Origin of the sequence: Polynucleobacter finlandensis (assembly GCF_018881755.1) — a bacterium.
Classification (GTDB): domain Bacteria; phylum Pseudomonadota; class Gammaproteobacteria; order Burkholderiales; family Burkholderiaceae; genus Polynucleobacter; species Polynucleobacter finlandensis.
In genome coordinates this window covers 114,752-172,422 of record NZ_JACVPS010000003.1, presented here as the reverse complement: position 1 = coordinate 172,422, position 57,671 = coordinate 114,752, and the positions used below count along the sequence as shown (strand labels likewise).

At 46.7% G+C, this 57,671-nt stretch carries 59 protein-coding genes and 2 tRNA genes (1 of these 61 cut by a window edge); 24 read left to right on the top strand and 37 right to left on the bottom strand.

The window, feature by feature from the left end; genetic code table 11:
* Positions 1-124: 124 nt before the first annotated feature.
* The 8 genes from fdx to uvrB form a co-directional block, all read right to left on the bottom strand.
* On the bottom strand, positions 125-463 hold the full coding sequence (gene fdx / locus ICN49_RS03100) for an ISC system 2Fe-2S type ferredoxin (protein WP_216165686.1): 339 nt from the start codon (positions 461-463) through the stop codon (positions 125-127).
* Between the two features lie 40 nt (positions 464-503).
* Entirely contained in the window at positions 504-2,369 is a 1,866-nt protein-coding gene (gene hscA, locus ICN49_RS03095; RefSeq protein ID WP_216165684.1) for a Fe-S protein assembly chaperone HscA, read from the bottom strand.
* A 17-nt stretch (positions 2,370-2,386) separates the two neighbouring features.
* Positions 2,387-2,914, bottom strand: a complete 528-nt coding sequence (hscB, locus tag ICN49_RS03090) for a Fe-S protein assembly co-chaperone HscB (protein WP_369411499.1) — start codon at positions 2,912-2,914, stop codon at positions 2,387-2,389.
* Positions 2,892-3,215: an iron-sulfur cluster assembly protein IscA gene (gene iscA, locus ICN49_RS03085; RefSeq protein WP_216165680.1), complete on the bottom strand. Its 324-nt coding sequence runs from the start codon at positions 3,213-3,215 to the stop codon at positions 2,892-2,894. The genes hscB and iscA overlap by 23 nt, the downstream gene beginning before the upstream one ends.
* Positions 3,216-3,234: 19 nt before the next feature.
* Complete coding sequence (gene iscU, locus ICN49_RS03080; RefSeq protein WP_216165678.1) at positions 3,235-3,621, bottom strand: Fe-S cluster assembly scaffold IscU; 387 nt, start codon at positions 3,619-3,621, stop codon at positions 3,235-3,237.
* 29 nt (positions 3,622-3,650) lie between these two features.
* Positions 3,651-4,910: an IscS subfamily cysteine desulfurase gene (locus ICN49_RS03075; RefSeq protein WP_439650841.1), complete on the bottom strand. Its 1,260-nt coding sequence runs from the start codon at positions 4,908-4,910 to the stop codon at positions 3,651-3,653.
* A 31-nt stretch (positions 4,911-4,941) separates the two neighbouring features.
* On the bottom strand, positions 4,942-5,511 hold the full coding sequence (locus ICN49_RS03070) for a Fe-S cluster assembly transcription factor (RefSeq protein ID WP_216165676.1): 570 nt from the start codon (positions 5,509-5,511) through the stop codon (positions 4,942-4,944).
* Positions 5,512-5,628: 117 nt separating this feature from the next.
* Positions 5,629-7,782 carry an excinuclease ABC subunit UvrB gene (gene uvrB / locus ICN49_RS03065; protein WP_255535382.1) on the bottom strand — a complete coding sequence of 718 codons (2,154 nt, stop codon included), beginning with the start codon at positions 7,780-7,782 and terminating at the stop codon, positions 5,629-5,631.
* A gap of 169 nt (positions 7,783-7,951) precedes the next feature.
* Between uvrB and ICN49_RS03060 the strand changes: the two genes are divergently transcribed.
* The 6 genes from ICN49_RS03060 to ICN49_RS03035 are packed head-to-tail and all read left to right on the top strand — an operon-like array spanning position 7,952 to position 12,874.
* The gene (locus ICN49_RS03060) at positions 7,952-9,151 is read left to right on the top strand and encodes an amino acid aminotransferase (protein WP_216165674.1); all 1,200 of its coding nucleotides are present in this window, start codon (positions 7,952-7,954) and stop codon (positions 9,149-9,151) included.
* A 31-nt stretch (positions 9,152-9,182) separates the two neighbouring features.
* Positions 9,183-10,472, top strand: a complete 1,290-nt coding sequence (locus ICN49_RS03055) for a polyhydroxyalkanoate depolymerase (RefSeq protein WP_216165672.1) — start codon at positions 9,183-9,185, stop codon at positions 10,470-10,472.
* A 55-nt stretch (positions 10,473-10,527) separates the two neighbouring features.
* Complete coding sequence (gene rsxB / locus ICN49_RS03050) at positions 10,528-11,229, top strand: electron transport complex subunit RsxB (protein WP_216165671.1); 702 nt, start codon at positions 10,528-10,530, stop codon at positions 11,227-11,229.
* A complete protein-coding gene (gene nth / locus ICN49_RS03045) occupies positions 11,226-11,882 on the top strand; it encodes an endonuclease III (protein WP_216165669.1) in 657 nt (218 codons plus the stop codon). Before rsxB ends, nth begins: the two co-directional genes overlap by 4 nt.
* The gene (locus ICN49_RS03040; RefSeq protein WP_216165794.1) at positions 11,875-12,300 is read left to right on the top strand and encodes a DUF1841 family protein; all 426 of its coding nucleotides are present in this window, start codon (positions 11,875-11,877) and stop codon (positions 12,298-12,300) included. Before nth ends, ICN49_RS03040 begins: the two co-directional genes overlap by 8 nt.
* 16 nt (positions 12,301-12,316) lie before the next feature.
* Complete coding sequence (locus tag ICN49_RS03035) at positions 12,317-12,874, top strand: cupin domain-containing protein (RefSeq protein WP_216165667.1); 558 nt, start codon at positions 12,317-12,319, stop codon at positions 12,872-12,874.
* Here ICN49_RS03035 and ICN49_RS03030 read toward each other — a convergent pair.
* From ICN49_RS03030 to ICN49_RS02990, 9 genes are all read right to left on the bottom strand, one after another.
* A complete protein-coding gene (locus ICN49_RS03030) occupies positions 12,871-13,266 on the bottom strand; it encodes a Zn-ribbon domain-containing OB-fold protein (RefSeq protein ID WP_216165665.1) in 396 nt (131 codons plus the stop codon). The genes ICN49_RS03035 and ICN49_RS03030 overlap by 4 nt on opposite strands.
* Entirely contained in the window at positions 13,266-14,435 is a 1,170-nt protein-coding gene (locus ICN49_RS03025) for a thiolase family protein (protein ID WP_216165663.1), read from the bottom strand. The genes ICN49_RS03030 and ICN49_RS03025 overlap by 1 nt, the downstream gene beginning before the upstream one ends.
* A gap of 23 nt (positions 14,436-14,458) precedes the next feature.
* Positions 14,459-15,436 carry a Bug family tripartite tricarboxylate transporter substrate binding protein gene (locus ICN49_RS03020; RefSeq protein WP_216165662.1) on the bottom strand — a complete coding sequence of 326 codons (978 nt, stop codon included), beginning with the start codon at positions 15,434-15,436 and terminating at the stop codon, positions 14,459-14,461.
* The gene (locus ICN49_RS03015) at positions 15,433-16,095 is read right to left on the bottom strand and encodes a 3-oxoacid CoA-transferase subunit B (RefSeq protein ID WP_216165660.1); all 663 of its coding nucleotides are present in this window, start codon (positions 16,093-16,095) and stop codon (positions 15,433-15,435) included. Before ICN49_RS03015 ends, ICN49_RS03020 begins: the two co-directional genes overlap by 4 nt.
* Positions 16,092-16,763, bottom strand: a complete 672-nt coding sequence (locus ICN49_RS03010; RefSeq protein ID WP_216165658.1) for a 3-oxoacid CoA-transferase subunit A — start codon at positions 16,761-16,763, stop codon at positions 16,092-16,094. The genes ICN49_RS03015 and ICN49_RS03010 overlap by 4 nt, the downstream gene beginning before the upstream one ends.
* A gap of 63 nt (positions 16,764-16,826) precedes the next feature.
* Positions 16,827-17,267: an HIT family protein gene (locus ICN49_RS03005; protein WP_216165656.1), complete on the bottom strand. Its 441-nt coding sequence runs from the start codon at positions 17,265-17,267 to the stop codon at positions 16,827-16,829.
* A gap of 105 nt (positions 17,268-17,372) precedes the next feature.
* Positions 17,373-18,671, bottom strand: coding sequence for an isocitrate lyase (gene aceA, locus ICN49_RS03000; protein WP_216165654.1), 1,299 nt, complete (start codon positions 18,669-18,671; stop codon positions 17,373-17,375).
* Positions 18,672-18,946: 275 nt separating this feature from the next.
* Positions 18,947-19,819 (bottom strand): amidohydrolase family protein, encoded by an 873-nt coding sequence (locus ICN49_RS02995; RefSeq protein ID WP_369411498.1) that lies wholly within the window; start codon positions 19,817-19,819, stop codon positions 18,947-18,949.
* A 10-nt stretch (positions 19,820-19,829) separates the two neighbouring features.
* Positions 19,830-21,092, bottom strand: coding sequence for an MFS transporter (locus ICN49_RS02990; RefSeq protein WP_216165652.1), 1,263 nt, complete (start codon positions 21,090-21,092; stop codon positions 19,830-19,832).
* 107 nt (positions 21,093-21,199) lie between these two features.
* Here ICN49_RS02990 and ICN49_RS02985 point away from each other — a divergent pair, with 107 nt between their 5' ends.
* The gene (locus ICN49_RS02985) at positions 21,200-22,948 is read left to right on the top strand and encodes a 5-oxoprolinase subunit B/C family protein (RefSeq protein WP_216165650.1); all 1,749 of its coding nucleotides are present in this window, start codon (positions 21,200-21,202) and stop codon (positions 22,946-22,948) included.
* Positions 22,948-23,652, top strand: a complete 705-nt coding sequence (locus tag ICN49_RS02980) for a 5-oxoprolinase subunit PxpA (protein ID WP_216165648.1) — start codon at positions 22,948-22,950, stop codon at positions 23,650-23,652. Before ICN49_RS02985 ends, ICN49_RS02980 begins: the two co-directional genes overlap by 1 nt.
* On the opposite strand, the gene ICN49_RS02975 is transcribed toward ICN49_RS02980, so the two are convergent.
* Together ICN49_RS02975 and clpB are read right to left on the bottom strand one after the other, a co-directional pair.
* A complete protein-coding gene (locus tag ICN49_RS02975) occupies positions 23,634-24,866 on the bottom strand; it encodes an MFS transporter (protein WP_216165646.1) in 1,233 nt (410 codons plus the stop codon). The two genes, ICN49_RS02980 and ICN49_RS02975, sit on opposite strands and share 19 nt — an antisense overlap.
* Before the next feature lie 50 nt (positions 24,867-24,916).
* Entirely contained in the window at positions 24,917-27,520 is a 2,604-nt protein-coding gene (gene clpB / locus ICN49_RS02970) for an ATP-dependent chaperone ClpB (protein WP_216165644.1), read from the bottom strand.
* A gap of 51 nt (positions 27,521-27,571) precedes the next feature.
* On the opposite strand from clpB, the gene ICN49_RS02965 reads away from it, so the two are divergent.
* Both ICN49_RS02965 and ICN49_RS02960 read left to right on the top strand, forming a co-directional pair.
* Positions 27,572-27,874: a GIY-YIG nuclease family protein gene (locus tag ICN49_RS02965; protein ID WP_369411497.1), complete on the top strand. Its 303-nt coding sequence runs from the start codon at positions 27,572-27,574 to the stop codon at positions 27,872-27,874.
* Positions 27,875-28,127: 253 nt separating this feature from the next.
* Positions 28,128-28,805, top strand: coding sequence for a DUF1345 domain-containing protein (locus ICN49_RS02960; protein ID WP_216165642.1), 678 nt, complete (start codon positions 28,128-28,130; stop codon positions 28,803-28,805).
* A gap of 7 nt (positions 28,806-28,812) precedes the next feature.
* Here ICN49_RS02960 and moaE read toward each other — a convergent pair whose 3' ends face one another.
* From moaE to ICN49_RS02930, 6 genes are read right to left on the bottom strand one after another with little or no spacing between them, the layout of a single operon-like run.
* Complete coding sequence (gene moaE, locus ICN49_RS02955; protein ID WP_216165640.1) at positions 28,813-29,277, bottom strand: molybdopterin synthase catalytic subunit MoaE; 465 nt, start codon at positions 29,275-29,277, stop codon at positions 28,813-28,815.
* A gap of 1 nt (position 29,278) precedes the next feature.
* Positions 29,279-29,536, bottom strand: a complete 258-nt coding sequence (gene moaD, locus ICN49_RS02950; RefSeq protein WP_216165639.1) for a molybdopterin converting factor subunit 1 — start codon at positions 29,534-29,536, stop codon at positions 29,279-29,281.
* Positions 29,537-29,554: 18 nt separating this feature from the next.
* Positions 29,555-30,781, bottom strand: coding sequence for a molybdopterin molybdotransferase MoeA (locus tag ICN49_RS02945; protein WP_216165788.1), 1,227 nt, complete (start codon positions 30,779-30,781; stop codon positions 29,555-29,557).
* A gap of 52 nt (positions 30,782-30,833) precedes the next feature.
* On the bottom strand, positions 30,834-32,276 hold the full coding sequence (gene thrC / locus ICN49_RS02940) for a threonine synthase (protein ID WP_216165637.1): 1,443 nt from the start codon (positions 32,274-32,276) through the stop codon (positions 30,834-30,836).
* 6 nt (positions 32,277-32,282) lie between these two features.
* On the bottom strand, positions 32,283-33,593 hold the full coding sequence (locus ICN49_RS02935; protein WP_216165635.1) for a homoserine dehydrogenase: 1,311 nt from the start codon (positions 33,591-33,593) through the stop codon (positions 32,283-32,285).
* Positions 33,590-34,846, bottom strand: a complete 1,257-nt coding sequence (locus ICN49_RS02930) for a pyridoxal phosphate-dependent aminotransferase (RefSeq protein WP_216165633.1) — start codon at positions 34,844-34,846, stop codon at positions 33,590-33,592. The genes ICN49_RS02935 and ICN49_RS02930 overlap by 4 nt, the downstream gene beginning before the upstream one ends.
* A 78-nt stretch (positions 34,847-34,924) precedes the next feature.
* On the opposite strand from ICN49_RS02930, the gene ICN49_RS02925 reads away from it, so the two are divergent.
* From ICN49_RS02925 to ICN49_RS02875, 11 genes are all read left to right on the top strand, one after another.
* Positions 34,925-35,311: an Mth938-like domain-containing protein gene (locus tag ICN49_RS02925; RefSeq protein ID WP_216165631.1), complete on the top strand. Its 387-nt coding sequence runs from the start codon at positions 34,925-34,927 to the stop codon at positions 35,309-35,311.
* The gene (locus tag ICN49_RS02920; protein ID WP_216165629.1) at positions 35,302-36,996 is read left to right on the top strand and encodes an ArnT family glycosyltransferase; all 1,695 of its coding nucleotides are present in this window, start codon (positions 35,302-35,304) and stop codon (positions 36,994-36,996) included. Before ICN49_RS02925 ends, ICN49_RS02920 begins: the two co-directional genes overlap by 10 nt.
* Before the next feature lie 8 nt (positions 36,997-37,004).
* Positions 37,005-38,165, top strand: coding sequence for a DegT/DnrJ/EryC1/StrS family aminotransferase (locus ICN49_RS02915; RefSeq protein ID WP_216165627.1), 1,161 nt, complete (start codon positions 37,005-37,007; stop codon positions 38,163-38,165).
* 49 nt (positions 38,166-38,214) lie between these two features.
* Complete coding sequence (locus ICN49_RS02910; protein WP_216165625.1) at positions 38,215-39,177, top strand: glycosyltransferase; 963 nt, start codon at positions 38,215-38,217, stop codon at positions 39,175-39,177.
* The gene (locus ICN49_RS02905; protein ID WP_216165624.1) at positions 39,178-40,050 is read left to right on the top strand and encodes a formyltransferase; all 873 of its coding nucleotides are present in this window, start codon (positions 39,178-39,180) and stop codon (positions 40,048-40,050) included.
* Between the two features lie 55 nt (positions 40,051-40,105).
* Positions 40,106-41,152: a bifunctional UDP-4-keto-pentose/UDP-xylose synthase gene (locus ICN49_RS02900; RefSeq protein ID WP_216165622.1), complete on the top strand. Its 1,047-nt coding sequence runs from the start codon at positions 40,106-40,108 to the stop codon at positions 41,150-41,152.
* 12 nt (positions 41,153-41,164) lie between these two features.
* Complete coding sequence (locus ICN49_RS02895) at positions 41,165-42,082, top strand: polysaccharide deacetylase family protein (RefSeq protein WP_216165620.1); 918 nt, start codon at positions 41,165-41,167, stop codon at positions 42,080-42,082.
* A 41-nt stretch (positions 42,083-42,123) separates the two neighbouring features.
* A complete protein-coding gene (locus ICN49_RS02890) occupies positions 42,124-42,591 on the top strand; it encodes a peroxiredoxin (protein ID WP_216165618.1) in 468 nt (155 codons plus the stop codon).
* A 235-nt stretch (positions 42,592-42,826) separates the two neighbouring features.
* On the top strand, positions 42,827-44,494 hold the full coding sequence (locus ICN49_RS02885) for a PhoH family protein (RefSeq protein WP_216165616.1): 1,668 nt from the start codon (positions 42,827-42,829) through the stop codon (positions 44,492-44,494).
* On the top strand, positions 44,424-45,005 hold the full coding sequence (locus tag ICN49_RS02880) for a C40 family peptidase (protein WP_439650840.1): 582 nt from the start codon (positions 44,424-44,426) through the stop codon (positions 45,003-45,005). The genes ICN49_RS02885 and ICN49_RS02880 overlap by 71 nt, the downstream gene beginning before the upstream one ends.
* A gap of 114 nt (positions 45,006-45,119) precedes the next feature.
* Positions 45,120-45,395, top strand: coding sequence for a hypothetical protein (locus tag ICN49_RS02875; RefSeq protein ID WP_216165614.1), 276 nt, complete (start codon positions 45,120-45,122; stop codon positions 45,393-45,395).
* An 88-nt stretch (positions 45,396-45,483) separates the two neighbouring features.
* Here ICN49_RS02875 and dnaB read toward each other — a convergent pair whose 3' ends face one another.
* The 6 genes from dnaB to ICN49_RS02845 form a co-directional block, all read right to left on the bottom strand.
* Positions 45,484-47,934, bottom strand: a complete 2,451-nt coding sequence (dnaB, locus tag ICN49_RS02870) for a replicative DNA helicase (RefSeq protein WP_255535381.1) — start codon at positions 47,932-47,934, stop codon at positions 45,484-45,486.
* A gap of 69 nt (positions 47,935-48,003) precedes the next feature.
* Positions 48,004-48,456, bottom strand: coding sequence for a 50S ribosomal protein L9 (gene rplI, locus ICN49_RS02865; protein WP_216165612.1), 453 nt, complete (start codon positions 48,454-48,456; stop codon positions 48,004-48,006).
* A gap of 13 nt (positions 48,457-48,469) precedes the next feature.
* The gene (gene rpsR, locus ICN49_RS02860; protein WP_096672288.1) at positions 48,470-48,742 is read right to left on the bottom strand and encodes a 30S ribosomal protein S18; all 273 of its coding nucleotides are present in this window, start codon (positions 48,740-48,742) and stop codon (positions 48,470-48,472) included.
* Between the two features lie 13 nt (positions 48,743-48,755).
* Positions 48,756-49,049: a primosomal replication protein N gene (gene priB / locus ICN49_RS02855; RefSeq protein WP_216165610.1), complete on the bottom strand. Its 294-nt coding sequence runs from the start codon at positions 49,047-49,049 to the stop codon at positions 48,756-48,758.
* Between the two features lie 59 nt (positions 49,050-49,108).
* Positions 49,109-49,483, bottom strand: a complete 375-nt coding sequence (gene rpsF / locus ICN49_RS02850) for a 30S ribosomal protein S6 (protein WP_216165608.1) — start codon at positions 49,481-49,483, stop codon at positions 49,109-49,111.
* A 123-nt stretch (positions 49,484-49,606) separates the two neighbouring features.
* A complete protein-coding gene (locus ICN49_RS02845; protein WP_216165607.1) occupies positions 49,607-50,683 on the bottom strand; it encodes an asparaginase in 1,077 nt (358 codons plus the stop codon).
* A 62-nt stretch (positions 50,684-50,745) separates the two neighbouring features.
* Between ICN49_RS02845 and lexA the strand changes: the two genes are divergently transcribed.
* A complete protein-coding gene (gene lexA, locus ICN49_RS02840) occupies positions 50,746-51,465 on the top strand; it encodes a transcriptional repressor LexA (protein ID WP_216165605.1) in 720 nt (239 codons plus the stop codon).
* Positions 51,466-51,555: 90 nt separating this feature from the next.
* On the opposite strand, the gene ICN49_RS02835 is transcribed toward lexA, so the two are convergent.
* From ICN49_RS02835 to uvrC, 5 genes are all read right to left on the bottom strand, one after another.
* Positions 51,556-52,014 (bottom strand): hypothetical protein, encoded by a 459-nt coding sequence (locus ICN49_RS02835; RefSeq protein WP_216165603.1) that lies wholly within the window; start codon positions 52,012-52,014, stop codon positions 51,556-51,558.
* A gap of 86 nt (positions 52,015-52,100) precedes the next feature.
* Positions 52,101-52,174: transfer RNA gene (locus tag ICN49_RS02830), tRNA-Cys, on the bottom strand.
* A 49-nt stretch (positions 52,175-52,223) separates the two neighbouring features.
* Positions 52,224-52,299, bottom strand: a tRNA-Gly gene (locus tag ICN49_RS02825).
* Positions 52,300-52,425: 126 nt separating this feature from the next.
* A complete protein-coding gene (gene pgsA, locus ICN49_RS02820) occupies positions 52,426-53,001 on the bottom strand; it encodes a CDP-diacylglycerol--glycerol-3-phosphate 3-phosphatidyltransferase (protein WP_216165601.1) in 576 nt (191 codons plus the stop codon).
* A gap of 23 nt (positions 53,002-53,024) precedes the next feature.
* Positions 53,025-54,926 carry an excinuclease ABC subunit UvrC gene (gene uvrC / locus ICN49_RS02815; RefSeq protein ID WP_216165599.1) on the bottom strand — a complete coding sequence of 634 codons (1,902 nt, stop codon included), beginning with the start codon at positions 54,924-54,926 and terminating at the stop codon, positions 53,025-53,027.
* Between uvrC and earP the strand changes: the two genes are divergently transcribed.
* Both earP and efp read left to right on the top strand, forming a co-directional pair.
* A complete protein-coding gene (gene earP, locus ICN49_RS02810; protein WP_216165597.1) occupies positions 54,925-55,995 on the top strand; it encodes an elongation factor P maturation arginine rhamnosyltransferase EarP in 1,071 nt (356 codons plus the stop codon). The two genes, uvrC and earP, sit on opposite strands and share 2 nt — an antisense overlap.
* Before the next feature lie 87 nt (positions 55,996-56,082).
* A complete protein-coding gene (efp, locus tag ICN49_RS02805; RefSeq protein WP_216165596.1) occupies positions 56,083-56,643 on the top strand; it encodes an elongation factor P in 561 nt (186 codons plus the stop codon).
* Between the two features lie 76 nt (positions 56,644-56,719).
* Here the strand turns inward: efp and nagZ are convergent, their stop codons facing one another.
* Positions 56,720-57,671: the 3' portion of a beta-N-acetylhexosaminidase gene (gene nagZ, locus ICN49_RS02800; protein ID WP_216165594.1), read on the bottom strand. 122 nt of this gene lie beyond the right edge of the window; the window shows 952 of its 1,074 coding nt (coding positions 123-1,074); the start codon falls outside the window, past its right edge — the gene reads right to left on this strand; the stop codon is at positions 56,720-56,722.

Genomic DNA, 57,671 nt, shown 5'->3' with positions numbered 1-57,671 from the left:
TATGGAGGCACTGCTAAAAAATGAACTACAGGATCATATTAGTCCTGTACGTATCAGCAATTTATGACAATTGTGTGATTAAGGTGCCTAATGCACCAATTTGATGCATACAGTGAGTTCTGCTTTAGTGATTCTCTTTGGCGTGGTTAATCGAGTACTTCGGAATTTCAATTACCAAGTTCTCGCGCGACACGATTGCTTGGCAGGAAAGGCGTGACTGGGGGTTTAAGCCCCAAGCGCGGTCGAGCATATCCTCCTCGTTTTCATCTGGGGGATTGAGGCTATTAAGCCCTTCCCTAACAATCACATGACAGGTGGTGCAGGCACAAACCATATCGCAGGCGTGTTCAATGGGAATGTCATTCTCCAATAAGGCCTCACATATCGAGGTGCCTGGCGCCACTTCAACTACAGCGCCTTCTGGGCAATATTCACTATGAGGAAGAACAACAATTTGGGTCATGACTTAGTTTCTGCTTAGTTTTAATTGCTATGTACTGGTATTAAATTTCGGCAACGTTCTTACCGGCTAATGCTTTCTGAATGCTTGCATTCATACGCATTTGGGCAAATTCATCAGTTGCCTTGGCTGCGCGGTCAACGGCTTTGCGAACCACAGCGCTATCAACTTCTTCTGCCAGGATCTTTTGCAGGATTGCCATCTCTTGATCGATGGTCGATTGCTCTTCTGTGTTGAGTAAAGCACGGTCACTATCTAATGCAGTCTGTACAGCATCTAATAAACGCTGCGCATTGACCTGTTCTTCACGTAAAGACCTAGACAATAAATCCTCTTTGGCAGAAGCAAACCCATCCTGCAACATGCGAGTAATTTCTGCGTCAGTCAAACCATAGGAAGGTTTGATATCAATCGAGGCTTGAACCCCAGAGCCCTGCTCCGTGGCGCTCACTGATAACAAACCATCGGCATCCACTTGGAAGGTCACTCGAATTCGTGCTGCACCAGCGGCCATTGCTGGAATGCCACGCAATTCAAAGCGACCCAAGGAGCGACAGTCTTGCACCAACTCACGCTCACCCTGCACCACCTGAATAGCTAATGCAGTCTGACCATCTTTGAATGTTGTGAAATCCTGTGCACGGGCAACCGGAATAGGTGTGTTACGAGGAATAATTTTTTCTACCAAACCACCCATGGTTTCAATACCAAGAGATAGCGGAATGACATCCAACAACAACCACTCATCATCTTTGCTTTGATTACCAGCTAGCAGGTCAGCCTGCATGGCGGCGCCTAAGGCCACTACTTGATCAGGATTGAGGTTGTTTAAAGGTTTAGTGCCAAATAATTCACCAACAGCGCGCTGGACGTTGGGCATACGGGTTGCACCACCCACCATCACGACACCTTTAACCTCATCAGCCTTAAGGCCTGCATCACGCAAGGCTTTCTTGACTGCAACCAATGTCTTATTTACGAGGTTCTGAGTAATCTCAAAGAACTGGGCCTGACTCACGCCAACATTCACTACCGTACCATCAGCCAGCGTCTCATGAACGCGTGCCAGAGGGTTATGACTCAGTAACTCTTTAGCGTGTCTACAAGATTGCAATAAAGTGGAATGGTCATACACCGACAATGGTGGCAGTTTGGCTTGCTCTATCACCCAGCAATACAAACGGTGATCAAAATCATCGCCACCTAAAGCAGAGTCGCCACCGGTAGACAGAACTTCAAATACTCCCTTGCTCATACGCAAAATAGAAATATCAAAGGTGCCTCCACCTAAGTCATAGACAGCATAGATACCTTCAGAGGCATTATCTAAACCATAAGCAATGGCGGCTGCAGTTGGTTCATTTAATAAACGCAATACCTCAATGCCGGCCAACTTTGCTGCATCTTTAGTGGCTTGGCGCTGTGCGTCATCAAAGTAAGCGGGAACAGTAATCACTGCTCCAACAATGTCATCAGAAACGGAGTCTTCAGCCAACTGACGTAAGCGCGCCAGAATTTCTGCAGAAACTTCAATGGGGCTTTTATCTCCAGCAACTGTTCTCAACTTCAACATGCCGGGCTCATCCACGAAATCGTAAGGAGCACTTTCAATATGCTCGACATCGAGTAAGCCACGCCCCATGAAACGCTTTACTGAGACGATCGTATTCTTTGGATCTAAAACCACACTCGCTAAGGCTTCAAAGCCAGCCTGAGTTCTACCATTTGGCAGGTAGCGGACCACCGAAGGAAGTAACTCTCTCCCCTGGGAATCTGGCAATACTTTAGGCAATGCATCTCTAACAATCGCCACCAATGAATTGGTAGTTCCCAAGTCAATGCCTACAGCAATGCGTCGCTGATGGGGGGCAAGAGACTTACCGGGTTCCGAGATTTGTAATAAGGCCATGATCTGTTAGTTTAAAGCTAAGCCAAAGCCGCAATAGCGTCATCGAGTTCAATAGCAAACTTATCGATGAATAGCAGGCCTCTTAATAACTCGGCAGCCCGCACATAGTTCTTAGCAGCATCAATGGCTTGAACCACTTCGGCAATGGTTTCTTGCTTGACTTGGTTGACTTCATCCATTAGCACTTCAAGGCCAGGTAGATCTTCAGCCTGTTCATCCAAGCTCTCACGCCATTCCATCTGCTTCATTAAGAAAGCAGCTGGCATCGCGGTATTGGTTTCCAGCTTAGCGTCTACACCATGCAATTTGCATAGATAAAGGCCACGCTGAATTGGGTTCTTTAGAGTTTGAAATGCCGTGTTAGCAAAAGTCGCCATCTGCATTGCTAGGCGCTGTTCGGTATCACTGCCACGAGCATGGCGATCGGGATGTACCTCCTTCTGAATAGCAAGGTAAGCCTGATCTAAGACAGGCAAATCGATGTTGAATTGCTGATTTAAACCAAAAAAGCGAAAGTAATCGTCAGACGCGGAAGGATTCGCCACAACCACACTCATCTTTTACGTTTGGATTTTGAAACTTAAATCCTTCGTTCAAACCCTCACGCACAAAATCTAATTCTGTTCCATCTAAATAAGCCAAGCTCTTAGGGTCAATAAAGACCTTAATACCATTGGACTCAAACATCGTATCTTCAGGAGCGGACTCATCAACATATTCCAATTGATAAGCCAACCCAGAGCAGCCGGTAGTGCGTACGCCTAAGCGTAAGCCACAGCCCTTGCCGCGCTTATCTAAATTACGTTGAACGTGCTGCGCTGCTTTATCGGTTAAGGTAATTGCCATGATGTCGTTCGTTTTTTACTTATTTCGCCGGATGTTTTTCTTTGTAATCCGCTACCGCTGCCTTGATGGCATCTTCAGCCAAAATCGAGCAGTGAATCTTCACAGGCGGCAAAGCCAATTCTTCAGCAATCAAAGAGTTCTTAATCTCTAAAGCTTGATCCAAGGTCTTGCCCTTGACCCATTCAGTCACAAGGGATGAGGAGGCAATCGCAGAACCACAACCGTAGGTCTTAAATTTTGCGTCCTCAATCACGCCTTGATCATTCACACGGATTTGTAATTTCATTACATCGCCGCATGCCGGTGCACCGACCATGCCAGTGCCTACGTTGTCGTCACCCTTCGCAAATGAACCTACGTTGCGGGGATTTTCATAATGATCGATTACTTTTTCGCTATATGCCATGATATTTTCTCTTTATCTTTTCAATATTCTTAGTGTGCAGCCCACTGAATCGTGCTCAGATCGATTCCATCTTTAAACATTTCCCACAATGGTGAGAGCTCACGCAACTTGGCGATCTTCTCTTTTACCAACTTGATCGTGAAATCCACTTCCTCTTCAGTTGTGAAACGGCCCAATGTAAAACGAATGGAGCTATGGGCTAATTCATCGTTACGGCCTAAGGCGCGCAATACATAAGAAGGTTCTAATGAAGCAGAGGTACAAGCAGAGCCTGATGAGATCGCCAAATCTTTCAAGGCCATCAACATCGATTCACCTTCAACATAATTAAAGCTGATGTTGAGGTTGTGTGGAACGCGATGATCCATGTCGCCATTGACATAAACCTCTTCAATATCTTTCAAGCCAGCTAATAAACGATCACGTAAGGCACGAATGCGTTTATTTTCTTCAGCCATTTCAATACGGGCAATGCGGAAGGCTTCCCCCATACCAACGATTTGGTGAACCGCCAAGGTGCCAGAACGCATCCCGCGCTCATGACCGCCACCATGAATCTGCGCCTCAATCCGAATGCGCGGTTTACGACGCACAAACAAAGCGCCAATCCCCTTAGGGCCATAAGTCTTGTGAGCAGAAAAACTCATGAGGTCTACTTTGAGCTTTTCTAAATCAATTTCTACTTTGCCAGTAGCTTGCGCTGCATCCACATGAAAAATGACACCCCGTGAACGACACAAGTCACCGATTTTCGGAATGTCTTGTACTACGCCAATTTCATTATTCACAAACATCACTGACACAATGATGGTGCCAGGAGTCATTGCTTTTTCGAGCTGCTCAATGTCGATCATGCCGTTGGGCAATACATCTAAATAAGTGACTTCGTAGCCTTCACGCTCTAACTCACGACAAGTATCTAAAGTGGCCTTGTGCTCAGTCTTTACGGTGATGATGTGCTTACCCTTATCTTTGTAGAAATGGGCGGCGCCTTTTAATGCCAAATTAATACTTTCAGTAGCGCCGCTAGTCCATACGATCTCTCTTGGATCAGCATGTACTAATAGAGCTACTTCTGAACGCGCCCACTCAACCGCCTCTTCCGCAGCCCAGCCATAAGCATGGCTACGGGATGCAGCATTACCAAATTGCTCACGCAAATAAGGCAACATCTTATCCACCACGCGTGGATCAATCGGCGTTGTAGCTGAGTAATCCATATACACCGGAAAGTGCTTAGGACTAAACATCGGAACCGCTTGTGCTGGAATGTCTTGTGGTGCGTTCATGATTTACTTATAAAAATTGGCTTGCTAGTGTTTAGCTTTGCTGAGCCAGATTAAAAACGGAGTTCACGAGAGGTTTCTTGGGGGCGACCTCTTTTTTCGCTGCTACTACTGGCGCAGTCTTCTCAGACTTCACGCCTTCAATTTTGATTTTCTTATGACGCAGGTCATGCAGCACAATGCCGCGACCCTCTTGTTGCTGAACTAAATCACGCAAAGACACGGAACTTAGGTAATCAACCATTTTAGAGTTGAGATTCGTCCAGAGGTCATGCGTCATACAGAGGCCATGATTTTCTTCATCGCTATGGCAATTTCCTTTGCCACCACATTGGGTTGCATCTAATGGTTCGTCAACGGCAACAATAATGTCGGCTACGCTGATTTCATTAGCTTTACGCGCCAGGGTATAACCACCGCCAGGACCGCGAGTGCTCTCCACAATATTGAAACGGCGTAATTTGCCGAATAACTGTTCTAAGTAAGAGAGGGAAATTTTTTGTCTTTGGCTAATTCCAGCCAGCGTTACAGGGCCATGCGTTTCGCGCAGGGCTAAATCGATCATTGCAGTTACAGCAAAACGGCCTTTAGTTGTAAGTCTCATATGTCACCTTGGTAATGGATTGTTATGGACAGCTAACAGTCGAATCGGTAATACCCGACTATTCCAGTCAACTATACCATATACCCCACCAATCCGCTCAGGAATTATCCCAAAAAACTAAAGGCCATCCCGGGAACGGGCTCCAAAAGCCATTTCTTTGACCTTTGTGAGGCGGTCTCGGGTAGCAGCCGCCTTTTCAAACTCCAAATTCTTAGCCTCGGCGTTCATTTGCTTCTCTAAGCGCTTAATTTCGCCCGACAGGTCCTTCTCGCTCATATCTTCATACCGAGCCCTCTCCTCGGCTACCTGCATCTCTGAGCGCTTCTCATTGACGTCATAAACGCCATCAATAATGTCCTTAATCCGCTTGGTCACACCTCTGGGCTCTATGCCATGAAGTTTATTAAAGGCAATTTGCTTAGTTCTGCGGCGCTCTGTTTCCCCCATCGCACGCTTCATGGAGTCGGTAATGCGATCGGCGTACAAAATGGCTTTGCCGCGTATATTTCTGGCGGCACGGCCGATGGTCTGAATCAAACTACGTTCAGAGCGCAAGAAACCTTCTTTATCGGCATCCAAAATGGCCACCAAAGAAACCTCCGGAATATCCAGGCCTTCGCGCAATAGATTAATACCTACCAAAACATCGAATACTCCCAGACGGAGGTCTCGCAAAATTTCTACTCGCTCAACAGTATCGATATCAGAGTGGACATAACGTACCTTCACACCATGATCCGAGAGATAGTCGGTTAACTGTTCTGCCATGCGTTTTGTCAGCACGGTCACTAAAACGCGCTCGCGTACTTTGACGCGCTCATGAATCTGACCCAACAAGTCATCAACTTGTGAGCTAGCGGGTAAGACTTCAATTTCAGGATCAACCAAACCAGTCGGTCTAGCAACTTGCTCCACTACTTGGCCGGTATGTGTATTTTCATAATCAGCAGGCGTTGCAGAAACAAAAACGGTTTGACGCATCTTCGTTTCGAATTCAGAGAACTTGAGTGGTCGGTTATCCATCGCAGAAGGCAAACGGAAACCAAATTCAACCAAGGTACTTTTACGTGATTTATCGCCGTTGTACATCGCGTTGAGTTGTCCAATTAAAACGTGGCTCTCATCTAAAAACATCAACGCATCATTGGGCAAGTAATCCACTAAGGTAGGCGGCGCCTCTCCAGGCATGGCGCCTGAGAGATGGCGGGAGTAGTTCTCAATTCCTTTACAAAAGCCCAACTCGTTGAGCATCTCTAGATCAAAGCGGGTACGTTGCTCAAGGCGTTGCGCCTCAACCAACTTGCCATCTTTGACAAACTCATCTAAGCGAATACGCAGTTCAGTCTTGATGGTTTCAATGGCTTTGAGAACTGTCTCGCGTGGGGTTACATAGTGAGAGCTTGGGTAGACAGTAAAGCGAGGAATTTTCTGGCGAATTCTTCCAGTGAGCGGATCAAAGAATTGCAAGCTTTCAACTACATCATCAAACAATTCCACTCTCACAGCTAACTCATTATGTTCGGCTGGGAAAATATCAATCGTGTCGCCTCGCACGCGAAATACACCACGTTTAAAGTCAATTTCATTGCGGTCGTATTGCATGGCGATCAAGCGCATCAAAATATCGCGCTGGCTCATCTTGTCGCCAGGACGCAAAGTCATCACCATGCTGTGATAGTCACCAGGATTGCCGATACCGTAAATCGCAGACACAGTCGCAACGATGATGACATCACGTCGCTCTAATAAGCTTTTTGTAGCAGACAGTCGCATCTGTTCGATGTGCTCATTGATGGATGAATCTTTTTCAATAAACAAATCCCGCGTAGGGACGTATGCCTCAGGTTGGTAGTAATCGTAGTAACTGACGAAGTACTCCACTGCATTGCGTGGGAAAAACTCTCGGAATTCGCTATAAAGCTGCGCTGCTAAGGTCTTATTTGGGGCAAAAACGATAGCTGGCCGTCCGGTTCTGGCAATCACATTGGCCATCGTGAAAGTCTTGCCAGAGCCGGTAACCCCTAAAAGGGTCTGAAAAGTCAAACCATCATCAATTCCGGCAACTAGAGCGTCAATTGCCGCTGGTTGATCGCCTGCTGGCGGGAATGGCTGATACAACTGAAACGGGGAATCCGGAAATGAAACAAACTTGGCTGGATCTAGGTCGTGACCTGCCTCGCCCAAGGGGTCGGCCACAGGTGCTTTTGGGAGATCAACAGCTTGGGTTTTTGGAGCAGTTTTAGGCAACTTAGGGGGCATCTCAGCTATCATTTCATCTGTGAGTTTTTTCACAGCGAATTTTGTACAAACGATGATTTTGCCGTTTTTATTGGAAAAAAGTTGAATCTAGCCTCAAAACCCAACAATTAAGCCAAATTAAACAGAATTGAACGTTTTTTAGTATCAAAAGATCCTTTTAACTATCGTATACGACCTCCAAATGACCTTGTTTTCCTCAGTCCAGCTAGCCCCAAAAGACCCTATTTTCGGCCTCACAGAAGCCTACGTTGCTGATCAGCGTCCAGATAAGGTAAATCTAGGTGTGGGCGTGTATTACACCGACGAAGGCAAGGTACCTCTTTTAAAGGCAGTTATTCAGGCTGAAGAAGGTATCGTTGCAAAGCGCTCACCACGTAGCTACATTCCTATCGAAGGTCCAAATCCCTATAACAGTGCCGTCCAAAACCTGTTGTTTGGTGCAGACTCTTCTTTGATTAAAGACGGTCGCGTTGTGACGGCCGAGTGTCTTGGTGGTACTGGTGCCCTGCGCGTTGGCGCTGACTTTATTAAGCGCCTCAATTTAAATGCTCCCTGCGCTATCAGTAATCCAACTTGGGAAAACCATCGCGGCATTTTTGAATCTGCTGGGTTTGATGTTGTTGAGTACACCTACTTCGATGGCAAAACGCGCGGTGTTGATTTCGACGGCATGGTGAAATCTTTAGAATCCTTCCCAAAGAACACTACAGTCTTGTTGCATGCTTGCTGTCATAACCCAACCGGCGCAGACATTACCGAAGCGCAATGGCGCCAAGTCATTGAGATCTGCAAAGCGAAAGGATTTATTCCTTTCTTGGATATGGCTTATCAAGGCTTTGCTGCTGGGATTGAGCAAGACGGTATTGCAGTTCGTCTCTTTTCAGAATCTGGCATGTCTTTCTTTGTATCGAGCTCATTCTCGAAGTCTTTCTCACTCTACGGCGAGCGCGTTGGCGCCCTGTCTATCGTGACTCAAAGCAAAGATGAATCCACTCGTGTGCTCTCACAATTGAAGCGCGTCATCCGTACCAATTACTCAAACCCACCGACTCATGGTGCAGCAATTGCCGCTACCGTACTGAACTCTCCAGAGCTCAGAAAACTCTGGGAGGATGAATTAGCTGAGATGCGCGATCGAATTAAATCGATGCGTCATGCACTCGTCGAAAAACTCGCCGCTGCTGGTGTTCAGCAAGACTTTGCTTTCATCGAAGCGCAGCGAGGAATGTTTTCTTACTCCGGCTTAACTGTCGAGCAAGTTGAACGCCTGCAAAAAGAAGATGGTATTTATGCCCTCTCTACTGGACGTATTTGCGTTGCTGCACTCAATACCAAAAATATTGATAAGGTGGCGAAAGCTATCGCCCGCGTTCTAGCGTAATAAGCGGTTACACTGATTTACTGGAGGCACCATGCTATACCAATTGCACGAGTTTCAAAAAGCATTACTTCAACCTGTTAGTTCGTGGGCTCGCGCTGCTTCTGAGGCTTTTATTAATGCCTCAAATCCTGCTTCAAAGGTTCCCGGTTCTGAGCGCTTAGCCGCCAGCTATGAATTACTCTACCGCTTAGGTAAGGACTATAAAAAACCTGAGTTTGGTATCCGCTCTGTGCAGGCCCATGGTCGTGAAGTTGCCATTCATGAGATGACCACAATAGCCAAGCCTTTCTGCAAACTCATTCGCTTTAAACGTTTTTCTGATGATGTTGAAGTCATCAAAAAATTAAAAGAAGATCCAGTAGTGCTTCTAGTTGCCCCGCTTTCTGGTCACCACTCGACGCTATTGCGCGATACTGTTAAGACATTACTGCAAGATCACAAGGTGTATATCACCGACTGGATCGATGCCCGCGTCGTTCCCGCTGAAGATGGCAGCTTTAGCCTAGATGATTACGTTCATTACATTCAAGAATTCATTAGAACCATTGGTGCAAAAGACTTGCACGTGATCTCTGTATGTCAGCCAACCGTCCCTACCTTGGGCGCCATCTCTCTTATGGCTTCTGCGGGAGAAGAAACTCCCGCTTCGATGATCATGATGGGCGGTCCAATTGACGCACGTAAATCACCAACTGCAGTCAACAATTTGGCTGATCAAAAATCGTACGATTGGTTTGAAAGTCATGTGGTTTACAAGGTGCCACCCGGCTATCCTGGTGCTGGCCGCAAGGTTTACCCTGGCTTCTTGCAGCACACTGGCTTTATTGCGATGAACCCGCAAAATCATTTGCAATCTCACTGGGATTACTTCCAAAACCTAGTGCGTGGCGATGAACAAGATGCTGAATCGCATATCCGCTTCTACGACGAATACAACGCAGTATTGGATATGGACGCCAAGTACTACTTAGATACCATCAAGACAGTATTCCAAGACTATGCATTGCCAAATGGGACATGGGAAGTTGCTGGCAAATTAGTCAAGCCACAAGACATTCAGAAAACCGCCTTACTTACTATTGAAGGTGAGTTGGACGATATCTCTGGCAGCGGTCAGACGCGTTCTGCACATGGTCTTTGCCTTGGTATTCCAAAAACCGATAAAGATCATTACGAAGTTGCAGGCGCCGGTCACTACGGCATCTTTGCAGGTCGTCGCTGGAGAGATAAGGTTTATCCAAAAATTAAATCCTTCATTCGCGACCATCAACCAGCCCAGCGAAAGACTAAAGCAAGACTTCCTAAACTGGATGCCAAATAATCCGTAATCATTAGAAGCCCTTGTGGCTTCTAATTCTTTCAGGATCTGATACGTAATGAAGATCAAACAGGCCAGTGAACTAATCGATCGCCTAGAGGATCTTCTTCCCCAAACACAATGTACTAAATGCGGCTACCCTGATTGCAGAGGGTATGCGCAAGCCCTGGCCTCAGGAGAGGCCAAACCCAATCGCTGCCCACCTGGTGGCGTTGAGGGCATAGTAAGACTCAGCGCTGTTCTTGAATCGGTATATCCACAAGATGCTTTTGTACTCAACTCGACTATTGACCCTGAGTGTGGCCCGGAACGACCACGGCCTGTAGCCTTCATTGATCCCCAGAAATGTATTGGCTGCACTCTTTGTATTCAGGCCTGCCCTGTTGATGCGATTGTTGGCGCTTCGAAACAAATGCATATTGTTTTGCCTGAGTGGTGCACTGGTTGTGATCTTTGTATCCCACCATGCCCTGTTGACTGCATCACCATGATTGATGTAACTGATCATCAAACTGGTTGGAATGCCTGGTCGCAAGAGCTCGCAGATGAAGCGCGAGATCGCTATCAATCTAGAGCACTGCGTCTTGATCGCGAAAAACGCGATAACGATGAACGTCTCGCTAAAAAAGCGACAACCAAACTGGCGGCTATTAATGCCGAATCCCCCTCCTCTGATGCAGAGAAAAAAGAGCAAGAGCGTAAACGCGCCATTATTGCTGCGGCAATGGAAAGAGCGGCAAAAGCAAAGTCACAATTATGAATCTCGACAAGCGACGGGCATTCTTTGAGCAACTCAAAGCCAATAATCCTCATCCAGAAACTGAACTAGAGTACAGCTCTCCTTTTGAATTGCTCATTGCCGTCTTGCTATCAGCACAAGCAACGGATGTCTCAGTGAATAAAGGTACGCGTAAACTTTTTAAAATTGCCAACACGCCGCAAGCCCTATTAGATTTGAGGGAAGAAGGTGTCAAGCCTTTTATCCAGCACATTGGCTTATTTAACTCCAAGGGCAGACACATCCAAGAAACCTGTCGCCTCCTTTTAGAAAAGCACGGCGGTGAAGTTCCGCAAAACCGTGAAGCTTTAGAGGCGCTTCCTGGCGTCGGCAGAAAAACAGCCAACGTCATTCTGAATACCGCTTTTGGACAACCAACGATTGCTGTCGATACTCACATATTTCGGGTTTCGAATCGGACTGGACTAGCACCTGGTAAAGATGTGGTTAAAGTGGAAGAGCAGCTATTAAAGCGGGTTCCAAAAGAGTTTTTGCAAGATGCTCACCATTGGCTTATTCTGCATGGCAGATATACCTGCAAGGCACGCAACCCTGATTGTGCGCAATGCATTGTGGAACCCTTATGCAGCTTCAAACAAAAAACAGGTAAAGGAAAAGTTCGTGGCGATATTTAACCCCACTCGCGAAGATGTGCGTCGATTTTTCTGCGATACCTGGAAGAAAAAAACTGAGTCTCATATCCTGACGCTCTTAGAAACGATTGCAGGGGATTGGATGGAACAACATCCGGAATATCACACTCTTCTAACTGATTCTGACGGCGCCCTAGCCCAGGATTACACGCCAGAGCGTGGCGAAACCAATCCTTTCCTGCATCTATCGATGCACTTATCAATTAGTGAGCAGATCTCGATTGATCAACCACCTGGCATCAGAAAAATTGCAGAAAACCTTGCAGGGAAACTGGGATCAGAGCATGAGGCACAACATCGCATCATGGAATGTCTAGGCCAAGTGATGTGGGAGTCCCAACGTGATGGCGTTCCATTAAGCCCCGAAAAATATATAGAAGCACTCCAAAAATTAAACTAAGCGAGACTACCCAATAATGACGGATCAAAAAGGAATCGTACGCAGAATTGTGACGGGGCATGATGTTGACGGCAATGCTATCTTTACCGAAGATGGAAATGCACCGAGTGTTCATGACAACCCTAAGCGCGTTGGCTACTATTTGACTAATCTTTGGATCACCGATGAAACTCCAGCAAAGATTAATAACAATCCAGATCCGACCAGCCGCCTTTTAGAACTGATACCACCTAAAAATGGTACCGTTGTCAGAATTGTAGAGTTTGGCCCCGAGGGCGAGTGGACCAAGAATTTAAGTGCTTCAGATGCACAAGTCGCCTTTGGGGCACTTGGCACCGAAAAAGCCTCCACCTTCAAAGAAGGTGGTCACCCACTGATGCATAGAACTGAAACAGTGGATTACGCTCTAGTGCTTGAGGGTGAGATCTATATCGTGCTGGATAAAGAAGAGAAACTGATGAAACATGGCGACTTTCTGGTGGAGCGCGGAACAAATCATGCTTGGAGTAATCGCTCTGGCAGGCCTTGCAAAATGCTATTTGTTTTAATCGATGGGGAATTTGATTTAACTTAATTGAGCGGCTCAAACAGATGGGTATTTTGCCCATCTTGAGTTACTTGAAACACCACCTTCACTTTTTGCCCAATGCGAATCTCATTGAAATCGCAATTTGTTAAATGAGTGAGCAATGAAATGCCCTCTTTCAAGAGAACATAGGCCATTGCAAACGGAAACTCTACTCCACGTCTCATCACGGTGAACGAATAGATTTCGCCAAGGCCTTCTGAGCTCACCCAAGTAGTGTCATTACTGCCGCAGTGGGGGCAAATAGTACGGGGATAGTAGTGAACCTGTTTACAAGCATGGCATAGCTTCAAAATGAGCTTGTCTTCTTGCGCTGCCTGCCAAAACGCCTGATTTTCTGCATTCACAATGGGACTCGGTAAGCGGTGTGGCTCTGACATTACAGTCTCCCCATAATCAAAGTGGCGGCACCATGCCGAGTGCCCAAGGCGCCGCCAATGCCAGAAGCCAAGGCAAATTCAAGATGGGGCACTTGCACGGCGGGATGAGCCTCACCGCGTAACTGCCTTACCGCTTCAATGACTTTTGTCATGCCGCCCCGGTTTGCGGGATGGTTATTACACAAGCCACCGCCGTCAGTATTAAAAGCAAGCGTCCCTTTACCGGAAATCAATTGGCCGTTCTCAACAAACTTCCCACCCTCACCCTTTTTACAAAACCCTAAATCTTCAAGCTGAATCAATACCGTAATGGTGAAACTATCGTAAATGGATGCGTATCGAATTTGGGCTGGAGTAAGTTTTGCTTCCGCAAACGCGCGCGGGCCGGTCCAAGCGACCCCTGAGTACGTTAAATCGACTTTGCCACCAATCTGACCTTTGGCAGACTCTGCTGCACCCATAATGGTAACGACCGGTTTCTTTAATGACTTGGCAATATCAGGATGAACGACTAACAGTGCGCCACCGCTATCTGTTACTACACAACAATCCGCCCGGTGCAATGGATCAGCAATCATCGGCGATGCTAAGACATCCTCGACAGTTAAAACATCTTTTAATAATGCATTCGGGTTATGTTGGGCATGATGTGAGGCTGCCACTTTTATCCAAGCCAGCTGCTCGCTTGTCGTTCCAAACTCATGCATGTGACGCATAGCGCACATTGCATAGGTATTTAATGGTGCTGGTGAATAAGGCTTTTCAAAAGCAAAATCCGGTGCGCTCGCATGGTGACTACGAACTTGAGTACCGCTAGAACCTTCTGACTTAGGGCGTCCGGCTAAAGTGATTAAGGCAACTTTACATTGCCCCGTAGCAATTGCTCGCGCTGCATGACCGACGTGGGCTAAATAAGAAGCACCCCCAAGATCAGTGGAATCTAAGTAACTCACTTTTTTGAGTCCAAGGTAGTCGACCATGGCAACTGGGCCCATGCCAGGTGCATCACCAGCGCAAAAATATCCATCGACATCATTCAATGTCAATCCAGCATCCTGTAAAGCACCATAAGCAACTTCAGCATGCAATTGCGCAACCGTATGGTTTGGGGCAACGCGCAATGGGTGCTCATAAATACCAGCTATACAGGCATTGTTAGAAAATGACATAGTTCTCCCAGGGGGTCGACAAATTATTCAATGGTAATTTTAGATTGCGCAATCAACTTACGCCATCTCTCAATTTCAGTCTTAATCAATTGAGAAAATTGCTCTGGCGTACCTGGCATCGGATCGGCTCCCTGTGCAATTAATTTGTCCTTAAATTTTGGATCCGACAAAATACTTTGTAGCTCCTTATTGAGGCGGTTGCGAATACTAATTGGTAAATTTGCAGGCGCAACTAGGCCATACCAAGTAGCCATCTCGTAACCTGGTAAACCTGATTCGGCAATAGTAGGAATACCTGGGGCAGCATCAGAGCGTTTTGCGGTAGTAATACCCAGTGCACGTAAGTTGCCTGCCTTCACTTGCGGAACAGCGCTTGGTAAATTTGGGAAACTCATATCCACTTGACCAGAAATCACATCCGGCATGGCATTACCCGTGCCTTTATAAGGAACGTGGATCATCTCAATCTTTGCCATCTTCTCAAATAATTCCGCGGAAAGATGTACGGATGTACCGCTACCGCTAGAGGCAAAAGTCAACTTACCAGGATTTGCTCTAGCAGCGTTAATCACATCCGATACGGACTTATAAGGTGAATTCATAGGCACCACTAACATGTTTGGTGCTGAGAAGACGCCGCCAATCGCCGTGAAATCTTTCACAGGGTCATACGGCAAGTTCTTATAGAGAGATGCATTGACTGCATGGCCGATTGATGGAAAGTAGATCATATAGCCATCGGGTGCAGCACGCGAAACCAACTCTGCTGCAATATTGCCATTGGCTCCAGCCTTATTTTCAACAATCACTGGCTGCCCAAGTCGGGTTGAGAGCCCTTCGGCCAAGGCGCGACCAACTGTATCAGCCGAACCTCCAGGAGAAAATCCCACAATTAAATGAATGGGTTTATTGGGATAGGTGCTTGCAGCATCTGCAGCATTAGCAATACCGCCACCCAAAAGAATGGACCCTAAGAAAACTACTAGTGAGAAGAATTTCATGATTGGGAGTTAATCAATGCTACGTTGCTAATTTCTTGCAGCTCTTCAAAGCTCAAGCCCTCAACCCAATCAACCGCAAGCAAACCTTGGGGTGTTACCGCAATGGTGGCTAAATCTGTATAGACACAATTCACTGCATCAAGTGCAGTCAGTGGATAAGTGCACTCCTGCACCAATTTCGATTCACCGGATTTGGTGAGATGTTCCATCATGACAAATAATTTCTTTGCGCCCAATGCCAAATCCATTGCTCCGCCTACAGCTGGAATAGCATTGGGATCGCTGGTACGCCAATTGGCAATGTCACCTTTTATAGAAACCTGAAATGCACCCAGGACACAAATATCAATATGACCACCACGAATCATGACAAATGAATCTGCGTGATGACAAAGTGAGGCTCCAGACAGCATCGTTACTGACTGCTTGCCCGCATTCACAATATCTGGATCAATTTGGTCGCCAGTCGCCAACGGCCCCATGCCAAGTAAACCGTTTTCACTATGAAGCAAGATCTCCCGATCATGCGGCAAGTAGTTTGAGATAGTCATAGGCTGTCCTATGCCTAAGTTCACGCTCGCGCCATCAGGAATATCTTGAACAATCCGTTTGGCAATATCAGCGGTTGAGCGCTTTTTGACTTTAGATAGATCAATCATGATGCTGCCCCCATTTGCACAATCCGTTTTACAAAAATGCCAGGGGTCACAATATTCTCTGGATCGAGAGCTCCAAGCTCAACCACTTCTCTAACCTGAGCGATGGTGCAACGTGCAGCAGTTGCCATGACCGGGCCGAAATTTCTGGCAGTACCGTGATAGGTGAGATTCCCCCAGCGATCCCCTTTATCCGCCTTAATCAGGGCATAGTCGGCCTTGATCGCCTTCTCAAAAATATAATTCACGCCATCAATCTCGCGCGTATCTTTTCCTTTAGCCAACTCAGTACCAAAGCCAGTAGGCGTGTAAAAGCCACCAATGCCAGCACCACCAGCTCGGATCCGCTCGGCAAGGGTGCCTTGTGGAACTAACTCCAACTCAATCTTGCCTGCGCGATAGAGCTCATCAAAAGCGCCGGACTCGGGTTGACGCGGAAAAGAGCACACCATTTTTTTAACACGCCCAGCACTTACCAGCTTAGCGATACCTACCCCTGAAGCTCCAGCATTATTGCTAATTAAAGTCAGGTTCTTTGCGCCTTGCTCAAGAAGCGCATCCAATAGGAGGATCGGTAAACCTGCTCCACCAAATCCAGAAATGAAGATGGTTGAGCCATCAGCAATATCCCGCAAAGCCTCAGCCACGCTAGGAATGATTTTTTGAATCACAAAATCTCCGTCTTTTTAATTATGGGTACAACGAATCAGCTTTGTAGCTGCAACACCATTAATTTAATGCAATTGTGAAATTGCAGCCCGAATTGCCGTTGGCAGGGCTTGAGCCTTCTGTTTGCGAGCCTCCAAAATCGAGCTGGGAGTTTGTTGAACTTTTACAGACCATGCAGAGCCTGGGAAAAAAGCATCATCTTGATAACGGGGGATCACGTGCCAATGAAGATGGGGGACTTGGTTACCCAGTGAAGCCAAGTTCACCTTAGCTGGTTGCATCACATGACGCACAGCCCCCTCAACCGCAAAGACTAGCGCCATGAACATATCTCGCTCGCCAAAGGTGAGCTCAGACATCTCGCTTACGTGACCATTCCAAATGACTCTGCAAAATCCTGGTAAATCAGGGTCGTTTACTAAAATAACGCGACAGTCATCGCCACGCCAAATCAGTTCGCCCTCTTCAGGTTTTAGGCTATCGGCACAGAGTATGCAATTTTTCATGGAATAAATGTATACGAAAACGGCACCTAAGTCACCCTTGTGAGGTAATTTAGGTGCCGCGGCAGTACTGGTACTACTGCTACTACGAACTACTTAGGGATTCGATTAGTGGAACTGCTCTTCTTCAGTAGAACCAGTCAAAGCTGTTACTGATGATTTACCACCTTGAATAACCGTTGTTACATCATCAAAGTAACCGGTGCCAACTTCTTGCTGATGTGAAACGAAGGTGTATCCACGATCACGGGCAGCAAATTCTGGCTCTTGTACTTTTTCGATATAAGCCGTCATGCCGCGCTTCATATAATCCTGGGCCAAATCGAACATGTTGTACCACATAGAGTGAATACCAGCGAGGGTAATAAATTGATACTTGTAACCCATCGCACCCAATTCGCGCTGGAACTTCGCAATCGTTGCATCGTCCAAGTTCTTCTTCCAGTTGAAAGATGGTGAGCAGTTGTATGCCAACATCTTGCCTGGGAACTTCGCACGAATTGCTTCAGCAAATGCACGAGCAAAATCAAGATCCGGTGTACCTGTTTCACACCAAACCATATCAGCGTATGCAGCGTATGCCAAACCACGGGAGATTGCTTGATCTAAGCCCTTACGTGTTTTGTAGAAACCTTCTGGAGTACGCTCACCTGTCAAGAATGGCTTATCGTTTTCATCATAGTCAGAGGTCAATAAGTCAGCAGCTTCAGCATCAGTCCGGGCCAAGATGATAGTCGAAACACCCATTACGTCGGCAGCCAAACGTGCAGAAATCAATTTCTGTACTGACTCAGCTGTTGGCAGCAATACTTTTCCGCCCAAGTGACCACATTTTTTAACCGAAGATAATTGATCTTCAAAGTGAACACCAGCAGCACCTTGCTTAATTAACGCTTTGCTCAATTCAAAAGCATTTAGTACGCCACCGAAACCAGCCTCGGCATCAGCAACGATTGGCGCAAAATATTCAACGAAGCCAGCATCACCACGTTGAATGCCTTTAGAGGTTTGAATTTCATCTGCGCGCTGGAATGAGTTGTTAATACGCTCAACCATCTTTGGAACTGAATCCACTGGGTATAAAGATTGGTCTGGGTACATTGCTGCAGAAGAATTACCATCAGCAGCCACTTGCCAACCGGATAAATAAATTGCTTGAACGCCGGCTTTAACTTGCTGCATTGCTTGACCACCGGTCAAAGCACCCAAGCAATTTACATAAGCTTCGTTATTCACTAAATTCCAAAGTCTTTCAGCGCCGTGCTTAGCTAAAGTGTGCTCAATTTTTAATGAGCCACGAAGACGTACAACATCTTCTGCGGTGTAGCCACGGGTAATACCTTTCCAGCGTGGATTGGTATCCCAATCTTTTTGTAGAGCTGCGATTTCTGCTTTGCGATCTGACATGTTTTTCTCCCTAAGTTAAACAAGTAATTCAAAAATTGAGACATTTAAGTCTTATGTCTTATATAAGAGTTTAGGGATATTAAAAAAGCAAACAAGCTATTTAGAAAATAATTTATAAAATATTTAATCATTTAAATTCAATGACTTAAATATGTAATTTTATAATATGGAATGTATATTCACTGCTTGAAATGAATATATAGGGATCTTGCTGCACTGCATTTTACGCAGGGAAACGACGTTTCATATCGTGAAAATAACTAACCCACTACAGCCTAGACATTCAATCCGTAAAGGCGTTGAGGGTTAGTGCACAAGATTCGATTGCGAGTGTGCTCATCCGGAGCATATAGAGCAAGACTCTCCAACATCTGCGCAACGCTGGGCATAACACCCCAGTTAGCAACATGAGGCCAGTCTGAGCCCCATATGCAGCGATCAGGAGCAGCTTCAATTAAAGCCGTTGCATAGGGCACTACTTCGTTGTACGGGGGCGCTTGATCAGTTAAACGATAAGCACCGGAAACTTTTACCCAAGCACGCTCTCTCACTAAATCGAGGAGTGCTTTAAAGCCAGGAGAACTCAGCCCAACTGTTGTTCTTAAATATCCCATGTGATCAATCACCAAGGTAGATTGCATTTTTTGCATACGCGGCATCAACGTTGGTAGATCATTTGCATTTAACAAGAACTGGATATGCCAACCCCAATCTCTTGCGAGGGCATCGCACTCCTCCAGCTTTGACAAATCTAAGCCGCCGCCAGAGAACATCACATTCATGCGGATGCCAACTACCCCTTTGTCTTTCATATTTTGATAATAAGCATCGGGCTGATTGAGTAATGGTACTGCTACGCCACGCAAACGCTGTGGATGCCTCTCCAGCACCTTCAACATCGGCGCATTATCTTGACCATTCACGCTCACTTGGATCAGTACACCATAGGTCATACCGACTTCATCCAACATGCGGATATATTGCTCTTCAGTGGCTTCAGGTGATGTATAGGATCGATCGGGAACAAAACTGGCGGCGCTAATGACATGGGCATGCGTATCGACTGCACCTTTGGGCATCACAAAAGGAAAGGGACCGCTCTGATGTTCAGGCGGTCCCGGGCAAAACGGAATATCTACTTCTGACACTAATATTTTCTTAGTTTGCCTGCAGCTCTCGTCCACGCGTTTCTGGAAGAATCACTGCAGCAATAAAGAAGACGCCATACGCAACCACTGCAAAGATTGCGATTGCCATTGCCAATCCATATTGAGCTGAGAAGTAACCCACTAAAGCTGGGAATAGCGCGCCGATACCGCGACCAAAGTTATAACAAAAGCCTTGGCCAGATCCACGTAAGCGCGTTGGGAATAATTCAGTGAGGAATGCCCCCATACCAGAGAAGTAGCCGCTGGCAAAGAACCCCAATGGGAATCCAAGCCACATGATCATCTCATTGGTAATGTCTAATTGGGTATACGCCAGCACCAGAACAATTGCACCAATCGAGAAGGTCATAAACAACTTCCGGCGACCATAACGATCAGCCATCCATGCGCCAACCAAGTAACCCACAAAACTACCAACAATCAAGAAGGCTAAATAACCTGTCGACCCTACAACCGTTAACTTGCGCTCAGTCTTCAAGAAGGTTGGAACCCAAGTGGTAATGGCGTAGTAGCCACCTTGTGCACCCATCGTTAACAGCGATGCCAAGATAGTTGTTTTAAGAATGCCTGGTTTGAAGATTTCAAAAATAGAAGGGGAGTCACCTGCTGCCACCACTTTTGCACGAGCAACCTTAGCAATCTCTGGCTCTTCAACATGGCGACGGATATAGAGCAATAACAATGCAGGGAAGAATCCAACAACAAACATTGCACGCCACGCCATATCGGGAGGCAACAAGCTAAACATGATCGCCTGTAAGAGAACAGCGGCGCCCCAACCTACCGCCCATGCCGATTGCACAGATCCCACCGCACGGCCACGATATTCAGCGCGAATGGTTTCACCCATCAACACAGCGCCAGCCGCCCACTCACCACCAAAACCAAACCCAAGCAGTGCACGAGAGATCATGAGCTGATTGAAGTCTTGCGTAAAGGCGCAGATCAAACTAAAGGTTGAGAACCACAGAATCGTGAACTGGAGTGTGCGAACACGCCCGATTCGGTCGGCTAAATAGCCTGCAAACCAGCCACCAAAGGCGGAGGCCAATAAGGTACCGGTTACGGCTAGACCAGCCATGCCGCGGTCAACCTGCCAAACAGCAATAATGGTTCCAATCACTAATGGGTAGATCATGAAATCCATGCCGTCTAATGCCCAGCCCAAGAAGCAACCCCAGAAGGTTTTCTTCTCTTTTGCGTTCATGACTTTATAAAAACCAGTCAAGCTGGTATCAGTCTGTTGACTCATTTTGTCTCCCTTTATTTTTAGGCTTTAAATTACTACATGAGTAGCACCTTTATACCTTAAAAAATTGTCTTTTATAGCTAACTAGCGAAAACCCTTAAGATAAGCAAATGATGCATTGCACACCATTAGGTGATCACAGTCTATTAATTGATTTCTCGGAGTCCAAGAACCCGCTGAAAGAAATCCACGGCTTGAGCAAACTGCTGTTTACAAATAAACCAGCCTGGGCAGCAGAAATCGTACCTGGACTTAGCACCCTAGTCATTCAATTGAATTACAGAGACCAAACTCCAAAACAGGTACGTGAACAAGCCATCAAAGATCTTGAAAAAATCAGCACTCAATTACAAAAACAAAGAAGTGCAAAAGTAGTGGCAAGCCAAACCCATCAAATACAAGTTTGCTATCACTCTGAATTAGCTCTAGATCTCAAGCAAATTGCTCAAGCATGCGGTCTCTCAGTAGAGGAGACTATCAAACTTCACAAGAAAAATATTTATACGGCAGATATTCTGGGATTTATGCCTGGGTTTGCTTACTTTAGTGGCCTCAACCCGAAGTTAAGTTTGCCTCGCCTTACATCGCCAAGACCGTCGGTGCCCAAAGGGAGCGTCGCCATAGCGGAATTGCAAACGGCCATCTACCCGCGGTCGACCCCTGGAGGCTGGAATCTCATTGGTCGATCTCCAAACGTATTATTTGATGTCCAAAAAGAACCACCGGGCTTATTTATGCCGGGAGATGAGATGCATATACAAGAAATCAGTCTTGATCAATTTAACAAGCTTGATGCATCTAACCAAGTAGCAGAAATCATCCTGCCTCTGCGTACACAGAAAAAAAATCAAGCCTCCATAGAAATTAAACAGTCAGGCACTTTTACTACCATTCAAGATCAGCCGCGATCGGGACTCTCTCATTGGGCAGTAGGGCCTGGTGGCGCTAGCGACCTTTACTCTCTAGAGTTAGCAAATACACTTGTTGGCAATGCACTTCATACGGCTGCTTTAGAGATTACAGCGACTGGCCCAAGCCTTCTCTTTAGCGAAGACACTTGCGTAGCTTGGGTTGGTGCTACCTGTAGTGGCATCGTCAACGGTAAACGGATACCCGGCAACCGACCAGTCTGGATTGCCAAAGATTCGACTCTGCAGTTCTCGCCACTCAATCCTGGCTTACGCTGTGTACTCGCGATAGGTGGTGGAATCAATTTACCCACCATTCTGGGCAGTAACGGCTCCCACATTAGCGCGGATATCGGTCCAAAGAGATTGCAAAAAGGCGACATCCTGTTTTTAGAGCATCCAAATGCAGCCCTGGAATCCCCTTATCTGCGAGATCTCTATCACGCGCATGCTTTGCCCTGCTTTCCAAAGTGGCAAGTACGATCTCCCTACTTGCCCACTCAAAAAATTACCCCCATTTATTGCTTGCCTGGCCCTCACCTGCCATTTTTATCTGTCAAGGATCGCGAGATCTTCTGGTCAACAATATGGAAGGTGAGCAATCAAAGTAACCGCATGGGTATTCGACTGGAGAGTGACTTTCAGGTCAAGAAAGCATTGCCTAACATTCCCTCCCAAGCGATTACCTTTGGAACGGTGCAATTTCCACCATCACAAGAGCCGATCGTCATGCTCTCAGAACATCAAACGACTGGCGGGTATCCCCGTTTAGCCGAAGTGATCAAAGCAGATCGGGCAAAATTAGCGCAGGTAAAACCAGGCAATCAAATTCAATTTATGCCAATTGATTTAGAAAAGGCCGATCATTTGAATTTAGAATCCTTACAACTGCAAGAATCAACGATGAACTCAATTGAATTACTGCTTCAGACGGGCATCAAGAGGACTTAATGGACATTAATAGCGACATGGGCGAAGGCATGAGTAATGACGCTGAACTGCTTCATTACATTAGCTCTACCAATATTGCCTGTGGCTGGCATGCTGGCGATCCCGCCACCATGAAACAGTTAGTTGAACAAGCTATTCAAAAGAATGTCCTGATCGGTGCACATCCTGGCTTTCCTGACTTAGAAGGCTTTGGCCGTCGCGAGATGGAGATCTCAGAAGAAGATGCTTATAACTACGTTATATATCAAGCTGGAGCTTTGCAGGGTTTTGCAAATGCTGCTGGCACCAAACTCCATCACGTAAAACCCCATGGTGCTTTTTATAACCAAGCGGCAAAAAATATTCAGTTAGCTAGGGGAATTGCGCGAGCAGTCAAAGATTTAGGTCGGGAAGTGATTTTGTACGGGTTAGCTGGTAGCTGCTTAGTTGATGCCGCAAATGAACTGAAGGTCCCGGTATGGCAAGAAGTTTTTGCTGACCGCCGCTATACCAAAGAAGGCTTTCTGGTTCCACGCACTCAAGCTGGTGCTGTGATTGAAGATGAGGCAGCGGCACTTGAACAGGTGATGCAAATGGCTAAAAAGGGTCAGGTGACTGCGATCGATGGCAGCATCATCAAGATACAAGCAGATACTTTATGTATTCATGGAGACAATCCACACGCCGTGGAATTTGCTCGAAAAATTCAGGCAGCTTTAGCCTGACTCGAAACCTTAAATGCTGTAAGGATAATGAGTAGCTGAAATAAGGCCACCCCAATAAAGAGTAATTTGGGTAGATTCGCATCCATAAATATTCCAAAGATGAGTGGGCCAAGCGCTGCACCCAGATCGATTCCAGAATAAACAATTCCATATACTCTTCCAGATGCGCCGGCTGGGGTTGCTGCGCGAATCATCAAATCACGCGATGGGGCCGCCACCCCAATTCCAAGGCCAATCACAACAAATGGGATAACGACAAGATCTATCGGCACCCAACCAGTGGCCAATAAAAGACTCATCACAATACTGATGACAAAACTGATGGTGATGATGCCTTCAGGAGATTTAAAGCGGGTAGCTATGTAAGCACCCAGTAGCATCCCCCCTGCACCGCCTAAAGCCATGAGAGTCAAAAAGTAATTTCCTGTGCTGACATCGAGCGTGTAGATTTGGAAAAGTGCTGTTGGTGCAAATGATTGAAGACCTGTAGTGGCAGCAACACTAAACAAAAAGAAAATCCAACAGAGCCATACTGCTGGTAATTTCAAAAATCCATAGGTAGTCATGGGAACACCACTAGGGTTGCTCGCTGCATGACTCTTTCTGGATTCCTCATGCCGCTCTTGAGCGTTATCTAGCAGCAGCCCACGATTCATCCAAAGGAACAACAGAATTAGAGCTTCGAGAGCAGCGGCAGCCACAAAGGCAATGCGCCAATCAGTCACAGTCGCTATCGCCACCATAAAAGCAGGTGCAGCAGCCCAGCCTAAGTAGCCAGTAACGCCATGAACCGAATACGCATAAGGCAAATTTGGGGGTGAAATTTTATGATTGATGAGGGTGTAATCAACTGGATGAAAGATGCCGTTACCGCACCCAGCAACGATCGCAGCCAAAACTAACATGGTGTATCCATTGCTTTGGGAATACATCAATGCCGCCAGAATCAATAAGCCCATGCCAGAGAACAACACTGGCCGAGCCCCCACTTTATCAACCAAAAATCCGGATGCAGCCTGCACGATGCAAGAAACCACGAAGAATATCGACATGAGCAAACCAAGCTCAGCATAGTTAACGGCGAACTCATTCTTTAACCATGGAAACATGGGTGGCAGAATTAAATGAAAGAAATGGGAGCTACCGTGAGCCAGGCTAATCAAAGCAATCACCCGGACATCACTGGCACGCCGATTTAATTGCGCATCAGTCATGTCTCGAGTGTACTGGCGCAGGAATTTTCCTGCTTGCTTTCTATTCGACGCTAGTGAACTTGACGGGTAAAGCTAAATTCACCTTTTTTATCCACATCTACGGGCACAACATCCTGAGGACCGAAGGTACCTTCCAGGATCATTTTAGAAACTGGGTTCTCAATGTACTGCTGAATAGCACGCTTGAGTGGCCTAGCTCCATAAACTGGATCAAAACCTACTTCAGCAATCTTATTCAAAGCGGCATCACTAACCTCAAGCTGCATATCTACTCTAGCCAGACGATCCGACAAGTTCTTGAGAAGAATCTTTGCAATATTGGCAATATTGGCCTTATCAAGACCGTGGAACACTACGATCTCGTCGATACGATTCAAGAATTCTGGACGGAAATGATTCTTCAACTCACCAAAAACAGCCTCTTTAATTTCAGACTGTTTTTTATCGGCCATTGACTGAATCAAATGCGATCCAATGTTGCTGGTCATCACAATGACGGTATTCTTGAAGTCAACAGTACGACCTTGACCATCCGTTAAACGACCATCATCCAACACTTGCAGTAAGACGTTAAAAACATCAGGGTGCGCCTTCTCGATTTCATCGAACAAGATCACGCTGTATGGATGGCGACGTACTTTTTCTGTCAAATAGCCACCCTCTTCGTAACCAACATAACCTGGAGGCGCCCCAATTAAGCGGGCAACACTATGCTTCTCCATGAACTCACTCATATCAATGCGAATTAAGTGCTCTTCACTATCAAACAAGAAGCCAGCCAAAGCTTTGCAGAGTTCAGTTTTACCAACGCCAGTAGGCCCAAGGAATAAGAATGAGCCATAAGGCCGATTTTCTTCAGCTAGGCCTGCGCGTGAGCGACGAATGGCATCTGATACCGCACGAATAGCCTCTTCTTGACCAACCACGCGCTGATGAAGCAACTCTTCCATCTTGAGTAATTTATCGCGCTCACCTTGCATCATTTTAGAAACAGGAATGCCTGTCGCGCGAGAAACTACTTCAGCTATTTCTTCGGCGCCAACCTGGGTACGCAGGAGCTTGTGTTTCACAACACCGTCTTTATCGCCCTTTGCTTCAGCAGCAGCAGCGGATTTCAGCTTAGCCTCAAGCTCAGGCAATTTGCCATATTGCAATTCAGCGACTTTTTCTAATTTACCTTCGCGTTGGAGCTTCACAATGTCGGTCTTGATCTTCTCGATCTCCTCCTTAATATTGGCAGCACCCAGAACAGCGCCCTTTTCAGCCTTCCAGATTTCTTCTAGGTCAGCATACTCAGCTCCAAGACGTTTGATTTCATCTTCGATAAGACCAAGGCGTTTTTGAGAAGCCTCGTCCTTCTCTTTTTTAACAGCTTCACGCTCAATTTTTAACTGAATCAAGCGGCGCTCCATCTTATCCATCACCTCTGGTTTGGAATCAATCTCCATCCGAATGCGTGAACCCGCTTCATCAATCAAATCAATTGCCTTATCTGGCAAGAAACGATCAGTGATGTAACGATGGGATAGCTCTGCAGCAGCCACGATCGCTGGATCGGTAATTTCAATTCCATGATGCAGTTCATAGCGCTCTTGCAGACCACGCAAGATAGCAATGGTTGCCTCTACACTGGGCTCTTCAACCATCACCTTTTGGAAGCGACGCTCTAAAGCAGCATCTTTTTCAATGTACTTACGATATTCATCTAAAGTGGTCGCGCCAATGCAATGCAATTCGCCACGGGCCAAAGCTGGCTTAAGCATATTGCCAGCATCCATTGCGCCATCGCCCTTGCCGGCACCCACCATCGTATGAATCTCATCGATGAAGATAATAGTTTGACCCTCATCTTTGGCGACATCACTTAGCACCGCCTTCAGACGCTCTTCAAAGTCACCCCGATACTTAGCGCCCGCCAACAGCAAAGCCATATCCAAAACTAAGACGCGCTTGTTTTTTAAAGTCTCAGGTACTTCGCCATTCACAATCCGCTGCGCTAAGCCTTCCACAATGGCAGTTTTACCTACGCCAGGTTCACCAATCAACACTGGATTGTTTTTGCCGCGACGTTGCAGAATCTGGATAGTGCGACGAATTTCATCATCACGACCAATAACAGGGTCGAGCTTACCCATACGAGCGCGCTCAGTTAAATCGATCGTGTATTTTTTTAAGGCTTCACGTTGACCTTCAGCATCCGCACTATTCACCGATTCTCCTCCGCGCACTAAATCAATAGCCGCTTCTAATGATTTACGATTTAATCCATTTTCACGAGCAAGTTTGCCTAGCTCGCCCTTGTCATCAGACGCCACCAGCAAAAAAAGTTCGCCGGCAATAAATTGGTCATTACGCTTGTTCGCTTCTTTTTCACATAAGTTCAACCAATTGCTTAAGTCACGTCCAACCTGAACTTCGCCACTAGTGCCTTGAACTTCAGGTAAGTTGCCAATCAACTTCTCAAGGCCTTTTTCTAAGCCAGATACATTGACCCCAGCTCTGGTTAATAAGCTCTTAGCCCCACCATCAGAATCGCGCAACATAGCCAGCAATAAATGGGCTGGCTCAATGTACTGATTGTCTTTGGCTAAGGCTAGGCTTTGAGCCTCGCTGAGCGCTTCTTGAAATTTAGTTGTTAATTTATCTATTCTCATTTTTGTACCCATCTACTCTATGTATATCTATCTATAGAATATAAGGGCAATGTGGCAGATTTCAAGGCTTTATCACCCTTTTTAAGCGGATTTACCCCTATTTTGACCTGGCTTGTTTACCTTCTTGAATGCTCCGATGGCACCCTATACGCCGGTATTACCAATCGGCTAGAACATCGCCTGGAAGCTCATAATTCAGGGCAAGGCGCCCGCTACACCAGGTCTCGCAGACCAGTCGTCCTTTTGGCAACGCAAGACCATCCAGATAGATCTGAGGCCTCTAAGGCGGAAGCTAAATTAAAGAAGCTTCCAAGAGTTCAGAAATTGGGATTTTTTAAGGATGAGAAGGCTTAAGTCTTGGATAACACATCCTCCAGCAAGTCCCATCCTCGTTACAAACTATAGATTGGCTTCGGCGGGCATGGTGCCAACATAGGCAACTACACAGGCAATCAGAATTAATAGCAATCCGATAGCTAGGATCCAGCCCTTTTGATTTTTTTGCATGGCCACTCTTTCAATTTGATTGTGTACATTTTGCATCAAAATAAATGCAAGGCAAGCACCTGGTTCGAGCTTACAGTTTTGCGTGCATACTAAGGTCCATATGATTTCACACCACTGGTCCCAACATTGGCATCGTATCAGCACTAGCCATCGTCTATTGATTATCGGCATGTCTGGCATTGCGACATTTTTTCTACTACCGACCGGGCTCTCCATTCCAGTTTGTGTGGCAATTTCTTGGGTTGTCTCTGGATGTATTTACCTTTTCTTGACTTACATGATGATGTATTTTTCAAGAGAAGAAAATATCTTAACCCTCTCCAAAAAAGAAGACGCTGGCGCTGCCATTATTTTGCTGATCACAATATTGGCAGCCACAGCCAGCCTGGTCGCTATTGTGATTATTCTATCTAGCGTTAGATTGCTTTCTGCTACGGATGCTTTCTGGCAGATTGCCATAGTACTTTCAACTTACACCGTTTCTTGGCTTGTAGTGCACACTGCTTTTGCATTGCACTACGCCCACGCCTACTACATAGAGTTTGAAAAAACCAAAAGTGCCCCCTTGCTTTTTGCAGCAAAGCTGAAACCACTCTATATAGACTTTCTGTATTTTTCAATGGTAATTGGCATGACTTGCCAAACCGCTGATGTCAATATTGCGAACTCCAGAATGCGATTTTGGGTGATGATTCAGGGTATGACAGCATTTATTTTCAATGCATCACTACTAGCGCTGGCCATCAACCTCATCTCAGGGGTAGTGGCGTTGCATTAAATGCTTTCTACTTCTTTTCCCAGCGAGCCATTGCAGCTTCGTCTGTAATGCGGGCATCCACCCATCGCCCACCCTCTGGCGTCTCTTCTTTTTTCCAAAATGGCGCAGCGGTTTTTAGGTAATCCATGATGAACTCGCATGCAGCGAAAGCTTCACCACGATGTGCACTTGTCACAGCCACCAATACGATTTGATCTTCGGGCAAAAGTGGGCCAACTCGGTGAATCACCAAAGTCTTGCGAATATCCCAGCGGGTTTTAGCCTGATCAATGATGTCATGGAGGGCCTTCTCGGTCATCCCTGGGTAATGCTCTAGCGTCATCGCTTTAACTTGACTACCCTCATTCATATCGCGCACTGTACCCAAAAAACTCACCACTGCGCCGACCTGAAGATCACCCTGACGAAGATTCGTAATCTCCGTAGTGAGGTCAAAATCAGCTTCCTGAATGCGAATAAAAGTGTTTACCATCTTATCCACCAGTCACCGGCGGAAAGAAGGCGACTTCAGCACCATCTTCTAGAAGAGTGCCGGCATCAACCATTTGTTGATTTAAGGCACAACGAATCACTTTGTTACTCCCCAGCACTTCTGCCCACACATCACTTCGCTGAGCGAGGTGGCTGCGTAGGTCTGCAATCGTTTTTACTTGCGCAGGAATAGTGATGCTCTCTTGCGGAACGCCAAGCGCCTCACGTAAGGATGCAAAGAATCGTAATTCGAGTTTCATCAGGGAATCGTAGTCCGATTAACTCAGAAGTGCACTAAATGGAATGTACTTGACCATATCACCCGCCTTAATGGCCTCTCCTGGCGGGCAATCTACTAAACCATCCCCCCAAGAGGCGCTAGTGAGAACGCCTGAGCTTTGATTGGGGAATAAATCAAGACCGCCTTGAGAATTGATTTTGACACGCAGAAATTCATTACGACGATCTGCTTTTAACCAATCAAAATCAGCTCGCATCGGGTATGACTGAGGCGCAATTACATCACGCCCCTGTAATTTCAGGATAAAGGGGCGAACAAACAATAGAAAGGTGACAAAGCTTGAAACTGGATTACCAGGCAAACCAATAAACCACGCCTCACCATCTTCTGGCTTGTCAGATTTACGTACCGCACCAAAGGCCAATGGTTTGCCAGGTTTAATGGCGATTTGCCAAAGATCTAAACGTCCTTCTGCAGTAACAGCAGGTTTAATGTGATCTTCCTCGCCGACAGATACGCCACCAGAGGTAATGATCAAATCATGGCCTTTACTTGCTTGACGCAAAGCTTGTCTGGTTGCATCTAAGCGATCAGGAACAATTCCTAAGTCGGTAGCATCGCATCCTAAAGATTTAAGACATGCCAACAGGGTATCGCGATTGGAGTTGTAAATACCACCGGGCTTCAAAGGCTCACCCGGTAAAGCCAGCTCGTCACCCGTGAAGAATGCTGCCACTCTGACACGGCGTTTAACACTCAAATGCGTTAAGCCTGCTGAGGCGGCAACGCCCAATTCTTGAGGGCGCAAAAATGTTCCCGCAACTAAGGCTGTTTTACCCGCTGTTAAATCTTCGCCCTTGCGACGAATCCACTGCCCCACTGCTGGAGTGACATTAATTTGCACCTGCTCAACCTGACCTTCAGGAAGAGTGCAGTCTTCTTGCATGACAATTGCATCAGCACCAGATGGAACTGGTGCACCAGTAAAAATGCGTGCTGCAGTACTAGGCTCTAATTGAGTACCAATGGATCCAGCGGGAATGCGTTGGGCAATCCTCAGAATAGCTCCGGGAACATGAACATCTGCAATGCGAACAGCGTAACCATCCATTGCCGTGTTGTCGAGCGGAGGCACATCTACCAAGCTATTCACATTCTCTGCCAATATTCGGCCGAGCGCTGCTTGAGTTTTCACCTCTTCACTCTCAGTCACAGTCTGAGCATGTGAGAGTAAATGATCTATAGCCTGCTGAGCTGTCAACATCGGTGGCTTAGTCATAGCAATATTTTTTAGAAACTTCTTTTTTATAGGTTAGTTAATTCAGATGCGTCGTGATGAAATTTTTAACCTGATTGATATCAGCATCAATATTTTCTACGCGCTGCGGCAAGGACTTGATATCTTTAAATGCAGCAGGACATTCAGCAGGACGCCCTAGAGCGATTTCAATAGTCTCTTCAAACTTGACAGGCAATGCGGTTTCCAAGACGATCATCGGAATGCCTACCTGCAAATGTTCGCGCGCAACCTTGACACCATCAGCGGTGTGCGTATCAATCATGGTTCCATACTGCCGATAGATATTGCGAATAGTTTCTAAACGGTCCTCGTGGGTACTGCGGCCAGATTGAAAGCCGTATTTGCCCATTTCTTTAAAGATCGCCTCTTTGGAGATGTCAAATCCACCAGCTTCATCAACTTGCCTAAATTTCTCAGCAGTGGCCTTACCGTCTTGACTTAAGAGATCAAAAACAAAGCGTTCAAAGTTGCTAGCTTTGGAGATGTCCATTGATGGGCTAGAAGTATGAAGCGTTTCAGCAGACTTGCGCGCACGGTACACACCTGTGCGGAAGAACTCATCGAGCACATCATTCTCATTGGTGGCAGCCACCAAATGCTCGATTGGCAGACCCATCATACGGGCAATATGCCCAGCGCAAATGTTGCCGAAGTTGCCTGACGGGACGGTAAAGGATACTTTTTCAGCGCTAGATTTAGTCGCTAGTAAATAGCCTTGGAAGTAATACACCACCTGAGCAACCACGCGCCCCCAGTTAATGGAATTCACTGTGCCAATTTGGTTGTTTGCTTTAAAGGCGTGGTCATTGCTCACGGCCTTCACAATATCTTGGCAATCATCAAACACACCGGCAACTGCCAAGTTAAAAATATTGGGATCTTGTAAGGAGTACATCTGCGCAGATTGGAAGGCGCTCATCTTGCCACGAGGTGAAAGCATGAACACTTTCACGCCTTCTTTGCCTCGCATGGCATATTCAGCCGCACTGCCAGTATCGCCAGAGGTAGCACCCAGGATATTGAGCTTTTGCCCGGCGCGCTTTAATGCATATTCAAAAAGATTGCCCAATAACTGCATGGCCATATCTTTGAACGCTAATGTTGGTCCATTGGATAGGCTTAATAAACCAATGCGAGTGCCGCCCTCTTCACCCAGCCAATGTAAAGGTGTAATGTCTTTCGCATTGTCTTGTGAGCGCCCATTGCAGTAGACCTGCTCGGTATAGGTTTTACGCAACAAGGCACGTAAATCATTCTCTGGAATGTCATCGCAATATAAGCTCAATACTTCATAAGCCAAGTCAGCATAAGACAGGCCGCGCCAAGAATCGAGTTGTACTGGTGTTACCTTCGGATAGTGCGCAGGTAAATACAAGCCCCCATCTGGAGCTAAACCGCCCAGCAGAATTTCTAGGAAGGATTGCTGCGGGCTATTACCGCGTGTTGATTGGTAACGCATTGTGTATTAAGACAGATTTTCTAAACGAATTTTGACCACTTCACCGTCGACTGTTTTAAGATTCTGAATCTCATCAATCGCCGCAAGCATGTTTTTTTCTTTAGTTTCGTGTGTGAGCGCAACCAAGTCAGTTTGACTTTCCCCCTCATCCGCCTCTTTTTGTAAGAGTGCATCGATTGAAACACCATGCGACGCCAGGATCTTAGTGATATCAGCCAGCACACCAGCCTGGTCAGCAACACGCATGCGCAGGTAGTAACTTGTGGTGATCTCACCCATTGGCAGTACTGGTGTATCACGGACAGAATCACGCTGGAAAGCTAAGTAAGGAACACGATTCTTAGGGTCAGCGCTCAGCAAGCGGGCAATGTCGACCAAGTCCGCAATCACCGCAGAAGCGGTTGGCTCAGAACCTGCACCTTTACCGTAGTAGAGGGTGGTACCAACAGCATCACCAAATACTTGCACCGCATTCATGGCGCCTTCAACGTTAGCAATCAAACGCTTTGTCGGAATCAGGGTTGGATGTACGCGCAACTCAACACCAGTAGTTGTCTTTTTAGCGATGCCTAATAACTTAATGCGATAGCCCAGCTGCTCAGCATATTTAATATCGATGGCATCTAACTTGGTAATACCTTCTACGTGTGCTTTTTCAAACTGCATCGGAATACCAAATGCAATCGCACTCATGATGGTTGCTTTATGGGCAGCATCAACACCTTCGATATCAAAGGTAGGATCAGCCTCGGCGTAACCTAAACGTTGCGCCTCTTTTAAAACGGTAGCAAAGTCCAAGCCTTTGTCACGCATCTCTGAAAGAATGAAATTCGTAGTGCCATTGATGATGCCGGCAATCCACTCAATACGATTTGCTGTTAAGCCTTCACGCAAGGCTTTAATAATAGGAATACCGCCAGCCACTGCAGCTTCAAATGCAACCATGACACCTTTTTCATGTGCGGCCTTAAAAATCTCATTGCCATGTACTGCAATCAATGCCTTGTTGGCAGTGACTACATGCTTGCCAGCAGCAATCGCTTCAAGCACTAAATCTTTAGCAATGCCATAACCACCGATCAACTCAACTACGATATCAATCTCAGGATTGTTAATCACGGCACGCGCGTCATTCACAACCAATGCATGGTCCTTGACCAACTCTTTAGCTTTTTCTACATTGAGATCTGCAACAGTATGAATGCGAATACCACGGCCAGCGCGGCGTTGAATCTCATCTTGATTACGCTCGAGAACGGTGAATACACCACCACCAACAGTGCCAATACCCAACAGACCTACTTGAATCGGTTTCATGATGCCTTTGCTGCAGTTGAAGAAGTCTTACGACCATGCCTTTGACGATAACGCTCCAGAAAACGTGCAAGCCGGCCAATAGCCTCTTTCAACACATCTTCATGGGGCAAGAACACAACACGGAAATGATCAGGCTTTGCCCAATTAAATCCAGATCCCTGAACTAATAACACTTTTTCTTCTTTCAGAAAATCAGCAATGAATTGCTGATCATCCTCAATCGGATACATCTCTGCATCCAATTTTGGAAAGAGATACAAAGCAGATTTAGGTTTGACGCAAGTCACACCCGGAATTTCTGTAATGAGTTTCCAAGCAAGATCGCGCTGTTTTGCTAAACGACCACCCTCGCCTACTAAATCATTAATACTTTGATAGCCACCAAGCGCCGTTTGAATCGCATATTGCCCTGGCACGTTGGCGCACAGGCGCATTGAGGAGAGCATATTGAGCCCCTCAATATAGTCGCGCACCATTTCTTTATCACCAGATACCACCATCCAACCAGCGCGATAGCCGCAGGAACGGTAGTTCTTGGATAGACCGTTGAAAGTAATGATGACGACATCAGTAGATAAAGACGCCAAGGAAAGATGTTTCTCTTGGTCATACAGCATCTTGTCGTAAATCTCATCGGCAAACAAAATCAAACCATGTTCGCGCGCAATCTCAGTTAATTCGACCAATACTTCTTTGGAATAAATAGCACCTGTTGGATTGTTGGGATTAATCACCACAATCGCTTTGGTGCGCGGCGTAATCTTTTTGCGCAAGTCTGCTAAATCAGGTGCCCATTCTTTTGATTCATCACAAAGGTAGTGAACTGGCAATCCACCAGACAAACTCACAGCAGCAGTCCAAAGCGGATAATCCGGAGCGGGAACCAGCACCTCATCACCATTGTTGAGCAATGCATTCATTGACATCACAATGAGCTCAGAAACGCCATTACCGGTGTAAATATCGTCCAAAGTCACGCCTTGAATGCCTTTTTCCTGGGAGTACTGCATGATTGCCTTGCGGGCTGCAAAGATTCCCTTGGAATCGGAGTACGCTGATGCATTACTCAAATTGCGGATCATGTCGCGTTGTATCTCTTCGGGAGGGTCGAAGCCAAATACCCCCACATTGCCGATATTCAATTTGATGATCTTTTGACCCTCTTCCTCCATGCGCTGAGCAAGCTCGAGCACTGGCCCACGTATGTCATAACAGACGTTATTGAGTTTTTCGGACTTTAGGATCGGTTTCACAATAAATTAAAGGTAAGTTCTTGAAATCTGAGAAAAAACAGCTAGCTATAATCCATATAATTATGACAGAGAGTGCATGTGAAGCTTCAATCTGACCCCCATTCCGGAGCCAATACGATCACCGGCTATGGTGACGGCTACGTCGAGATCAATAAGACTCCCTATAGACACGCAGTCTTGATTAGCTCAGACGGGGCTATCTCAGAATGGCCCGTCAAGGCATTTGAAGCCCTAGAACCGGGCCATTTTGAGCAAATGCTTGCTCTAAAGCCAGAATTAATCCTGATTGGCACAGGCGTTAAACAGCGCTTTCCCAAGCCAGAACTCCTAAAAGCCCTCATTGCAGCCAAGATTGGGTTTGAGATCATGAACTCTCAGGCAGCCTGCCGGACATACAACATATTGGTTGGTGAAGGTCGGCAAGTCTTATTAGCCCTGATTGTGGAAGCCAACGAATGCAATTAGGCCAAACCAAGCAGTTGAACCTCTTAAACCCCAGCAAGATTCTCCTGCTGGCTTTGGTTTATGCGCTCCTCTGGTTTGGCACTTTAAATTACCGGCATTTAATTCCTTCGGATGAAGGACGTTATGCAGAAATCGCGCGCGAGATGTTAGTCACGGGCGACTGGGTCACTCCGCGTTACAACGGCTATAAATATTTTGAGAAACCACCACTGCAAGTGTGGGCTACTGCCATTGCTTTCAAAGCATTCGGTATTGGGGATTGGCAAGCCAGACTATGGACTGCGCTGACTGGATTTTTAACCATCATTGCCATCGGCCTTACCAGTGCCAAGTTATATGGCGCACGAGCAGGATTTTTATCCGCAGTCGTTTTGGCATCCAGCCCTATGTGGGTCATCAGTGGGCACATGAACTCCCTGGACATGGGTCTGTCAGCATTTTTAGTGGCGGCGCTGTGCAGTCTATTGTTAGCGCAGTCCCCACAAAGTAAATCGTCTACGCGTCATTGGATGTGGCTTTGCTGGGGTTTCATGGCGCTAGCGACGCTATCCAAAGGTCTGATTGGTGCAGCTATTCCAGCCATGGTGTTTATTGCTTACTCATTGACCAATTGGGATTGGAAGATTTGGAAACGTCTGCATCTTTTAAGTGGCGCTATTATTTTCCTCATCATCTCTGCGCCATGGTTTGTTTTGGTGTCGCAACGCAATCCTGAATTTTTAGAATTCTTTTTTATTCACGAACATTTGCAACGCTTCACACAAGATGCTCACAGTCGAACAGGTCCTATTTATTATTTTGCCCCCCTCCTGATGATTGGTTTGCTGCCTTGGGTATTACAGCTGCCAGGAGCTATGGCTAAAGCATGGGGTGAGCGCTGGCGTGGGTTCTCCAGTAGCTGGTTATTGGTGTGTTGGTCTGTCGTGATCTTCGCATTCTTTAGCGTTTCACACTCTAAGTTACCGGGTTACATTATTCCGATTTTCCCAGCGTTGGCAATACTGATTGGAGCCCGACTTGATCAACTCCTGGGCGAACACAACTCACTTGGATTGGATTGGAGATTGCAAGTACTTGCTTTTGCGGTCTTGGGAGCAGTTGGTTTCTTCTTCCTCTCAGAAATTAGCCGACAAGCAAGACCTGATGAAATCATTGCGTATGCGCAGTACACCCTGTGGATCATTGCAGCATTAGTAGCCCTGATAATCTTTAGCTTATTGGCCGCATGGAAAAGTAAACGCAACGGGCTACTCAGCCTCACGAGTTTTGCTGGAGGCTTTTTTCTGTGCGCCATCATCGCCGGCACTGGTCACGAAACTCTCGGTCGCGCCGTATCAGGAATAGATTTAGTCGAACAAGTAAAAGTAGACATCCCAGAAAAGGTGAACTTCTATTCCGTGAATATTTTGGACCATACAGTTCCCTTCTATTTAGGTAAAACCATGATCATGGTGGCATCTCCAGATGAACTCGAGTTTGGCGTGCAACAAGAGCCTCAGTTATGGATGCCAACTCTCGAGGCATTTACCGCGCGCTGGAAAGAGGATGACACCGCATATGCCCTCATGGTTCCAGAGCAATACATTGAGTTACAAAAACAAGGCCTGCCAATGCAAGAGATCGGCAGAGACTCGCGCAGAGTCATTGTGAAGCACCCAGATACAGCAAGCCCCACAAAACAATAAGGCCATCTATGTCAGCACTGCCATTCATTCCTTTTACTCGACCCAGCTTCGATCAAGCAACGATTGATGCCGTTGGCGAAGTACTTCGTTCGGGTTGGGTGACCTCTGGTCCTAAGCTCGCTGAATTTGAAGCCGCATTAAGTGAATATTTTGGCGGACGTCCTGTGCGCTGCTTTGCCAACGGCACTGCTACCATGAAGATTGCTCTTCAAGTACTGGGTATCGATGAAGGCGATGAAGTCATTACCACTCCAATTTCTTGGGTCGCTACTTCCAATGTCATTTTAGGTGTCGGAGCAAAACCGGTATTCGTGGATATTGATCCAATCACTCGCAATATTGATCTGAGTAAAGTGAGCGCTGCCATTACCCCTAAGACACGTGCCATCATGCCGGTCTATTTGGCTGGCTTGCCTGTAGACATGGATCAACTTTATGCGCTAGCCAAGCAACACAATTTGCGGGTGGTTGAAGATGCTGCGCAAGCCTTTGGCTCGCAGTGGAAAGGCCAAAAGATTGGCGCCATTGGGGATCTAGTGAGCTTTAGCTTTCAGGCCAACAAAAACCTCTCTACGGTTGAAGGTGGTTGCTTGGTTTTTAATAATCTGGATGAAGCAAAGCTTGCCGAGAAATTTCGCTTGCAAGGCTTAACCCGCCAAGGCATGGATGGCATGGATGTAGACGTGCTCGGTGGTAAAGATAATTTGACTGATGTTAATGCGGTCATTGGTCTTCATCAACTCAAACAGCTTCCTGCGTTTCAAACCCGTAGAAGCAATTTAGCGCGTCAGTACTTTGATGTCATTCGCGCTGAAATGAAATCCGCTGGCATCGAAGATCTTCAATTAGAACTACCTCCTGAGAATTTCACAGAGAGTAATTGGCATATGTTTCAAATCATCCTGCCACTAGACCAACTCAATGTAGATCGCGCCCAAGTGATGACCGCACTTAAAGACTTGGGTATTGGTACCGGCGTACATTACCCCGCTATTACTGGCTTTACCCTCTACAAGAATTTAGGATACCAAGCCATTGATACTCCGACCGCGGAACGTATCGGCCGCTCTATTTTGACCCTCCCCCTCTTTCCTGGAATGACTGATGGGGATGTGCCTCGTATCGCCCAGGGCTTATGTGGCATCCTGAAAAAACACCGTAAAAACTAGCTATACACAATAAATAGGCTTGATCAGTAAGATCAGGCAAAATTGCACCATGACTGCCAATTTAGCCGCTACCCCAACGCTTAGCATCGTTATTCCTGTTTACAACGAGGAAGATGGACTTCAGGCGCTGTTTGATCGCCTCTATCCAGCGCTAGATACTTTGGCAGCAAAACGCAATATTAGTTACGAAGTAGTCTTTGTGAATGATGGCAGCAAAGATCGCTCCGCTGGATTATTAGCAAAACAAGTTGAGCTGCGCCCAGACGTTACTCGTGCGGTACTGTTTCACAGTAACTTTGGTCAGCATATGGCCATCATGGCCGGCTTTGAATACGCTCGTGGCGAATACATCATCACGCTCGATGCGGATTTGCAAAACCCTCCTGAAGAGATTGATGCTCTGACAAATGAGTTATTAAAGGGTCATGATTACGTGGGCACTATCCGCGCAAATCGTCGCGATAGCTTCTTCAGAAAATTTGCCTCACGCGCTATGAATCAACTGCGCCAAAGCATTACCCACATCACCATGACCGACCAAGGCTGTATGTTGCGTGGCTATAGTCGCCGCATCGTAGACCTGGTACGTCAATGTGATGAAAGCAATACTTTTATTCCGGCACTGGCCTATACCTTCGCTGCCAACCCAACTGAAATCACTGTCAAACACGAGGAGCGCTTTGCTGGTGAATCTAAATACAGCTTGTATCAACTGATTCGTTTGAACTTTGACTTGGTGACCGGCTTCTCGGTCATGCCGCTGCAGATCTTCTCTGCACTCGGGATGCTTTTATCTTTAGCTGCGGGAAGCCTGTTTGTCTACTTGCTGATACGCCGCTTTGTATTAGGAGCTGAAGTTGAGGGTGTGTTTACACTTTTCGCGCTTACCTTCTTCCTCATTGGCGTGATGCTCTTTGGGCTCGGTTTACTAGGTGAATACATTGGCCGCATCTACCAACAAGTCAGACAACGTCCACGCTATGTGGTGCAAACTGTTTTAGAGAAAAAATAATTGCACGCAGTCGTCTTTGCCTATCATGACGTAGGCGTCAATTGCTTAAAGGCCTTGATCGGTGCCGGTATTCAGATTGATTTGGTATTAACCCATCAAGATGATCCCAATGAAAATGTGTGGTTTGGTAGTGTTGCCAAACTCTGTGAAGATCAACAGATTCCCTACCTCACCCCAACAGCAAGCGAGTTGACGGGACTTATTCCTAGAATTCGGAAGCTAGCACCAGACTATCTTTTCTCGTTCTACTATCGCCATATGATTCCGGCCGAGCTACTTGCTTGTGCCAAGATTGCCGCTCTCAATATGCACGGCTCCCTTCTACCTAAATATCGTGGTCGCGCTCCAGTGAACTGGGCCATTCTTCACGGAGAAACTCAAACTGGTGCCACCCTGCATATCATGGAGGTCAAGCCTGACGCAGGCGACATTGTTGGTCAATCCGCAGTCACCATTGGGCCAGATGAAACCGCCACCGATGTCTTTGGCAAGGTCAGCAAAGCTGCTGTCGAGGTCATCCACCAAGCGCTCCCAGAACTCATTCAAGGGCGAGTTCCCAAAAAGCCGAATGCGCTGAGTAAAGGGAGCTATTTTGGCGGTCGCAAACCGGAAGATGGGCGCATTCATTGGGAACAAACTGCCAAACAGGTCCACGACCTTGTGCGCGCCGTAGCACCCCCGTATCCAGGCGCATTTACCGAAAATCAGGGTCGGAAGATGATTGTGGCGCGCTCCACCCTCAAAGGACCCTTTCCAGACAATCTCGATCTCGGGGCACTGGGCATCCAAGTGGTTGATAATCGGGTATTCGGCATTTGCGGCGACCACCAGGTAGTTGAAATTTTAGAATGGTTCCTGCAGCCAACTCAGTAACGAATTCAGCAACGAACTAGCAACATACTCATTAGATTAAAACGAGGCAGTAAAGATGAAAAAAGTACTCATTCTTGGCGTTAATGGCTTCATTGGCCATCACCTTTCAAAGCGCATTTTGGAGACGACCGATTGGGATGTCTATGGCATGGATATGCAAAACGATCGCTTAGGTGATTTGGTTAAGCATCCACGTATGCACTTCTTTGAAGGTGACATCACCATCAACAAAGAATGGGTTGAATACCACATCCGCAAATGTGATGTGATTTTGCCCTTGGTAGCAATCGCTACTCCAGCTACTTATGTACAGCAGCCATTAAAAGTATTTGAACTCGACTTTGAAGCGAATCTTCCCATCGTTCGCTCAGCCGTGAAATACAAAAAACATTTGGTATTCCCATCTACATCCGAAGTCTATGGCATGTGTGAAGATGGTGAATTTGATCCTGCAGCATCGAATATGGTTTACGGGCCAATCAACAAGCCACGCTGGATCTATGCCTGCTCTAAGCAATTAATGGATCGCGTCATTTGGGGTTACGGCATGGAAGGTCTACGTTTTACCCTCTTTCGCCCATTTAACTGGATTGGGCCTGGACTTGACAGTATCTACACACCAAAAGAGGGTTCTTCACGCGTAGTGACCCAGTTCTTGGGCCATATTGTTCGCGGTGAGCCAATCAACTTGGTGGATGGCGGCGCTCAAAAACGTGCCTTTACTTATATTGATGATGGCATTGATGCTTTGATGAAGATTATTGATAACAAAGATGGTATCGCTGACGGCAAGATCTACAACATTGGCAATCCAATCAACAATCACTCTGTGCGTGATCTCGCTACGCAGATGTTAGAGATTGCTAGAAGCATTCCGGAGTATGCAAAGACTGCTAACCAAGTGAAGATTCAAGAAACAACTTCAGGCGCTTACTATGGTGAAGGTTATCAAGACGTACAGAACCGCGTTCCTGCCATTGATAACACTATGCAGGAATTAGGCTGGAAGCCAACAACTACCATGACCGATGCGCTCAAGAATATTTTTGAAGCCTATCGTGAGGATGTTGAAAAAGCACGTCACCTAGTCGACAAAGAATAAGCTCCGAGGTTCATGGCAAAGATCGCACTCAAGGTAGACGTTGATACCTTACGCGGCACCCAAGAAGGTGTTCCCAATTTAGCTCGCACTCTGGAGCGCTTTGGCCTAAAGGCTAGCTTCTTATTTAGCCTTGGCCCCGATCACACTGGATGGGCTCTCAAGCGGGTCTTTCGTCCGGGGTTTTTGAAGAAGGTCAGTCGCACTTCCGTTGTCGAGCATTACGGCATCAAAACATTGCTATATGGCGTACTCCTTCCTGGACCGGATATTGGTAAAAAGGCTGCAACAGAAATGCGTGCGATTGACCAGGCTGGTCATGAAACCGGTATTCATACTTGGGACCATGTGGCATGGCAAGATGCCGTACGTACCAAGGATGCCGTATGGACAAAAGCCCAGATGCAAAAGTCTTGGGATCGCTTTGTAGAAATCTTTGGACATCCACCAGCCACTTACGGTGCGGCTGGGTGGCAAATGAATGAAGCAGCGTTTGAGCAACTCGATCAATGGGGCATGAAATACTCATCCGATGGCCGCGCTGAAGCCAACCTCATGCCTTACCGCTTAGCACTTCCTTCTGGGAAGGCTAAACACGTCCAATACCCAACTACCCTCCCGACTTTTGATGAACTTATTGGCATAGATGGTGCTGATGAATTCGGGGCAGTCAAAAAGCTCCTAGAAATTACCCAAAGCAACCCAAACGACCAAGTCTTTACATTGCATGCTGAACTAGAGGGCCAAAAGCTCCTGCCAGCCTTTGAGCAGCTGCTAATAGGCTGGCTAAATCAAGGTCATGACTTGGTCACCATGGGTCAATTACACCAATCTTGGGATATCACCAAACAACTCGATAAAATAGCGGTATTACCCGTGAGCTGGGGTGAAATAGCAAACCGCAGCGGTGAGTTGATTGTGCAGAATCATTAAGCAATAAGCAGTAGAGACATTCATTTATTAAAGGGATCATCATGACAGTAGCTATCGGACAATCTATTCCGGAGTGTGCAATTCCTGCGACATCAGGCCTAACATTTACACCAGCTTCTGCCCAAGGCAAGAAATTGGTTATTTACTTTTATCCAAAAGACATGACTCCTGGATGCACTGCTGAATCCGGAGAGTTCCGCGATAACATTGAAGCCTTCACTAAGGCGAATACCTTGATCGTGGGAGTATCACGAGATAGCCTCAAATCCCATGACAACTTCCGTAGCAAATTAGAGTTGCCATTTGAATTGGTGGCCGATACCGAAGAGAAGTTATGCCAACTCTTTGGCGTCATGAAAATGAAAAATATGTATGGCAAGCAAGTGCGCGGTGTAGAACGCAGCACCTTCCTTTTTGACTCCTCTGGCAAACTGGCAAAAGAGTGGCGCGGACTTAAGGTAGCAGGCCATGTGACAGAGGTATTACAAGCCGCCCAAGCCATTAGTTAATTTTTTTAATAATTTTTGGCTAGGTGCTTGCAAAGCCCAAAATTTGGGGTAAAGTAAAGTCATATGCACCGTAACCGACGGGAAAGACTAACAATCCGTTTGATTCAAGAGCCTGGATATACAGCAGGCACGGCGAGCAACCCCCTTCGTTTTACCAATAACCGCTTGAAAACCAGTTTCATCACAAACCGTCAAAGCTCTCTGCCTGACGGTTTTTTCTTTTAGGAGAGTCTGCATGCCATTGCCCCCCATCCCAACTCAAATTGCTGACCAAGTTAAATTAGGCCAAAAACATACGCCAGATTTAAAGAAACGCCCTGCCCTAGCAAAACCAGTTGTAATGGAAAATCATGCTGCTGATTGGACTAACGATACTCAAGAAGATCTCTCTGCAGCTGAAGTAGCTCTCGAAAAAATTAAGGCAGATCGTCGCCCTGCTCGCACTGATAAAACTGATGGCAAATCACTGAACATCCCAGAGAAACCAAAGCGCGTCATTCGCACTGGTCCTCCAAGCTTATTTGTCCTTGACACCAATGTGTTGATGCACGATCCAAGCTCTCTGTTCCGCTTCTCCGAACATGACCTATTCTTGCCGATGACCACACTCGAAGAGTTGGACAATCATAAGAAAGGCATGACCGAGGTTGCCCGTAATGCTCGTACCGTTAGCAGATCCTTAGATCAACTAGTGGCTGGGACTAGCGGCTCATTAGACGAAGGCATCCCCCTCAACAAGTTAGGCAATCAGGATGTATCAGGACGCCTTTTCTTTCAAACCAAACTGACCACCCAGGCCCTCCCCGAAGGCCTGCCTGAAGGCAAGGGTGACAACATGATTTTGGCTGTGGTTAGCGAGCTACAACAGACGCGCAAAGGTCAAGAAGTGGTGTTGGTATCTAAAGATATCAATATGCGTATTAAGGCGCGCGCCTTAGGCTTACCTGCTGAAGATTATTTCAATGATCAGGTATTAGAAGATCGCGACCTGATGTACTCGGGCGTCATGAGCTTACCGGCAGATTTTTGGCCAAAACATGGCAAGGCAATGGAGAGCTGGGCCGATAGCAAATCCGGCACCATGTTCTACAGAGTTACAGGACCAAGTGTTCCTAGCATGTTGATTAATCAATTCGTCTATCAAGAAAATCCGGATGGCTCGACCCCTTTCTATGCCCAAGTTCGAGAAATCAACGGCAAGACTGCCCTCTTGCAAACCTTGAGAGACTTCTCGCACCAGAAAAATAATGTCTGGAGTGTGACGGCACGTAATCGCGAACAAAACTTTGCGATGAATTTATTGATGAACCCGGATGTCGACTTTGTCACACTCTTAGGTCAAGCAGGTACCGGAAAAACCTTACTGGCTCTGGCTGCGGGCTTGGAGCAAGTGCTTGATAGTAAGCGCTATAACGAGATCATTATTACCCGTGCAACCGTTCCTGTTGGTGAAGATATTGGCTTCTTGCCTGGTACTGAAGAAGAGAAGATGCAGCCTTGGATGGGTGCATTTGATGATAACTTAGAAGTGCTTCATCGCAATGAGGACAATGCTGGTGAGTGGGGTCGCGCAGCAACGCAAGAACTCATTCGTTCACGCATTAAAGTGAAGAGCATGAACTTCATGCGTGGCAGAACTTTTGTGAGCAAGTATGTGATCATTGATGAAGCGCAAAACTTAACACCAAAGCAAATGAAAACCCTTGTCACTCGTGCAGGCCCCGGAACAAAGATTATTTGTCTTGGCAATATTGCGCAGATCGATACACCTTACTTAACGGAAGGCTCTTCAGGCCTCACTTATGTAGTGGATCGCTTTAAAGGCTGGCGTCATGGTGGACATGTCACGCTTGCCCGTGGTGAGCGTTCACGTCTTGCGGATCATGCAGCCGACGCACTCTAAGCAAGCTCTTACATGCCGCACTCTCATGGGGTGCGGCATTTTTATTTGCGCCCTTCTTGCGCTTTCTGGGTGTAACACATTTAGCTCAAAATCGAACGCCAGCAAGGTTGTCCAATTTAAGCAAGACACTACAGTCGGTACAGAAGATGTTTCTATTGCGGCAGTAGGTCTCGTAGGCGTTCCCTATGTCTATGGTGGCAATACCCCAAAGGGTGGCTTTGATTGCAGCGGGCTGATCGTTTATGTCTATAACAAAGCAGCTGGTATCAGGTTGCCTCGCACCATACAACTCATGAGCGCCAGAGGGAGGAGTATTGAGAATCAGCCTCCCGCCCCAGGTGATCTCCTATTTTTTAACACCACTGGCGAAAAATACTCCCATGCTGGCATCTATGTAGGCCAAGGCAGATTTGTACATGCCCCAAGTGCTGGTGGCACCGTACGTCTAGAGCAAATCGAGAACCCTTACTGGGCCGCTAGATTTACTGAGGCGAGAAGATTTACGCCTTAGTAGCACGCTGAAGGGCACATAGAGTTAACACCAAGTACCAAACTGTTCTAGTTTTGGTTACATTAACGTAAGGAAACTGGGCACTTCGCCTATTTCACTAAAGGAGAATGTCACATGAAGAAAATCATTATTGCTTTAAGCGTTATCGGCATTGCACTCAGTTTTTCAGCATCATCCTTTGCGTTTACTCAATCCGAGTGTGAAGCAAAAGCGGTTAGCAAGGACGGTAAGCCAATTTATGGCGCAGCTAAAGATGCTTCCGTTAAAAAATGTCTGGGTGATGCAAAACCAGATTTAGGTTGCGAAGCCAAAGCGGTTAGCAAAGATGGCAAACCGCTCTATGGTGCCGCCAAGGCAGCCTCCATCAAGAAGTGTGAAGGCGGCAAGTAATATCTATTTACTCAGCTGCATTAAAAAAGCCTCGCAATGCGAGGCTTTTTATTTATTCATTCTTAATCTGTGTTTGATGGATTACCTTTTAGAACGGCTCGTAACCACCTGAAGAGTATCCAACCGATCCCATCGCTAAGTTATCAAACTTGGTATATGGTCCCTGCCAACTTAAGCGCACTGTACCAATCGGACCGTTACGCTGTTTACCAATGATGATCTCAGCCATGCCTTTATCAGTAGTCGTATCTGGGTGATACACCTCATCACGATAGATGAACATGATCAAATCGGCATCTTGCTCGATCGCGCCCGACTCACGCAAGTCAGACATGATGGGGCGCTTGTTAGGACGTTGTTCTAGACCGCGATTTAATTGGGACAAAGCAACTACTGGGCACTGCAATTCTTTTGCGAGGGACTTTAATGAACGTGAGATCTCGGAAATTTCTGTTGCGCGATTTTCCGAACCAGAGCCACTCATCAACTGCAAATAGTCGATCACAACCAAACCAAGCGTGCCACCAAAGTTTCGGGCGATACGACGCGCTCTTGCACGCAACTCTAAACTTGAAAGAGCACCAGTCTCATCAATCAAAATTTGGGTATTGCTTAATCTAGCAATCGCATCAGTAACACGCGGCCACTCATCATCTTGTAATTTACCGGTACGCATACGACTTTGATCTACACGCCCTACTGAACCTAGCAAACGAGATGCTAACTGCTCACCCGACATTTCCATAGAGAAGACAACGACTGGCAAACCTTCAGCCAAAGCAACATTCTCAGCAATGTTCAGCGCGAAGGCAGTGTTATGAGTAACAACATAATCGTTCGTTACATAAGTTCTTTGAGGGTGGCTAACTGAAATGCATTGTGCGTTGGCAACCCTCGAAGCTTCGATGCTCTTAAAGGTTATCCTGCGCTGGCGATCCCAATGACTTCTTAATCGTTCTTTTTTCTCAGTCAATGTAAACGCATCAAAACCAGCTTTAAAGCTCATATTTAAAACATAAGCTAGTCGACCTTGCTTGCGTTCACCTTTGTAGGTATATGAAGTATTTTTAGTGGCGATTGAGCAAAAACCGCCCAAGGATCTTGCTAAAGAAGCAACATCTTCTGCTAATTGCTGGCTCACGGAACAGAAGCGAATCGAGCCCCATTTTTCAATCCATCCATCCGTATCCATTAAACCCTGAAATAAGGCTAAGCGAGAGGCTTTATCTGATTCTAAGTATTGTGCGGGAATAAATTTATCAAAACTCCTGCAACCCAATACGCCTAAGTCATCTAATGCAGCCCTGAAGTAATTGGTTGTTACTGCAGATTTTCGACCATTAACAGCAATTCTGGCTTTTGAAACAAGCCTCCAGTCATAGGCGCCAGCATGAACCAATTCCATCTCGTATCCAGCCAGCGCATTCATCCGTTCCAACGACTCAGAAGAGTTAGTCGAAAATGAAACACTACCGTGAGATAAGGCTAAAGTGCCATCTCCCAAAAGAGCGCCCAGTACCCAAGGGTTGATTGGCAATTCATTTGAATGGCCAAAATCACCCGAGACAGGATCTATCCACAGGCGATTTTTGTAGCGGACACAAGAAAGCATTTCGATTAAACGCACAGTATTGATCACTCTCGGCTCTGACCAATCGCGATACATTACGCGCCATAAATGCTCGTCACAACACTCCGCTTGCCGACCATCTGAAAAAGTAACCTTGTAGATTTGCTTTAGGCCTTGAGGATAAATGCCAGTAACAATGGAGTGCTGATCGTCTACCGATGCCAAGCGATCGCCTATCTGCAAATCGCCCATTAATTTCCAGCCATCATTGGTTTTAATCTTTGCATCAAGCGGCTGCGCTTTGCCCATCGAGGGTCTTCCAGCAACAATGACTAAGTCGCCTTTTTGCAATCCGCTAGTCTGCTTATCCAAATCAATAAAACCAGTGGCAATACCAGTGATGTCGCTGCCACCTTGACGGTTATAGAGCTCATCGATACGAGCAACAACCGTTCTCAGCAGCGGTTCAATCTCAAGGTAGTCAGCTTTGCGGCTACCCTCTTCACCAATTTGCAAAATGCGTGATTCAGCTTCATCCAAAAGCGTTCTGACTGAACGACCTTCTGGCACGAATGCAGAGTTCACAATATTGTCTGAAACTTCAATCAAGCGACGCAAAATGCTGCGATCACGAACAATGTCGGCATAGCCTTTGATGTTCGCCGCACTTGGCGTACTTTGCGCTAAGGAATTGAGGTAATCAATGCCAACCAAATCACCACCCTGTTCGGACTTAACAGCCTCATGAACAGTAATGACGTCAGCAGGATGATTGTCGCCAACTAAACGCTGAATGACCTTATAGATCAATGCATGTTCAGGACGATAGAAATCTTTGTCAGTTAACACTCCACCCAGGCGATCCCAGGCAGCGTTATCGATCAGTAGACCGCCGAGCAGAGATTGCTCGGCTTCTACAGAATGCGGTGGAACTTTTAAAGCCTGCACGACTGCATCCCCAGAACCCATCATGCCGGGATTCAGCGTAACGGAACGTGAACGGGATTCAGCCATGAGGCTAGTTTACAGTTTTAAAACTTAAGCTTGCTCGCCAACTACACGAATAGTGATATCCACCACTACATCGGTATGAACAGCAACCGCTACAGGGTGGTCACCAACCATTTTTAATGGGCCAGTAGGCAGGCGCACAGAAGCTTTTTCAATCACAAAGCCTTTTGCTTTCAAAGCATCAGCGATGTCATGGTTGGTTACAGAACCAAACAAACGACCGTCAACACCCGCTTTTTGACCGATTTCGAGAACCAGGTCCTTCAACTTCGCACCAACAGCTTCAGCAGCAGCTAATTTCTCAGCAGCCAACTTTTCCAACTCAGCACGACGAGTTGCGAAGTCTGCAATAGCCGCTTCAGTTGCACGACGCGCTTTGCGTTGCGGGATTAAGAAGTTACGAGCGAAACCGTCTTTAACGCGTACTACGTCGCCGAGGTTGCCCAAATTTGTTACTTTTTCTAAAAGAATGATTTGCATTGAGGGCTCCCAATTATTTCTTGTGTTGGTCAGAGAACGGCAACAGAGCCAGGAAACGAGCACGCTTGATAGCGGTGTCTAACTGACGCTGATACTTAGCTTTTGTGCCTGTCAAACGAGCAGGAGTGATCTTGGCGTTTTCGCCAACAAAATCCTTCAATGTATCGACATCTTTGTAATCAATCTGTTCTACGCCAGCAACAGTGAAACGGCAATAACGCTTACGCTTGAACAATGGGTTCTGAGCTGGTTTCTTTTTGAAATCGGGTTTCTTTCCAAACGCCATGATGATTTCCTCTTTAATTTTTCAATTGAATATGGGTGATATGGAAAACAAGTCTTTGATTACGTAGAGTCTTTGCTGCCAAGAATCCTTCAAACACTGCCTCGGTTCCTAAATCCATTTGCTCTAAGCCCTTTTGAATCGGGCCAATTGCTATGGCTTCAACACTCATCTGGATTTTCCTTGCCACTCCTACCTCGTTTACGTCACCGCTATGTTCTAGCTGGCAATGCATCACCGGTATTCCTGCAGGTGTAAATCGAATCGCGTCTTTAGATACCAAGAATGCAGTTAGGGTGAAATGATTCAACGCCGCTCCGTCACTCTGATACGTTTTCTATTCTCTGTATTCCTCTTCAAATTTCTAACTTAGGCTGCCGCTACAGGAGCGTCAACTTGAGCTGATTTGCGCGCTTCTTCACGTTGCACTTCTTTCATCATGATGGAAGGCTCTGATTCAGCTTTCTTTGTCTTGATGATGAGGTGACGCAAAACAGCATCGTTAAATTTGAACGCATGCTCGAGCTCTTCCAGAGTTTTCTGGTCGCACTCAATGTTCATGCAAACGTAGTGGGCTTTAGCAAGCTTGTCGATCATGTAAGCCATCTGACGACGACCCCAATCTTCAATACGATGAACTTTGCCGCCCGCAGCTGCTAATGTAGCTTTGTAACGATCGATCATCGCTGGCACTTGCTCGCTTTGGTCCGGATGGACGATAAAGACGATTTCATAATGACGCATCTAACACTCCTTAAGGATTGAGTCACCTGGGCGTCTTGCTAACTTCCGATGGTTTTTGAAGTTAGCGCCAGTGTGACAAGGTAGTAACAAATTGTAGGTAAAACTTACAACACATTTAAACGCTTACCGAATTTCAGGTAAGTCCGCTATTCTAGCAAAAAAATCCTGCCAAGTCAGGGGTTTACCAACTAAGTTTGCCTGTTTTGCTGCATTTAAAGCCAACTGGAGAGCAATTCGTGCTCTGGGCGCAGAAAGACTGCCTGAAGCCATGCATCCAAACTGATCTTTTTCGGGAATGTCTGCCAATACCAAGCCGGCCCCGGTTCTACTGGTTCTGACTAGCGCTATGCCTCTAGACATGGCATCCTCTAAGGGCGCTTTCCAGGCATCATGAAAGCCACCCATCCCAGAGCCAGCAAGAACTAAGCCATCGACCTTGGTGCCTAAGTAATGGGTAATCGTCTCAGCGCGAGCGCCTGCATGACTCGTCAGAATGTCCACCCACGGCCACTCACCCTCTTGTGGGATTGGCAAATCCTCGCCCCAAGCCGCCTCAACAGCTTTGACACCAAACAACCAAGATGGGTTGATTAAGCCAATGGGACTCGCTGGAGAATCCATTAAAGGCGCATTTAATGCTGTGCTATGGCGCTTAGCTAAGTCTTTGGCCATGCAAACCTTGCCCGCGAATACGCCATAAATACCCCCCGGACAATTTTCAAGAGGGGTAGAGGCCCACCGAATGGCGCCCAAGAGATTATTTGGGCCATCAGCCCCAGGAGCATTACTGGGCAGCATGGCACCCGTCAGAACCACCCTCTTACCCAATGTCTCAGCAGCCTTGCCACAGGTTGCCTGAAGAAATATCCCTGTCTCCTCAATCGTATCTGTGCCATGAGTGATCACAATACCCTGCACAGCCACATTGTCCAAGGCAGCCATAACGGCATTGCCGAGCTGGGTTAGGAGTAACTCACTCAGATTGCGACTATCAGCGTTAGCAAGCTGTACTGAAACCAGTTTTAGCTCGCCTGGAACGGCAGCCTGAACTTGCTTTAGCAAGCGCTCAACACCGACCTGACCAGACTGATATTGCAGGGGCTTGCTATCTGGCTCACCGGCCAGACCGGCAATGGTCCCACCCATCCCCAGAACCAAAATATGAGGGGATTGTGTTGCTTTTAAGTCGATTGAGCTCATAAGCCATTATCTACCGCCAGAAAAGTTCTTGAAATGCCAAAAAAGCTGTATACAATCCCAGTATGGACATAAATACAGTCGATTTTATTGAGGAGCTGGCTGCCCTCCCGAAACTCACCGCCCGTCAAAGTGAGATCTTGGATTTAATTACCAACGCCATTGGCGATAGTGGCCTACCCCCTACTCGCGCAGAAATCGCTACCAAACTTGGATTTGCATCTGCCAACGCTGCAGAAGAGCATCTTCGCGCACTTGCCAAAAAGGGATATATCGAACTCACACCAGGAACCTCGCGTGGCATTCGGATTCCACAGAGATTCAATCAATCACACAACCAAAATAAATATCGTCAGATGTCTTTGCCTTCTGGCGCACTACAACAACTCACCCTTCCACTCATTGGTAGAGTTGCTGCTGGCTCACCCATCATGGCAGTTGAGCATATTGAAAAACAAGTTCCAATTGATCCGAGCTTATTTAGCAAGGGTGCAGATTACCTATTAAAAGTAGTCGGTATGAGTATGCGCGATGCGGGCATTTTGGATGGTGATTATTTGGCTGTGAAAAAAACGACTGAAGTGCGCAATGGCGACATCGTTGTTGCTCGCTTAGATGATGAAGTCACAGTAAAGCGCTGGAATCAAACAAAAACCCCTAATGGCTTAGTGATCGAATTGCAAGCTGAAAATCCTGACTTCAAGAACATCCTCGTTGATGGCAGGCAAGCCAACTTCGCAGTCGAAGGTCAGGCTGTAGGTCTTATCAGGGCTGGCGGCTTGTAAGTAAGCCAGAGCACAAAAGAAAAAGGCCTCAGTAGAGGTCTTTTTTTATTTCTGTATATCTAAAAATCTTGTAGCCTTTGTTGCGCCAAATTATTTCTTGCTTGGAGCAACTACGTTCGCATTCTTAGGGGATGAGGTAATCGTGATCAACGTTTTTGGTCCAGTTAATGGACCTTCATTTAATTCAACGGTAGAAGTGCGATCGCCTTTAGTGAAAACCAAAATACTTGTTTTAGATTTAACAGCACTAATAGTTGTCCAGCCGGCTCTTGGATATTCAGATTGGAAGAAGGCATAAATATCTGTTGGAGATTGCACACCTGAAAGAACTACGCGTCCAACCCAGTTATCACCACGACCAATGATTAATGATTCGGAGCCGATAATTTTAGAAGCCGCAGGTAAAGGCATGTCGCCTAGCAACTGAGCTTGAGTCTCTTGAATCTCATTAGGCGTGCCAGTTGGCGCGTCACCTGAAGTGGCACAAGCTCCCAATAGCGCCACCATGGCAGCTAAAGCAATGTATCTGGAAATTAAAAAAATATTCATTATTTTCACCGGGCTACTTAATGAGAACATTTTAGGGGAAGCCCCCGATTCGTCAAGCAATTAAGGAATGCACTCACAGAATTATCTGGAGGCGCGTGAGGGAATCGAACCCCCGTACGAAGCTTTGCAGGCTCCTGCCTAACCACTCGGCCAACGCGCCATATGCCTGAATCAAAAATGGGAAGCTTTTTAGGGCTTCCCATCGAACTTGGAGCGGGAAAGGAGGTTCGAACTCCCGACCTATACCTTGGCAAGGTATCGCTCTACCAGCTGAGCTATTCCCGCATAACAGGGCGATAGTTTAACAAACAATTCAAAAGAAAGCATTTTTCCCGTAACCAGGAAGAATGCGTGCTGATCAAATAAACACCGAAGCTATATGTGGCCTAGGTTCAAGCCTGACGAAGGTGTTTAGTCGACCTTACCAGCCAACTGAGGTAAAGCCTTTTGTAGGTAATAAAACATCGACCACAGAGTCAAAAACGATGCCCCCCAAATTAACCAAGTACCGACTCGAGCGCAATCTAACCAGCCAAATAAAGTGTCATTCAGAAGTAAAAAAGGAATAGCAACAAGCTGTGCCGTCGTTTTTAATTTACCGATCATATTGACTGCCACGCTTTTTCCGGCGCCCAGCAATGCCATCCATTCTCTTAACGCAGAGATCGTGATTTCTCGACCAATGATCACCAGCGCAACCCACACTTGCACACGATCCATATTGAGCAATACCAACAGTGCAGCGGCGACGATTAACTTATCCGCCACAGGATCCAAGAACTGGCCAAAAGCAGATTCTTGCTTCATGCGACGCGCCAAGAAACCATCCAACCAATCCGTTACTGCAGCAAATACAAAGAGGATGGTGGCAAAAAGGTTTTGCTCAAAAGGCGTCAGCCAAGTATTCGGAAGATAAAAGATTGCCACCATCAACGGAATGACTGCAACACGCAACCAGGTCAGGGCTATGGGTAAATTGAATGGCATAGCGTAAGCATACCCCAATGGGCTTAATGAAGCTGTCGGTAAATTTGCTCTGCGAGCGTCGTTGAAATGCCTTCTACGCTAGCAATCTCTTCAATACTGGCATTGGATACACCACGCAGCCCTCCAAATCTAGCCAAGAGCTTTTGACGTCTTTTGGCGCCAATACCCTCAATTTCCTCTAAACGAGAAATTGTCCTCGCCTTAGCGCGTTTGGCACGCATACCAGTAATCGCAAAGCGATGCGCCTCATCTCGAATCTGGGCAACCAGTAAAAGCGCTGCACTATCAATCCCAAGCTCTAAAGCCTCTCGCCCATCAGCAAATATCAAAGTCTCTAAGCCAACTTTGCGCCCCTCGCCCTTAGCAACACCCACGATCAAGCTGATATCCATACCAAACTCAGAAAGGACTTGCCGAGCCATCTCAACCTGGCCTTTGCCACCGTCAACCAAAATCACTTGTGGCATTTTTTCTGCAGGTAACTCTTGGTAGTTGGCATACCGTCGTTGCAATACTTGCCGCATTGCTGCGTAGTCATCACCGGGGGTAATGTCATTGATATTGAAGCGTCGATACTCACTCGATTGCATTGCATTCTTTGCATACACCACGCAAGAAGCTTGAGTCGCCTCTCCAGAAGTGTGGCTAATATCAAAACATTCGATGCGTAACTGTTCTAAGCTTTCCAGCTCCAGACTCAGAACGTCAGCCAAGGCCCTTGCCCTAGCTAGCTGACCACCAGTCTCGACCAGTCGTTTTGTTAAAGCAATCTTGGCATTGCCCTCTGCCATCCCCAACCAATGGCGCCTTTGGCCTTGAGGCTGATGTAAGAAAGTAATTTTTCTGCCAGCCTGTAGATTGATCAACTCTTGTAGATCTTCTGGCGAGCTCTCACCTTCATCAAGCGAAGACTGCAGAGGATGATTCAGAATCAATACTGACGGTATTAAATGGGCAGATGCGGACTCACCTTCAGCAAGATCATCCAAATAATGTTGTGTAATAAATGCCTCTAAGATTTCCGCAGGCGTAAGCAAATCGCCAGAGGCTTGTCGACCTTTAGGGAAATACGCTCGATCACCCAAATGGCGACCACCGCGGACCATCGCCAAATTGACGCAGATCATGCCTTCCATCTGTGCAACAGCAATGATGTCGACATCTCCCTCGCCTTCAGCAACTGTATCCATGGACTGCTGCTGTAGAACACTCGATAGGTCTGCGATGCGATCGCGCAATACCGCAGCCATTTCAAACTCCATTGCCTCGCTATGTAATTGCATTTCTTTTTCAAGCTCAGTCAAGACTCGACTATGGTCACCCTCTAAAAATCGCGTGGCTTGCGCAACATCTTGACCATACTGCGCAGAGCTTAAACGTCCGACGCAAGGGGCACTACAGCGATGAATCTGGTGTAGCAAGCAAGGGCGACTACGATTCTTAAAGACCGAGTCTTCACAAGTTCTCAGTCGAAACACCCTTTGCAAAATTTGCACACTGTTGCGGACTGCCCATGAATTTGGAAATGGGCCAAAGTAATGATGACGTTTATCCACTTTGCCACGATAGGAGGCGAGGCGGGGATATTCATGGCCGGTGAGCATGACATAGGGATAAGACTTGTCATCACGAAATAGGATATTAAAAGGCGGGGCTAATTCTTTAATGAGATTGTTCTCTAGAATCAGCGCCTCTGTTTCGGTCCGTGTTACTGTTGTTTCATAGCGAGCAATTTTTCCCACCATCAGCGCAATCCGCGGTGAAAGTTGCGTGCGCTGGAAATAACTAGAAACGCGCTTTTTGAGGTTGCGGGCTTTGCCTACATATAGAATCTGTCCCGCTTCGTCAAAAAAGCGATATACCCCCGGCAATCCGGGAAGCCGTTTAACGTCTTGCTGAAGGTTCTGAAAAAGCGAATTACTCATGCGTTGGGATATTTTCTGCCAAATCGTAGACAACTATGGTGATGCCGGTGTTTGCTGGCGTCTAGCCCGAAGCTTATCAAGTCTTCATGGTCAAGATGTCCGCATCTTTTGTGATGACCTGCCAACCCTCAATTTACTCGCTTCGGGCGTAGATCAATCCGTTAAACACAGAATCGATCTTCTGCCTTGGGAAGCTAGCTTGAATAATGCACGACATCCTGTTCAGGCGCCGGATGTTGTCATTGAAGCCTTTGCTTGCACTCTGCCAGATAGATATCTTGCCGGCTTACTGATTGCCCCAAAAAAACCCATCATCATTAACTTAGAGTATTTGAGTGCTGAGCCGTGGATTACGGAGTTTCATGCAAAGGCTTCACCACAAGCACATGGCATTCCAAAATACTTTTTCTTCCCGGGCTTCCAAGAGAATTCAGGTGGCCTTCTGTTAGACCCTATTCCAGAAGAGTCAACGGTGCTTGCAAAGCAAGTGCCCGCAGCCCTGGAGGCCACTTGGTCAAAACTGCGCACCAATGCCAAACGGATCAGCATCTTTTGTTACCCGGGTGCGCCACTAAGAAAATGGCTAGAAGATCTTGACTCAACCGGGGGAGACTACGATATCGTTTTGACACACGGTCAGACTGAATTACTTGGCATTAACACTGGACAGCAAATCCAACTCCCAGAAACCATTCAATTACTGCCTATTCCATTTGTGACACAAGATGAATATGACTGGCTACTTTCACAATGTGATTTCAATATCGTACGTGGCGAAGATTCTTTTGTACGTGCTCAGCTAGCTGGAAAACCATTCCTTTGGCATATCTACCCTCAAGATGATGGTGCGCATCAAGTGAAATTAGCGGCCTTTCTGGATCTCTACTTAGAGTCGGCTAGCCAAGACCTTAAAACCGCCTCTATCGCGGCGATGACCTGGGCGATGCCTCAAGAGTGGCTTAAGTCTTTGGATGCCTGGAAGCTCCATTCAAAGGCCTGGCGCGGACATTTACTGGAAAAACACGCTGATGGGGGCTTGGCAGCCCGTCTCATGCGCTTTGTAGCCTAAGCCTGAACGAAAAAGGCCTCCGGGCGGTTACAATCTTGTCTTTGATAAAACCCGCAGAAATTCAGCTCTGCACCCAGGAATAGCAAGATGAAAACAGCACAAGAACTTCGCGTTGGTAACGTAGTAATGATCGGCACCGATGCCATGGTCGTTTTGAAAGCCGAATATAGCCGCTCAGGCCGTAACTCCTCTGTTGTGAAAATGAAATTTAAGAATTTGTTAACAGGCGCACCTAACGAAGGTGTTTACAAAGCCGATGACAAGTTTGATGTGGTGATCCTCGACAAGAAAGATTGCACCTACTCCTATTTCGCTGACCCAATGTATGTATTTATGGATACCGAATACAACCAATATGAAGTAGAAGCAGAATTCATGGGTGACGCACTGAACTACCTCGAAGAAAGCATGCCATGTGAAGTGGTGTTCTACGAAGGTAAAGCACTCTCAGTAGCAATGCCAAACTCTTTAGTTCGTGAAATCATTTACACAGAGCCAGCAGTTAAAGGCGACACCAGCTCCGGTAAAGTGTTGAAGAATGCAAAATTGGCAACTGGCTATGAACTGCAAGTGCCTTTGTTCTGCAACACTGGTGACAAGATTGAAATCGACACACGCACTGGCGAATACCGCAGCCGCGCTAACTAAGAATCTATACAGTTAACCTAGCGTTGATCTTATTGCGTTGATATTAAAAAGCCCGGCATGCCGGGCTTTTTAATTATTAAATCAATTTCAGTTGTTGTAGTAGCCCTTTAGCATGCTGATACTCCACTTCATTCTGAAGAGTATCCCAAGGGAATGCTGGCGCTTGGGGCATTAGGCGATTCAAACGAGTAGCTGACTGAGCTTGCTTGGCTTTGGATGCCTTGAGCTTTGAGAGCAGCTGATCAGCAAGGTCAGGACGATTGCAAATTAAGACGGCATCGCAACCTGCCTCGAGTGCAAGTTCAGCACCCTTCACTACAGACCCGGCAACACTTGCCCCCTCCATCGAGAGGTCATCACTAAAGATCACCCCTTCGAAGCCTAATTCTTGACGTAGTACTGAATGTAGCCAGATCTTAGAAAAACCTGCCGGCAACGCATCCACTTTTGGATAGATCACATGCGCCGGCATTACCGCTGCCAAACTCAGATCCAACCACTCATAAGGTTTAGCATCATCATTGAGAATTTCTGCCAAGGACCGCTCATCTACTGGAATAGCCACATGAGAATCCGCCTCAGCCCAACCATGCCCTGGGAAGTGTTTGCCGCAGTTAGCCATACCCGCCAAACGTAAACCTTCATTCAGACTCTTTGCCAGAGCAAAAACAATTTGTGGGTCACGACTAAAAGAACGATCACCAATCACACCACTGCGACCAAAATCCAAATCGAGTACAGGTGTAAAACTAAAGTCGATACCACAGGCGCGTAACTCAGAAGCTAGAACGTAGCCACAAGCAGTGGCTGCAGCCATTGCGAGCGCTGCTGATTCAGCGGCATGCGTGGATGCACTTTTAGCCGCCCAGAGTTCGCCCAATTTACGCATCGCTGGGAGATGGGTGAAGCCATCGGTCCTGCAGCGCTGCACTCTGCCGCCCTCATGATCAATCGAAATCAATACGTCGGAGCGAAGCTTTTTAATCTCAGAGCTTAACTTGGTAAGTTGCTTACGATTGGAAAAGTTA

Bases quoted from the DNA above. Each gene is read 5' to 3' on its own strand.
- fdx (WP_216165686.1), bottom strand. From the start codon at position 463: ATGACCCAAATTGTTGTTCTTCCTCATAGTGAATATTGCCCAGAAGGC.
- hscA (WP_216165684.1), bottom strand. From the start codon at position 2,369: ATGGCCTTATTACAAATCTCGGAACCCGGTAAGTCTCTTGCCCCCCAT.
- iscA (WP_216165680.1), bottom strand. From the start codon at position 3,215: ATGGCAATTACCTTAACCGATAAAGCAGCGCAGCACGTTCAACGTAAT.
- iscU (WP_216165678.1), bottom strand. From the start codon at position 3,621: ATGGCATATAGCGAAAAAGTAATCGATCATTATGAAAATCCCCGCAAC.
- ICN49_RS03075 (WP_439650841.1), bottom strand. From the start codon at position 4,910: ATGAACGCACCACAAGACATTCCAGCACAAGCGGTTCCGATGTTTAGT.
- ICN49_RS03070 (WP_216165676.1), bottom strand. From the start codon at position 5,511: ATGAGACTTACAACTAAAGGCCGTTTTGCTGTAACTGCAATGATCGAT.
- uvrB (WP_255535382.1), bottom strand. From the start codon at position 7,782: ATGATAGCTGAGATGCCCCCTAAGTTGCCTAAAACTGCTCCAAAAACC.
- ICN49_RS03060 (WP_216165674.1), top strand. From the start codon at position 7,952: ATGACCTTGTTTTCCTCAGTCCAGCTAGCCCCAAAAGACCCTATTTTC.
- ICN49_RS03055 (WP_216165672.1), top strand. From the start codon at position 9,183: ATGCTATACCAATTGCACGAGTTTCAAAAAGCATTACTTCAACCTGTT.
- rsxB (WP_216165671.1), top strand. From the start codon at position 10,528: ATGAAGATCAAACAGGCCAGTGAACTAATCGATCGCCTAGAGGATCTT.
- nth (WP_216165669.1), top strand. From the start codon at position 11,226: ATGAATCTCGACAAGCGACGGGCATTCTTTGAGCAACTCAAAGCCAAT.
- ICN49_RS03035 (WP_216165667.1), top strand. From the start codon at position 12,317: ATGACGGATCAAAAAGGAATCGTACGCAGAATTGTGACGGGGCATGAT.
- ICN49_RS03030 (WP_216165665.1), bottom strand. From the start codon at position 13,266: ATGTCAGAGCCACACCGCTTACCGAGTCCCATTGTGAATGCAGAAAAT.
- ICN49_RS03025 (WP_216165663.1), bottom strand. From the start codon at position 14,435: ATGTCATTTTCTAACAATGCCTGTATAGCTGGTATTTATGAGCACCCA.
- ICN49_RS03020 (WP_216165662.1), bottom strand. From the start codon at position 15,436: ATGAAATTCTTCTCACTAGTAGTTTTCTTAGGGTCCATTCTTTTGGGT.
- ICN49_RS03015 (WP_216165660.1), bottom strand. From the start codon at position 16,095: ATGATTGATCTATCTAAAGTCAAAAAGCGCTCAACCGCTGATATTGCC.
- ICN49_RS03005 (WP_216165656.1), bottom strand. From the start codon at position 17,267: ATGAAAAATTGCATACTCTGTGCCGATAGCCTAAAACCTGAAGAGGGC.
- aceA (WP_216165654.1), bottom strand. From the start codon at position 18,671: ATGTCAGATCGCAAAGCAGAAATCGCAGCTCTACAAAAAGATTGGGAT.
- ICN49_RS02990 (WP_216165652.1), bottom strand. From the start codon at position 21,092: ATGAGTCAACAGACTGATACCAGCTTGACTGGTTTTTATAAAGTCATG.
- ICN49_RS02985 (WP_216165650.1), top strand. From the start codon at position 21,200: ATGATGCATTGCACACCATTAGGTGATCACAGTCTATTAATTGATTTC.
- ICN49_RS02980 (WP_216165648.1), top strand. From the start codon at position 22,948: ATGGACATTAATAGCGACATGGGCGAAGGCATGAGTAATGACGCTGAA.
- ICN49_RS02975 (WP_216165646.1), bottom strand. From the start codon at position 24,866: ATGACTGATGCGCAATTAAATCGGCGTGCCAGTGATGTCCGGGTGATT.
- clpB (WP_216165644.1), bottom strand. From the start codon at position 27,520: ATGAGAATAGATAAATTAACAACTAAATTTCAAGAAGCGCTCAGCGAG.
- ICN49_RS02960 (WP_216165642.1), top strand. From the start codon at position 28,128: ATGATTTCACACCACTGGTCCCAACATTGGCATCGTATCAGCACTAGC.
- moaE (WP_216165640.1), bottom strand. From the start codon at position 29,277: ATGGTAAACACTTTTATTCGCATTCAGGAAGCTGATTTTGACCTCACT.
- moaD (WP_216165639.1), bottom strand. From the start codon at position 29,536: ATGAAACTCGAATTACGATTCTTTGCATCCTTACGTGAGGCGCTTGGC.
- ICN49_RS02945 (WP_216165788.1), bottom strand. From the start codon at position 30,781: ATGTTGACAGCTCAGCAGGCTATAGATCATTTACTCTCACATGCTCAG.
- thrC (WP_216165637.1), bottom strand. From the start codon at position 32,276: ATGCGTTACCAATCAACACGCGGTAATAGCCCGCAGCAATCCTTCCTA.
- ICN49_RS02935 (WP_216165635.1), bottom strand. From the start codon at position 33,593: ATGAAACCGATTCAAGTAGGTCTGTTGGGTATTGGCACTGTTGGTGGT.
- ICN49_RS02920 (WP_216165629.1), top strand. From the start codon at position 35,302: ATGCAATTAGGCCAAACCAAGCAGTTGAACCTCTTAAACCCCAGCAAG.
- ICN49_RS02915 (WP_216165627.1), top strand. From the start codon at position 37,005: ATGTCAGCACTGCCATTCATTCCTTTTACTCGACCCAGCTTCGATCAA.
- ICN49_RS02910 (WP_216165625.1), top strand. From the start codon at position 38,215: ATGACTGCCAATTTAGCCGCTACCCCAACGCTTAGCATCGTTATTCCT.
- ICN49_RS02900 (WP_216165622.1), top strand. From the start codon at position 40,106: ATGAAAAAAGTACTCATTCTTGGCGTTAATGGCTTCATTGGCCATCAC.
- ICN49_RS02895 (WP_216165620.1), top strand. From the start codon at position 41,165: ATGGCAAAGATCGCACTCAAGGTAGACGTTGATACCTTACGCGGCACC.
- ICN49_RS02890 (WP_216165618.1), top strand. From the start codon at position 42,124: ATGACAGTAGCTATCGGACAATCTATTCCGGAGTGTGCAATTCCTGCG.
- ICN49_RS02885 (WP_216165616.1), top strand. From the start codon at position 42,827: ATGCCATTGCCCCCCATCCCAACTCAAATTGCTGACCAAGTTAAATTA.
- ICN49_RS02880 (WP_439650840.1), top strand. From the start codon at position 44,424: ATGGTGGACATGTCACGCTTGCCCGTGGTGAGCGTTCACGTCTTGCGG.
- ICN49_RS02875 (WP_216165614.1), top strand. From the start codon at position 45,120: ATGAAGAAAATCATTATTGCTTTAAGCGTTATCGGCATTGCACTCAGT.
- dnaB (WP_255535381.1), bottom strand. From the start codon at position 47,934: ATGGGTTCTGGGGATGCAGTCGTGCAGGCTTTAAAAGTTCCACCGCAT.
- rplI (WP_216165612.1), bottom strand. From the start codon at position 48,456: ATGCAAATCATTCTTTTAGAAAAAGTAACAAATTTGGGCAACCTCGGC.
- rpsR (WP_096672288.1), bottom strand. From the start codon at position 48,742: ATGGCGTTTGGAAAGAAACCCGATTTCAAAAAGAAACCAGCTCAGAAC.
- rpsF (WP_216165608.1), bottom strand. From the start codon at position 49,483: ATGCGTCATTATGAAATCGTCTTTATCGTCCATCCGGACCAAAGCGAG.
- ICN49_RS02845 (WP_216165607.1), bottom strand. From the start codon at position 50,683: ATGAGCTCAATCGACTTAAAAGCAACACAATCCCCTCATATTTTGGTT.
- lexA (WP_216165605.1), top strand. From the start codon at position 50,746: ATGGACATAAATACAGTCGATTTTATTGAGGAGCTGGCTGCCCTCCCG.
- ICN49_RS02835 (WP_216165603.1), bottom strand. From the start codon at position 52,014: ATGAATATTTTTTTAATTTCCAGATACATTGCTTTAGCTGCCATGGTG.
- pgsA (WP_216165601.1), bottom strand. From the start codon at position 53,001: ATGCCATTCAATTTACCCATAGCCCTGACCTGGTTGCGTGTTGCAGTC.
- earP (WP_216165597.1), top strand. From the start codon at position 54,925: ATGCGTTGGGATATTTTCTGCCAAATCGTAGACAACTATGGTGATGCC.
- uvrC (WP_216165599.1), bottom strand. From the start codon at position 54,926: ATGAGTAATTCGCTTTTTCAGAACCTTCAGCAAGACGTTAAACGGCTT.
- efp (WP_216165596.1), top strand. From the start codon at position 56,083: ATGAAAACAGCACAAGAACTTCGCGTTGGTAACGTAGTAATGATCGGC.